This is a genomic window from Proteus sp. G2675, from assembly GCF_963886535.1.
Classification (GTDB): Bacteria; Pseudomonadota; Gammaproteobacteria; order Enterobacterales; family Enterobacteriaceae; genus Proteus; species Proteus mirabilis.
Genome location: NZ_CAWPCB010000038.1, coordinates 173,014 through 220,659, shown reverse-complemented (window position 1 = coordinate 220,659; position 47,646 = coordinate 173,014). Strand labels below are relative to the sequence as shown.

38 protein-coding genes, 1 rRNA gene and 1 riboswitch (1 of these 40 only partly in view) are annotated in these 47,646 nt (G+C 41.3%); of the genes, 19 read left to right on the top strand and 20 right to left on the bottom strand.

Translation table 11 applies throughout. The features are described 5' to 3' along the window. Positions 1-22: 22 nt before the first annotated feature. The 3 genes from AACQ49_RS14260 to btuB form a co-directional block, all read right to left on the bottom strand. Positions 23-1,565 (bottom strand): 16S ribosomal RNA (locus AACQ49_RS14260). A gap of 397 nt (positions 1,566-1,962) precedes the next feature. Continuing rightward, a complete protein-coding gene (gene murI / locus AACQ49_RS14255) occupies positions 1,963-2,829 on the bottom strand; it encodes a glutamate racemase (protein WP_004246377.1) in 867 nt (288 codons plus the stop codon). After that, on the bottom strand, positions 2,774-4,633 hold the full coding sequence (gene btuB / locus AACQ49_RS14250; RefSeq protein WP_087741169.1) for a TonB-dependent vitamin B12 receptor BtuB: 1,860 nt from the start codon (positions 4,631-4,633) through the stop codon (positions 2,774-2,776). The genes murI and btuB overlap by 56 nt, the downstream gene beginning before the upstream one ends. A 69-nt stretch (positions 4,634-4,702) precedes the next feature. Next, a riboswitch (cobalamin riboswitch) is annotated at positions 4,703-4,905 on the bottom strand. 113 nt (positions 4,906-5,018) lie between these two features. Here btuB and trmA point away from each other — a divergent pair. Beyond that, positions 5,019-6,116: a tRNA (uridine(54)-C5)-methyltransferase TrmA gene (gene trmA / locus AACQ49_RS14245; protein ID WP_161779128.1), complete on the top strand. Its 1,098-nt coding sequence runs from the start codon at positions 5,019-5,021 to the stop codon at positions 6,114-6,116. A gap of 121 nt (positions 6,117-6,237) precedes the next feature. Here the strand turns inward: trmA and AACQ49_RS14240 are convergent, their stop codons facing one another. Beyond that, positions 6,238-6,639, bottom strand: a complete 402-nt coding sequence (locus tag AACQ49_RS14240; RefSeq protein ID WP_004249699.1) for a YijD family membrane protein — start codon at positions 6,637-6,639, stop codon at positions 6,238-6,240. Further along, on the bottom strand, positions 6,639-7,319 hold the full coding sequence (gene fabR / locus AACQ49_RS14235) for an HTH-type transcriptional repressor FabR (RefSeq protein ID WP_004246383.1): 681 nt from the start codon (positions 7,317-7,319) through the stop codon (positions 6,639-6,641). The genes AACQ49_RS14240 and fabR overlap by 1 nt, the downstream gene beginning before the upstream one ends. A 200-nt stretch (positions 7,320-7,519) precedes the next feature. On the opposite strand from fabR, the gene sthA reads away from it, so the two are divergent. After that, a complete protein-coding gene (gene sthA / locus AACQ49_RS14230; RefSeq protein ID WP_004246384.1) occupies positions 7,520-8,917 on the top strand; it encodes a Si-specific NAD(P)(+) transhydrogenase in 1,398 nt (465 codons plus the stop codon). Here the strand turns inward: sthA and oxyR are convergent. From oxyR to argC, 5 genes are all read right to left on the bottom strand, one after another. Beyond that, complete coding sequence (oxyR, locus tag AACQ49_RS14225; RefSeq protein WP_004249700.1) at positions 8,909-9,826, bottom strand: DNA-binding transcriptional regulator OxyR; 918 nt, start codon at positions 9,824-9,826, stop codon at positions 8,909-8,911. The two genes, sthA and oxyR, sit on opposite strands and share 9 nt — an antisense overlap. Before the next feature lie 234 nt (positions 9,827-10,060). Beyond that, positions 10,061-11,443: an argininosuccinate lyase gene (argH, locus tag AACQ49_RS14220; protein ID WP_161779127.1), complete on the bottom strand. Its 1,383-nt coding sequence runs from the start codon at positions 11,441-11,443 to the stop codon at positions 10,061-10,063. 92 nt (positions 11,444-11,535) lie between these two features. Continuing rightward, complete coding sequence (locus AACQ49_RS14215) at positions 11,536-12,747, bottom strand: argininosuccinate synthase (protein WP_004246387.1); 1,212 nt, start codon at positions 12,745-12,747, stop codon at positions 11,536-11,538. Positions 12,748-12,811: 64 nt separating this feature from the next. Beyond that, positions 12,812-13,585, bottom strand: coding sequence for an acetylglutamate kinase (gene argB, locus AACQ49_RS14210; protein WP_060554987.1), 774 nt, complete (start codon positions 13,583-13,585; stop codon positions 12,812-12,814). A gap of 20 nt (positions 13,586-13,605) precedes the next feature. Then, the gene (gene argC, locus AACQ49_RS14205; protein ID WP_049219373.1) at positions 13,606-14,610 is read right to left on the bottom strand and encodes an N-acetyl-gamma-glutamyl-phosphate reductase; all 1,005 of its coding nucleotides are present in this window, start codon (positions 14,608-14,610) and stop codon (positions 13,606-13,608) included. 100 nt (positions 14,611-14,710) lie between these two features. Here argC and argE point away from each other — a divergent pair, with 100 nt between their 5' ends. Then, entirely contained in the window at positions 14,711-15,874 is a 1,164-nt protein-coding gene (argE, locus tag AACQ49_RS14200) for an acetylornithine deacetylase (protein ID WP_004249893.1), read from the top strand. A gap of 91 nt (positions 15,875-15,965) precedes the next feature. Here the strand turns inward: argE and poxB are convergent, their stop codons facing one another. Further along, the gene (gene poxB, locus AACQ49_RS14195) at positions 15,966-17,690 is read right to left on the bottom strand and encodes a ubiquinone-dependent pyruvate dehydrogenase (protein WP_004246391.1); all 1,725 of its coding nucleotides are present in this window, start codon (positions 17,688-17,690) and stop codon (positions 15,966-15,968) included. Positions 17,691-18,254: 564 nt separating this feature from the next. Here poxB and AACQ49_RS14190 point away from each other — a divergent pair. The 3 genes from AACQ49_RS14190 to AACQ49_RS14180 are packed head-to-tail and all read left to right on the top strand — an operon-like array spanning position 18,255 to position 20,703. Next, complete coding sequence (locus tag AACQ49_RS14190; protein ID WP_004246392.1) at positions 18,255-19,076, top strand: DUF3100 domain-containing protein; 822 nt, start codon at positions 18,255-18,257, stop codon at positions 19,074-19,076. Continuing rightward, positions 19,073-19,522, top strand: a complete 450-nt coding sequence (locus AACQ49_RS14185) for a hypothetical protein (protein ID WP_004246394.1) — start codon at positions 19,073-19,075, stop codon at positions 19,520-19,522. Before AACQ49_RS14190 ends, AACQ49_RS14185 begins: the two co-directional genes overlap by 4 nt. Next, positions 19,522-20,703 (top strand): M20 metallopeptidase family protein, encoded by a 1,182-nt coding sequence (locus tag AACQ49_RS14180; RefSeq protein WP_161779126.1) that lies wholly within the window; start codon positions 19,522-19,524, stop codon positions 20,701-20,703. The genes AACQ49_RS14185 and AACQ49_RS14180 overlap by 1 nt, the downstream gene beginning before the upstream one ends. A 75-nt stretch (positions 20,704-20,778) precedes the next feature. Here the strand turns inward: AACQ49_RS14180 and AACQ49_RS14175 are convergent, their stop codons facing one another. Continuing rightward, entirely contained in the window at positions 20,779-21,792 is a 1,014-nt protein-coding gene (locus tag AACQ49_RS14175) for a LysR substrate-binding domain-containing protein (RefSeq protein WP_004246397.1), read from the bottom strand. A 769-nt stretch (positions 21,793-22,561) separates the two neighbouring features. On the opposite strand from AACQ49_RS14175, the gene proP reads away from it, so the two are divergent. From proP to AACQ49_RS14160, 3 genes are read left to right on the top strand one after another with little or no spacing between them, the layout of a single operon-like run. Next, positions 22,562-24,064: a glycine betaine/L-proline transporter ProP gene (proP, locus tag AACQ49_RS14170; protein WP_004246398.1), complete on the top strand. Its 1,503-nt coding sequence runs from the start codon at positions 22,562-22,564 to the stop codon at positions 24,062-24,064. Positions 24,065-24,074: 10 nt separating this feature from the next. After that, positions 24,075-25,505, top strand: coding sequence for a deoxyribodipyrimidine photo-lyase (gene phrB, locus AACQ49_RS14165; RefSeq protein WP_049199257.1), 1,431 nt, complete (start codon positions 24,075-24,077; stop codon positions 25,503-25,505). A gap of 39 nt (positions 25,506-25,544) precedes the next feature. Then, the gene (locus AACQ49_RS14160) at positions 25,545-26,528 is read left to right on the top strand and encodes a glycosyltransferase (protein WP_049210413.1); all 984 of its coding nucleotides are present in this window, start codon (positions 25,545-25,547) and stop codon (positions 26,526-26,528) included. 61 nt (positions 26,529-26,589) lie between these two features. Here AACQ49_RS14160 and ppc read toward each other — a convergent pair whose 3' ends face one another. From ppc to metB, 5 genes are all read right to left on the bottom strand, one after another. Then, positions 26,590-29,226, bottom strand: a complete 2,637-nt coding sequence (ppc, locus tag AACQ49_RS14155) for a phosphoenolpyruvate carboxylase (protein WP_004246402.1) — start codon at positions 29,224-29,226, stop codon at positions 26,590-26,592. Positions 29,227-29,698: 472 nt separating this feature from the next. Beyond that, positions 29,699-29,860: a hypothetical protein gene (locus AACQ49_RS14150; RefSeq protein ID WP_004246404.1), complete on the bottom strand. Its 162-nt coding sequence runs from the start codon at positions 29,858-29,860 to the stop codon at positions 29,699-29,701. Positions 29,861-29,938: 78 nt separating this feature from the next. Continuing rightward, positions 29,939-30,457, bottom strand: coding sequence for a TIGR00645 family protein (locus tag AACQ49_RS14145; RefSeq protein WP_004246405.1), 519 nt, complete (start codon positions 30,455-30,457; stop codon positions 29,939-29,941). A gap of 122 nt (positions 30,458-30,579) precedes the next feature. After that, positions 30,580-33,018: a bifunctional aspartate kinase/homoserine dehydrogenase II gene (locus tag AACQ49_RS14140; protein WP_004249705.1), complete on the bottom strand. Its 2,439-nt coding sequence runs from the start codon at positions 33,016-33,018 to the stop codon at positions 30,580-30,582. Positions 33,019-33,027: 9 nt separating this feature from the next. After that, positions 33,028-34,188 (bottom strand): cystathionine gamma-synthase, encoded by a 1,161-nt coding sequence (gene metB / locus AACQ49_RS14135; RefSeq protein ID WP_161779125.1) that lies wholly within the window; start codon positions 34,186-34,188, stop codon positions 33,028-33,030. 285 nt (positions 34,189-34,473) lie between these two features. Here metB and metJ point away from each other — a divergent pair, with 285 nt between their 5' ends. Next, positions 34,474-34,791 (top strand): met regulon transcriptional regulator MetJ, encoded by a 318-nt coding sequence (gene metJ / locus AACQ49_RS14130; protein WP_004246409.1) that lies wholly within the window; start codon positions 34,474-34,476, stop codon positions 34,789-34,791. A gap of 72 nt (positions 34,792-34,863) precedes the next feature. Here the strand turns inward: metJ and yjjJ are convergent, their stop codons facing one another. Beyond that, entirely contained in the window at positions 34,864-36,168 is a 1,305-nt protein-coding gene (gene yjjJ / locus AACQ49_RS14125) for a type II toxin-antitoxin system HipA family toxin YjjJ (RefSeq protein WP_004246410.1), read from the bottom strand. 392 nt (positions 36,169-36,560) lie between these two features. Continuing rightward, positions 36,561-36,773, bottom strand: a complete 213-nt coding sequence (gene rpmE / locus AACQ49_RS14120; RefSeq protein ID WP_004246411.1) for a 50S ribosomal protein L31 — start codon at positions 36,771-36,773, stop codon at positions 36,561-36,563. A 203-nt stretch (positions 36,774-36,976) separates the two neighbouring features. Between rpmE and priA the strand changes: the two genes are divergently transcribed. The 7 genes from priA to rraA all read left to right on the top strand — a co-directional run bounded on the left by priA (position 36,977) and on the right by rraA (position 44,964). Then, complete coding sequence (priA, locus tag AACQ49_RS14115; RefSeq protein WP_049212070.1) at positions 36,977-39,178, top strand: primosomal protein N'; 2,202 nt, start codon at positions 36,977-36,979, stop codon at positions 39,176-39,178. Between the two features lie 252 nt (positions 39,179-39,430). Further along, a complete protein-coding gene (gene cytR / locus AACQ49_RS14110) occupies positions 39,431-40,462 on the top strand; it encodes a DNA-binding transcriptional regulator CytR (protein ID WP_004249710.1) in 1,032 nt (343 codons plus the stop codon). Positions 40,463-40,532: 70 nt separating this feature from the next. After that, a complete protein-coding gene (gene ftsN, locus AACQ49_RS14105) occupies positions 40,533-41,327 on the top strand; it encodes a cell division protein FtsN (RefSeq protein WP_004246415.1) in 795 nt (264 codons plus the stop codon). Positions 41,328-41,437: 110 nt separating this feature from the next. Continuing rightward, entirely contained in the window at positions 41,438-41,968 is a 531-nt protein-coding gene (gene hslV, locus AACQ49_RS14100; RefSeq protein WP_004246416.1) for an ATP-dependent protease subunit HslV, read from the top strand. Positions 41,969-41,980: 12 nt separating this feature from the next. Next, a complete protein-coding gene (gene hslU, locus AACQ49_RS14095) occupies positions 41,981-43,321 on the top strand; it encodes an HslU--HslV peptidase ATPase subunit (protein WP_004246417.1) in 1,341 nt (446 codons plus the stop codon). Positions 43,322-43,419: 98 nt separating this feature from the next. After that, positions 43,420-44,337: a 1,4-dihydroxy-2-naphthoate polyprenyltransferase gene (locus tag AACQ49_RS14090; protein ID WP_004249712.1), complete on the top strand. Its 918-nt coding sequence runs from the start codon at positions 43,420-43,422 to the stop codon at positions 44,335-44,337. 108 nt (positions 44,338-44,445) lie between these two features. Continuing rightward, on the top strand, positions 44,446-44,964 hold the full coding sequence (gene rraA, locus AACQ49_RS14085) for a ribonuclease E activity regulator RraA (protein WP_004246419.1): 519 nt from the start codon (positions 44,446-44,448) through the stop codon (positions 44,962-44,964). A gap of 93 nt (positions 44,965-45,057) precedes the next feature. Here rraA and zapB read toward each other — a convergent pair whose 3' ends face one another. Next, positions 45,058-45,300: a cell division protein ZapB gene (gene zapB / locus AACQ49_RS14080; RefSeq protein WP_012368679.1), complete on the bottom strand. Its 243-nt coding sequence runs from the start codon at positions 45,298-45,300 to the stop codon at positions 45,058-45,060. 296 nt (positions 45,301-45,596) lie between these two features. Here zapB and AACQ49_RS14075 point away from each other — a divergent pair, with 296 nt between their 5' ends. After that, a complete protein-coding gene (locus AACQ49_RS14075) occupies positions 45,597-46,412 on the top strand; it encodes an MIP/aquaporin family protein (RefSeq protein WP_004246421.1) in 816 nt (271 codons plus the stop codon). Between the two features lie 42 nt (positions 46,413-46,454). Beyond that, positions 46,455-47,646, top strand: partial view of a glycerol kinase GlpK gene (glpK, locus tag AACQ49_RS14070; protein WP_004246422.1) — the 5' portion only. The gene runs 341 nt beyond the window's last position; only the first 1,192 of its 1,533 coding nucleotides appear in the window; it begins with the start codon at positions 46,455-46,457; its stop codon lies beyond the right edge, outside the window.

The following is a 47,646-nucleotide window of genomic DNA, read 5'->3' as shown; positions in this document are numbered from 1 at the left end:
CACATAACACGTATCTCTTAGGTAAGGAGGTGATCCAACCGCAGGTTCCCCTACGGTTACCTTGTTACGACTTCACCCCAGTCATGAATCACAAAGTGGTAAGCGCCCTCCCGAAGGTTAAGCTACCTACTTCTTTTGCAACCCACTCCCATGGTGTGACGGGCGGTGTGTACAAGGCCCGGGAACGTATTCACCGTAGCATTCTGATCTACGATTACTAGCGATTCCGACTTCATGGAGTCGAGTTGCAGACTCCAATCCGGACTACGACAGACTTTATGAGTTCCGCTTGCTCTCGCGAGGTCGCTTCTCTTTGTATCTGCCATTGTAGCACGTGTGTAGCCCTACTCGTAAGGGCCATGATGACTTGACGTCATCCCCACCTTCCTCCGGTTTATCACCGGCAGTCTCCTTTGAGTTCCCACCATTACGTGCTGGCAACAAAGGATAAGGGTTGCGCTCGTTGCGGGACTTAACCCAACATTTCACAACACGAGCTGACGACAGCCATGCAGCACCTGTCTCAGCGTTCCCGAAGGCACTCCTCTATCTCTAAAGGATTCGCTGGATGTCAAGAGTAGGTAAGGTTCTTCGCGTTGCATCGAATTAAACCACATGCTCCACCGCTTGTGCGGGCCCCCGTCAATTCATTTGAGTTTTAACCTTGCGGCCGTACTCCCCAGGCGGTCGATTTAACGCGTTAGCTCCAGAAGCCACGGTTCAAGACCACAACCTCTAAATCGACATCGTTTACAGCGTGGACTACCAGGGTATCTAATCCTGTTTGCTCCCCACGCTTTCGCACCTGAGCGTCAGTCTTTGTCCAGGGGGCCGCCTTCGCCACCGGTATTCCTCCACATCTCTACGCATTTCACCGCTACACATGGAATTCTACCCCCCTCTACAAGACTCTAGCCAACCAGTTTCAGATGCAATTCCCAAGTTAAGCTCGGGGCTTTCACATCTGACTTAATTGACCGCCTGCGTGCGCTTTACGCCCAGTAATTCCGATTAACGCTTGCACCCTCCGTATTACCGCGGCTGCTGGCACGGAGTTAGCCGGTGCTTCTTCTGCGGGTAACGTCAATTGACAAGGGTATTAACCTTATCACCTTCCTCCCCGCTGAAAGTACTTTACAACCCTAAGGCCTTCTTCATACACGCGGCATGGCTGCATCAGGCTTGCGCCCATTGTGCAATATTCCCCACTGCTGCCTCCCGTAGGAGTCTGGGCCGTGTCTCAGTCCCAGTGTGGCTGATCATCCTCTCAGACCAGCTAGAGATCGTCGCCTAGGTGAGCCTTTACCCCACCTACTAGCTAATCCCATATGGGTTCATCCGATAGTGCAAGGTCCGAAGAGCCCCTGCTTTGGTCCGTAGACATTATGCGGTATTAGCCACCGTTTCCAGTAGTTATCCCCCTCTATCGGGCAGATCCCCATACATTACTCACCCGTCCGCCGCTCGTCAGCAAGAAAGCAAGCTTTCTCCTGTTACCGCTCGACTTGCATGTGTTAGGCCTGCCGCCAGCGTTCAATCTGAGCCATGATCAAACTCTTCAATTAAAAGTGTTTGATGCTCAAAGAAATCGAAAACTTAGCTTATTCATTATATGAATTAACTTGTTAGTCACTCTTCAAGACTTGATACATCTAATTTTTTAGAAGATATCGTCTCTGCGAGTGCCCACACAGATTGTCTGATAATTTGTTAAAGAGCAGTGCAACTATCGCTGCCGTTTCCGGTCTTCTGCGTTGTTGCGAGGAGGTGCATTCTACATCTTCCTCATTCAGTGTCAAGCGCTAATTTATCAGGCTTTTCACTTTTTCTTTTGTTCTCTCAGCCGGTTCGCTTAGCGCCCTGTGCCGTGACAACGAGGGCGCATTATAGGGAGTTTTGTGAAGCTGGCAACACTTTTTTTTGATTTTTTTACCGACCGTTTAATTTTCCAACAAATTTAACTTAAAGCGCCAATTTTCTGAGCGTTTTAAAGCCAAAATCGGCTAAAACCGGTTTTAATAATTCACTATACTCATCTTCTTTAAGACAGTAAGCAAAACTAATTTCTTTTGAACCTCTGATTTTATCTTGATTTACAACTAACCACGCAGTTCTTCTTGCAATTGCACCACCAGAATCAATAATTCGAGTACCATCAGGCAAAACAGAAAGTAACTCTTCTTCTAATAGAGGAAAATGGGTACACCCTAATACTACCGTATCTGGTGGCTCTTTCATTTTAAGCCAAGGAGCTAAAATTCTACGTAGCTCATCGCATGACACCTTTTCGCCATGCAGTTTTTTTTCAGCCAACTCCACCAGCTCTGCAGAACCTAATAGATGCACTTTACACTCTGTCGCAAAGCGTTCGATAAGCTCATGAGTATAAGGTCGCTTAACCGTTGCTCTTGTGGCTAATAGACCGACCACACCATTACAGGTAAGTTTTGCTGCAGGTTTAATCGCAGGAACAACACCAACAATGGGGATATCAGTAAATTTAGCACGTAAAGCAGGCAGACTTACTGTACTTGCGGTATTACAAGCGATCACAATCGCTGCTAACTCATGCTGTTGCGCGACAGCACTGACGATACGAACGACACGCTCGATAATAAACTCTTGAGGTTTCTCACCATAAGGAAATGCTTCATTATCGAAAACATAGATATAGTGAGCATCCGGCAGTTTTTCACGGATCTCTCGATAAATAGATAAACCGCCAACCCCTGAGTCAAAAACTAAGACAGTGGGATTAGCGGTAGATTGTGCATCAGAAGTTGTAGCTTCCGGTGAGGAAATATTCACGTCCTGGCGTGCGATAGCCATAAGCTGTCTCATAATCTTTATCAAACAGGTTGGCTATTCTACCACGAATTGAGAGATGAGATGTAATAGGATATGACGCAGTTAAATCCCAAAGACTTACCCCACCTAAAGAAACATTCTTATTTGTGCCATAATCTTTATCTGTACGCTGACCAATATATTGGTAAGTAACTCCTATATCGAGTTTCTCAACTTGCCAATCAAGTTGATATTTCAACTGTTGACGAGCCCGACGATCAAGACGTTGGTGTGTTCCTTTATTTCTAGTATCTATATATTGTAAATTAAAGGTATGATGGAAAATCCAAGTATCCATTTCTCCAGTAAATTCAACACCTTTAATTAACGCTTTGCCAATATTATAATTTTTCCATCCTTGCTTATCATCGGCTTCAATCAAATTAGTAATATTATTTCTATATGCAGTCAAACGCCACTCTAAAGGCCCTGTTATCCCTTCAAAGCCTCCCTCCCATTGTTTACTTTCTTCTGGCTGTAAATTTGGGTTGCTTCCCCATGTACTATAGAGTTGCATCAGTGTTGGTGCCTTATACGCAGTACCATAACCACCAATCACGCGATAACCTGCCACAAATTCCCATGCTAAATTCGATTGCCAAGTCGTATGCCAACCATATTCAGAATGCTTATCCGAGCGTACTGATGCTTCAGCAATAACATCGCCTAACTTTTGCTGCCCTGTTAGATATAAACCCGTATTATCGAAATGTTCTTTATTAGGGAATCCATTAGAGCCCGCTTTAATTGATTGACGCTGCCAATCAATACCCCCCCCAATACTGCCATTTCCTAATAAAAGGTGATTACCCCACTGAACATTATATTGTTCGGAGTTGGTAAACCGGCTACCTTTACCATAACGACCTTGATGTGGATCGTAATCATAATCTTTGGTGTAGTTATAACTGGTATTCAAATAAGAAGAGTAGTTATCACGATGAAACTTCACACCACCATCATAAGTGCGGCTAAATAGTGCACGAGTATCAGTAATAATGGTATTATCGTTATAATCTGGCTCAGCATCATAAGCCATACGATTATCAAAACCATAAGCCCGTGCATATACAGAAACGTTATCATTTATATCGTGATTAACGCCTAACCATAGTGACTTATTCATAAAACCATCACGATCAGGTTGAGGATGCCCTCCTGTATTACCTCTCGCTTCTACATCATAGCCTTTGGTATAGAGATAACTACCTGCCACCGTTAGTGTTGTTTTATCACCGATTTTTTGTTTTACAGAGCCATCATATTCTTGATAACCATGAGAACCCATTGTGGCATTGAGAGTGCCACCTTCGTTTTCTCTTTCAGTTAGAATATTAATTACCCCACCAATTGCATCAGATCCATAAACCGAAGAGCGAGGCCCTCTTATATATTCAATCCGCTGAACAAGAGAAAGGGGAATTTGGCTAATATCAGAACTTCCTGAAACATTCGCCTGATTTAAACGTACACCGTCTACTAAAATAAGAACATGGTTTGAATTTGTACCTCTCACAAATATTGAGCTTTGTTGCCCTATACCACCACTTTGTGCTACATCAATCCCTGGCATTCTACGCAATACATCAAGCACACTATTGCTCTGCCAGCGATCGATCTGTTCACGATCAACAATAGTCACTGGCGCTAAAATAGAGGAGGTAGGTTGTTGAAAACGATTAGCAGTCACACTCAATGTATTATCAGCCTGTGCAAATAGGTTGAAACTGCTCGTCATAACACTTAAAGCAACACTTGAAAGAAAAAATACTTTTTTATTATTCATGAAATCTGCATCCAACAGAAATAAGTAGCAGGATGCCGCCAAAATTAAATAAAACGCGTACTTAATTTTACATGCGACAAATGTTCGGCAGGTCTTCGGACTCTAGGTTAAATACTCTGAGCATTTAAGATAATGACTTCCCACAGCACTGATTTTGGTGCATTGCAGTGTCTTTTATTATCCTTGATCCTATTACCGCTGCGCGTCAGTTCTGGCTTTGCACCAGATTCCCTTTTCACTCCATATCGGAGACCGAATCGCTATGCTACGATGCCAACTTCACTGAGTCCAGAAATTGAACATGAAGAATACTGGACATCTTCATGAGGATCTCTACAATTTCGCTCGCTTAACTTTATTACTGCCAAAAACAAGGCGAGATACCATGCAAAATTCATTACCAACGCAAACATACCAGTCTCAACTGAATGAAAAGACCGAACGCCTACAAAAGATGATGGCACCTTTTAATGCGCCTAATGTGGAAGTTTTTTCATCACCAGAACAACATTATCGTATGCGTGCAGAATTTCGCATCTGGCATGAGCAGGACGCTCTGTATCATATTATGTTTGATCAAGAGACTAAGCAGCGTATCCGCGTTGACCAATTTCCAGTGGCGAGTCAACTGATTAATCAGATGATGGTAGCTTTATTGGCAGAAATAAAAGATAAACCAACACTGCGCCATAAATTATTTCAAATTGATTATCTTTCAACCTTAAGCAATAAAATCATTGTATCGTTGTTATATCACAAAAAAATTGATGAGACTTGGCAACAAGAAGCGACAGCATTACGCCAAACATTAATTGCTCAGGGGTTTGATGTGCAATTAATTGGCCGTGCATATAAAACTAAAATTATGCTCGATAATGATTTTGTCGATGAAGTATTACCTGTTGCTGGTCAACAGATGATCTATCGTCAAGTAGAAAATAGCTTTACCCAACCTAATGCACAGGTCAATATTAAGATGTTGGAATGGGCACTATCAGTCACTGAAAACTCAACCGGTGATCTGTTAGAGCTTTATTGTGGTAACGGCAATTTCTCTCTCGCCCTTGCACGTAATTTTAAGCGAGTGCTGGCCACTGAGATAGCGAAGCCTTCAGTGCATGCAGCGCAATATAATATCGCGATGAACCATATTGATAATGTTAAAATTATTCGTATGTCAGCGGAAGATTTTACTCAAGCAATGAATGGCATAAGGGAATTTAAACGCTTAGAAGGGATTAATCTACAAGATTACCAATGTGAAACTATTTTTGTTGACCCACCACGCAGTGGTTTGGATGAGAAAACTGTTGAGTTGGTCAAGAATTACTCGCGCATTTTATATATCTCTTGTAATCCCCAGACTCTGTGCCAGAATTTAGAAACGCTGATCAAAACTCACAAAATCAGCAAGTTAGCACTTTTTGACCAATTCCCTTACACCCATCATATGGAATGTGGTGTGTTATTGGAGAAAAGATAACTTTTAGTTTTAGAAGTTATAGTAGAAATTACCACTAAAACCCCAATAAAAACAAAACACCAGTAAGTGCACTTACTGGTGTCAAAATCTCGCTGTGTTTACAACCAAAAGCTGATAACAATTAATATTGCTCTGCTTGCGATGCTTTCTCAGCGTCTTCTTCCTGTTCACGTAGACGTTTACGCTGTTTAATTTGACGATAAATCCATAGAGCAATAATCACAATACATACAGAAGAAAAGAAGTTAGAGCCCATTTCAGGGTTAGAGGTTTTTAAATAAGCATTGTAACCAAATAGCCCTAATAAAAAGAATGAGAAAATTAACTTAGGCATACCATCAGTCATTGGTTGATTTAAATAACGTTGGTATAAGCAGTAAACAGCTAGAACTAAACTAATCAGTGGAAAAATAGACCAAGGTCCAGTAAGTGGGTTAAATAAAGTTGAGTAACTACCATGTAAAGCAACACCGATAACTACGGAAAGTAATAGTGTGCTTTTTTCACAGCGATTTTGTTCCATCATTTATCTCCTTTCTGATGCATTTTTTTCTTTATTTCGGGGTTATTTTGTAGAGGTGTTTCTAAATCACGTCGATACCAATAGTAAGCGCCTTTGGCAATCATCCGTAGTTGTATTACTAATCTTTCTTCTAATTGTTGGCGTTTTTCAATATCAATATCTAATGCTTCTGCCCCTGCACTAAATACGATAGTCACCATCGCTTCAGCCTGCATTTCAGTAAAATAACGTGGCATATTACTTTCTTGCTCAAGATAGTCTGCCAGTTCTGCAATAAAATGTTGGATCTCTCGTGCGACAGCGGCACGAAATTCAGCAGATGTGCCAGAGCGTTCACGTAACAATAATCGAAAAGCATTCGGATTATTACCAATAAATTCCATAAAGGTAGAAACCGATGTACGGATCACACTTCCACCTTTAGCAATACGCTGTCGTGCTTGTCGCATCAATTGACGTAGCATCAGTCCACTTTCATCGACCATAGTTAACCCCAACTCATCAACATCTTTAAAATGACGATAAAATGAGGTAGGTGCAATACCCGCTTCTCGCGCCACTTCTCGTAAGCTTAGGCTAGTAAAACTACGTTCTGCACTGAGTTGGCTAAAAGCTGCTTCAATCAAAGAACGGCGGGTTTTTTCTTTTTGTTTCGCTCTGATGCCAATATTATTACTCACAGCAATCCTGATAATCCAAATGTGGTTTATAACCAATATATCAAATTTTTACAGAAAATAAGTACGTACCGTTATCCATAACGACACATTCAGATAAAAAACTAAATAAAGTGTGACTAATGCCCCTAATGTCAATTGGGCTATTATTCATTCTAATGTTAATATGTCGTTGTCGTTTTGTATAAAACAGGTCTCTTCCTATGCAACATTCTCATTTCGATGCAATTGTAATCGGTTCAGGTCCTGGTGGTGAAGGCGCGGCCATGGGGCTGGTTAAACAAGGAAAACGCGTCGCCGTCATTGAACGTTATGATCAAGTCGGTGGTGGTTGTACTCACTGGGGAACTATCCCTTCAAAGGCTCTACGCCACGCGGTCAGTCGTATTATCGAGTTTAATCAAAACCCGCTCTATAGCGACCAATCTCGCCTGATCAACTCCTCTTTTTCTCAAATACTACGCCAAGCCAGCACGGTAATCAGTCAACAGACTAAAATGCGTCAAGGCTTCTACGAGCGTAATCATTGTACGATGTATTCAGGCGAAGCTGCTTTTATTGATGATCATAGAATTAGCGTACGTTATCCTGATGGTACTTGTGATATTCTCAGTGCAGATAATTTTATTATTGCCACAGGCTCTCGCCCTTATTGCCCACCGGATGTTGATTTCTCACACTCTCGTATTTATAACAGCGATACCATACTCGACCTTGAGCATGAACCTCGCCATGTCATTATTTATGGTGCTGGGGTCATTGGTTGTGAATACGCTTCTATTTTTAGAGGTCTAAGAGTAAAAGTTGATTTAATTAATACTCGTGATCATCTACTGTCATTCCTTGATCAAGAAATGTCAGATGCACTCTCTTACCATTTTTGGAATAACGGTATTGTTATTCGACACAATGAAGAGTACGACACCATCGAAGGCGTTGATGATGGCGTTATTGTTCATCTAAAATCCGGTAAGAAAGTCAAAGCCGATTGTCTGCTTTATGCTAATGGTAGAACGGGTAATACCGATACGCTTGGTTTAGAAAATGTTGGGATCAAAACCGATAGCCGTGGACAAGTGGCAGTTAATGCGCATTATCAAACCAGTTGTGAACATATCTATGCAGTAGGTGATGTGATTGGCTATCCAAGCTTAGCCTCTGCGGCTTATGATCAAGGGCGCATTGCAGCACTTGCGCTTACCACAGGCACCTCGGAAACGCATTTAATTGAAGATATTCCAACGGGTATCTATACCATTCCAGAAATCAGCTCTGTGGGTAAAACGGAACAGCAACTCACCGCAATGAAGATCCCCTATGAGGTCGGTCGTTCACAATTTAAGCATCTTGCTAGGGCCCAAATTGCAGGTATGAATGTCGGTAGCTTAAAAATTCTTTTTCACCGTGAAACCAAGCAAATTTTAGGTATTCACTGCTTTGGCGAGCGCGCTGCTGAAATAATTCATATCGGCCAAGCAATTATGGAGCAGAAAGGAGAAGGCAATACTATCGAATACTTCGTTAATACCACCTTCAACTATCCAACCATGGCGGAAGCCTATCGCGTTGCTGCTTTAAATGGTTTAAATCGCTTATTTTGATGCTGCTTTCTTAGCCTCATAAAATGCGGTCATATGATCACGGATTGTCTCTGCTAATTGTTCATAACGATTACGCAAAGGCGATCCGGGGCGATAAGCCAAAATAATAGAACGTGATGGGTTAGGTGAAGTACAATCTAAATAGCAAACGCCATCGCGTTTTTGTGCTTGAGGTACCGCTAAATCAGGTAAAAGTGTAATACCACTTCCTGCAGCGACCATATTACGCAATGTTTCTAAACTAGTTGCTCTAAAATGGGTATCTTCTTTAGCCCCTGCTTGGAAACAAAAACCTAAAGCTTGATCACGTAAGCAATGCCCATCTTCTAACATTAATAAACGTTGGCCTGCTAAGTCCCCCATCGGCACTGATTTGCGATCATGCCATGGATGCTCATCATAAATAGCTAATTTCATCGGCTCTTCAAACAAAGGCACTTCTATAAAAGGGGCACTCTCTTTTACCATGGCTAAAATAGCACAGTCGAGTTTACCGCTATCTAACTGAGCTAATAAGCTATTGGTTTGTGCTTCGTGAAGATACATCTCTAACTTAGGGTAGTTTCTATGTAATTCGGGAATAATATGCGGTAATAAATAAGGTCCAACAGTAGGAATAAGCCCAATATGTAACGGCCCTGCCATACTCTCACCTTGTAGTGATGCCATTTCTTGTAGCACTTTCACTTCACGTAATACCGTTTTCGCTTGCTCTACTAGCAATAATCCCTGCTGGGTAAACAGTACTTTGCGACTGGTTCTTTCAAGTAACATAACGCCTAATTCGTCCTCAAGTTTACGAATTTGGCCACTTAATGTTGGCTGGCTCACATGGCAAGAATCTGCCGCACGGCGAAAATGTTTATGCTCAGCTAGAGCCACCAGATATTCCAAATCACGGATATTCATTGCAGATCCCATACTTATTACTGATAGTTAATAGCTATAGATAATATAACAACTGATAAATTTTTCTATCAATCGTGCGTTATTGTAACGTGATTTTTTCATCTTTTATCAATAAATGGTGATATATCAATTGATTAAACTATTATTATCGGTAAGCGTCCATAAAAAAGCAGGGCAGTTCATGAGCCACCCTGCTTTTTTTGAATAATCTGTCAGTTATACAATGGGATAAAACTACTCATCCATATTAAACTGTTTTTTGGCCTCAGTAATGGCATAAGAAACCTGCTGTTGAGATACTCCACCTTTTGCTAATCGTTTATCTAAACAAGATTGCAATGAAAGGATCTCGTAAACTTCAACGGTAATTTTGCTACTAAACTTCTGTAATTCAGATAGCGCCAACTCTTCAAGCGCTTTACCTTGCTCAATTGCACTAACAACAACTTCACCGACAATATGGTGAGCTTGGCGAAATGGCACCCCTTTTGCGACTAAATAATCAGCAAGCTCTGTCGCATTGGCATAACCTTGTTTTGCGGCCTCTTCACAACGAGGACGGCGAACCTGCAACCCATCAAGCACTAATGTTGCCATATGCAAACAATCAGACCAAGTATCAACGGCATCAAACAGCCCTTCTTTGTCTTCTTGCATATCTTTATTATAAGCAAGAGGCAACCCTTTTAGGGTCATCATCATTGCGGTTAATGCCCCTTGTACACGCCCGCACTTACCACGAATAAGTTCTAATGCATCAGGATTTTTCTTCTGTGGCATTAATGAAGAGCCAGAAGTGACTTTATCTGAAAGCTCAATAAAACCTGCTTCCCCACTATTAAAGAAAATCAAATCTTCAGCAAAACGAGAAAGATGCACCATACCAATAGCGGCCGCAGATAATAGCTCTAACACATGATCTCTATCTGATACGCTATCTAAACTATTGTTTGTTGCACTGGCAAAACCCAACCATTGGGCTAATTGTTCACGATCAATATCATAAGCGGTACCCGCCAAAGCGCCACTACCCAGTGGACTTACATCTAAACGCGTTAATGCATCCGCTAAACGACTCTCATCTCTTGCTAACATCTCTTTATAAGCTAAACACCAATGCGCAAAAGTGACGGGTTGAGCACGTTGTAAATGAGTATAACCGGGCATCACAGCATGTTGATTTTGCTCAGCGGTTACCACTAACGCCTTTTGTAATTCAATAATAGCCTGACGTAAATGGGCGACTTCTTCTTTACACCACAATTTTAAATCTGTCGCGACCTGATCATTACGGCTACGTCCAGTGTGCAACTTCTTACCTAAATCACCCACTTTGGCAATCAGTTTGCTCTCTACCCAACTATGAATATCTTCCGCATCACTTTGTAAAATAGAATGAGGATTAGCTGTTACTTCCTCAGACAGTTCATAAAGTGCCTGTTCAAGTTGAGCTTGTTCATCCTGCGATAAGACACCTACTGTGACTAACGCTTTAGACCAAGCTACTGAACCAAAGATATCTTGTTGTGCGAGTCGATAGTCAAACCGCAGTGAATCATTGAATTGTTTAAACCGTTGATCAGCTTGCTGACTAAAACGTCCACCCCAAAGTGCCATAATCACATCCTATTTTGTCTTTGTTAAAAGTCATGCTTGATAAAAATGTAGAGAGTGATGCCTTTTGTCACATCACTCTTCTTGGTCTCACCTTATTTCTTTTTACTTAATGCCCGAATACGTGATGGCAAAGAGTATAGGCGGATAAACCCTTCTGCATGGCTGTGATCATAGACTTCATCTTCACCAAAGGTGGCGAACTCTTCCGAGTAGAGGCTGTTGTCAGATTTTTTCTGAATAGCATTCACATGGCCTTTATAAAGCTCTAACACCACTTCGCCATTTACCTCTGTTGCCAGCGAGTCAGCGGCAGCTTGTAATGAAGCCCGAATTGGCGTAAACCAACGACCGTCATAAACAACATAAGACATCTCTAAACCCAACTGTTGACGCCATTTAAAAGCATCTCTATCCAAAACCAGTTGCTCAACACCACGCAGTGCCGCCATCATAATGGTGCCTCCCGGGGTTTCATAGCAACCGCGAGATTTCATACCGACCAGACGATTTTCCACAATATCAATACGACCAATACCGTGTTTTACGCCTAGCGTATTTAATGTAGCTAAACACTCATAAGGGGATTGAGCTTTGCCATTGATAGCAACCACTTCACCTGCTTTTACCGTTACAGAAACCTGTTCAGGTGTATCAGGGGCTTTTTTCGGATCTACCGTCCATGCCCAGCAATCTTCATTAGAAGCATTCCATGGACTTTCTAACACTCCGCCTTCTGTTGAGATATGCCATGCGTTTTCATCACGACTATAAATTTTCTCAAGTGTCGCCGTGGTTGGAATATGACGAACTTTTAGATAATCCAGTAGGGCTTCACGGGAGCGCAAGTCCCACTCTCTCCAAGGTGCAACCACTTTAAGTTGCGGTGCCAGTGCGGTATAAGTACTTTCAAAACGAACTTGGTCATTACCTTTACCTGTTGCGCCATGCGCCAAGGCATCAGCCCCGAGTTTTAATGCCAATTCAACTTGTGCTTTCGCAATCACAGGACGTGCCATTGAAGTGCCTAACAAATAGCTCCCTTCATATAATGCCCCTGTTTTTAATACTGGATACACATAGTCTTTAATAAACTCTTCTCGTAAATCAACCACATAGCATTCACTGGCCCCTGACGCCAATGCTTTTTGTTCTACGCCTTCCAGATCTTCACGACTTTGTCCCACATCAGCAACAAACGCAACCACCTCGCAATTGTCATAATGCTCTTTTAACCAAGGGATGATAGCCGATGTGTCTAGACCACCTGAATATGCCAGTACAATTTTTTTAATACCTTTCGTCATAGTGATAACCTTTATTCTCAATTGTGTTTATTTCGCCAATATACAAAGCGTTATGTGGTTGTGTTTAAGCTAAAATACGTGTCCCGATCGCCATACCATTAAATAAATCAGTCAGTTTTTCCGCGTGACGCCAACTGGCTATTTCAACAGGACGTCTAAGCGTTCTTGCCGCTTCTAACGCAGCATTAACTTTAACAATCATGCCGTCGGTGATAATGCCTTGGTCGATTAATGCTTGCGCTTTTGTGGCAGATATTTCTGTGAGTTTTTGTCCTTTGCCATCCAAAATGCCACTTACATCTGAGAGCAACACCAAATCTGCTCCTAAGGTTTCAGCAATCGCTGTTGCCGCTTGGTCAGCATTAACATTCATCAGTTCACCTTGGATACTCACACCTATAGAACTAATAATCGGAAGATACCCTGCATTCAGTAATAGATTTAATAACTCAGGAGAGCCAGGTTCAGCATTTCCCACATGACCTAGTTCATCACTAATTTTTGTTACTTTGGCTAATTGACCATCGCCCAAACAAAGTCCGACACCATTTAAACCAAAGCGTGTGGCCCATGACAGCAATGTTTTATTGGCACTTCCTGCCAACGCGCCAGTAATAATGTCAATTTGATCGGCGGGGGTAACTCGTAGGCCTTGTTTTTTAACAACGGGCAATTGCAGCTTTTTCATCAGAGAATCAACCAAACAGCCACCACCATGAACAATCACTAATGGACGACTATGACTAGTACGATATTCTTGTAGTGCTGTAAAAAAACGTGTTAACGCTTTTTCGTTATCTAGCAGTACACCGCCTAGTTTGATAATTAATGGTTCCATAAAACGTCCCTACTCATTATTTAGATAAGTGTTTCGGTTGGTGCAAAACCGAACCGAATGTTCATACATTGCACCGCTTGTGCTGCGGCCCCTTTTAATAAGTTATCTTCCGCACCGACAATAATTAAATGCTCACCTTGTTGTGCTAACCCGATATCACAAAAGGCGGTACCGACAACGGCTTTTAATGCAGGTAGACCTTTGTCATACACACGCACCAACGGTTGGCCTTGATACGCTGTTTCAAATGCCTGCCTTACCTCATTTTCTGTGACACCTTGTTTTAACTTACAGGTGATAGTGGCCAAGATCCCCCTAGCAAAATTACCAAGATGAGGAGTAAAAATGACATCAATGCCAAGGTGAGTAGCAATTTCCGGTTGGTGACGATGCGTAAAAACACCGTAAGGTTGTAAACTCACTTCACAAAAGCTGTTTGTTAAAGACGCTTTTCTGCCTGCGCCACTTACACCGCTGGTGGCATTGATAACAGGCCAGTGAGTGCTGTCTAATAATCCCGCTTCAACTAATGGCTTTAACGACAGCTGAGAAACGGTGGGATAACAACCCGGCACAGCAATAAGTTGAGCCTGACTAATCTGATCAGCGTTCCATTCGGCAAGACCATAAACCGCCTGTGATAACCAATCAGTATTCTTATGCTCGAATCCATAGTATTGTTGGTAGAAATGCTTATTTTGTACTCGGTAGGCGCCGGATAAATCGAACACCACACACCCCTGAGCGAGAAAAATAGGGGCAATGTCATGACTGACTTCATGTGCGGTGGCTAAAAAAACGATATCGATATTTTCAGCGGCATTAGCAATATCGACCATAGGCTCAAGTGGCAAATCAACTAAGCCACGATATTGTGGGTAAAGCTCAGAAAAGCACTTCCCTGCATCTACACTTTGAGCGGATACCATCAGTCTGCTCAAATTCACATGGGGATGCTGCTGAAGATAGGCTGCTAATTCAGCACCGGTGTAACCACTTGCTCCTACAATCAGAGTATTTAACATGTCATTCTTACCTTGTACTATGAACACAAACCGATTAATGTATTTTTATTCAAAAAAAGTGCATGAATATTGATACTATTATGAAGAAAGGCTGTCAACAGTGAATATTAAATTACCTACATTTATTGAGCTTTATCGACAATTAATTGCAACACCCTCAATTAGTGCAACAGATGCTAAGACAGACCAAAGTAACGAGGCACTGATTAATCTGTTGGCTAATTGGTTGGAAACACTCGGTTTTTCAATTGAAATACAACCAGTACCTGAAACCAGAGGGAAATTTAACCTACTTGCTACCCTTGGCAGTGGAACCGGCGGGTTATTACTCTGTGGACATACGGATACGGTGCCATTTGATGAAGGGCGTTGGACTCAAGATCCCTTTACCCTAACGGAAAAAGAAGGCAAGTTATATGGTTTAGGTACGGCAGATATGAAAGGCTTTTTTGCCTTTATTATTGATGCATTGCGAGATATAGATACCTCTCAACTCACACATCCTCTGTATATTCTTGCTACAGCAGATGAAGAAACGTCGATGGCTGGTGCACGTTATTTTGCCGCTAATACCGCTATTCGTCCTGATTTTGCTATTATTGGCGAACCCACCTCATTACAACCAATACGTGCTCACAAAGGGCATTTATCTAATGCTATCCGTATTACTGGGCAATCCGGTCACTCTAGTGATCCGGAAAAAGGTGTCAACGCTATTGAGTTAATGCATGAATCTATCACCCATCTCAGTACACTGCGCGATAGATTAAAAACCCGTTATAACAATCCGGCGTTTGTTATTCCCTATCCCACCATGAACTTTGGTTATATTAACGGTGGTGATGCTGCTAATAGAATTTGTGCTTGCTGTGAATTACATATGGATATTCGCCCATTACCGGGATTAACGCTGCAAGATCTTGATGATCTGCTGCACGAAACATTAGCCCCGGTAAAAGCGCGCTGGCCGGGACGTTTAAGTGTCGAAGCATTGCACGAGCCTATTCCCGGCTACGAGTGTCCGACCGATCATAAAATGGTTGCCGTGATTGAAAAACTACTGGGTGAGAAAGCGCAAACTGTTAATTACTGTACCGAAGCACCTTTTATTCAAGCGCTATGCCCTACGCTAGTGCTTGGTCCTGGCTCCATTGAACAAGCCCACCAGCCTGATGAGTTTATTGATATGGCTTTTATTGAGCCAACTCGTGAATTAATGGGGCAATTAATTGAAAACTTTTGTTTAGCAGAGAAAGCGAAATAATAAAAAATCCTATCGACTTATGTTGAAATGCAAGTTGCAGGTAGGCGATTAGCCCCTGCAACTCGCAATATAACGATTATGCGTTTAATGATTAGCGCAACCAGTTGGTTTTCGCTAATTGCACTATTTCATCGCCACGACCATTAATAATCGCTTTCATCATATACAAGCTAAAACCTTTGGCCTGCTCAAATTTAATTTCCGGAGGCATGGAAAGTTCTTGTTTTGCGGTTACCACATCCACAATAACAGGGCCATCATGTTCAAAGGCTGTTTTTAATGCTTCATCAAGATCTTCGCCTTTCTCAACGCGAATACCTTTAATTCCCGCCGCATTGGCAATAGCGGCAAAATCAGGATTATGTAAATCGGTGCCATCAGTCAAATAGCCCCCCGCTTTCATTTCCATCGCCACAAAACCTAATACGCTGTTATTAAAAATCACCACTTTCACCGGTAAGTTCATTTGAGCCAATGAGATGAAATCACCCATTAACATGGTAAAACCACCGTCACCGCACATCGCCACAACTTGACGTTTTCTGTCCAGTGCTTGAATACCAATAGCTTGCGCCATCGCATTCGCCATTGAGCCATGGTTAAATGAACCAATTAAACGACGTTTACCATTCATTTTCACGTAACGTGCTGCCCAAACTGTTGGCGTGCCAACATCACAGGTAAATACCGCATCATCGTTGGCTAATTCACTTAATCGACGTGCTAAATACTGAGGGTGGATCAACTCACGCTCACTAGGTTGAGCCAATGCATCTAAATCTTTGCGTGCTTTAGCATAATGTTTTAACGAGGCATCAAGATGTGCGGTATCTGTTTTCTCTTTTAATCGCGGTTGTAATGCATTAAGGGTTGCTTTGACATCTCCAACAAAAGCCATATCCACATGGCAATGTGAGCCAATGCTACTTGGATTAAGGTCAATTTGAATAATATTAGCTTTGGCAGGATAGAAAGCGCGATAAGGGAATTGAGTACCTAACAGCACTAAAGTATCGGCATTCTCCATCGCGTGATAACCCGATGAAAAACCGATAAGACCCGTCATTCCCACGCTACATGGGTTATTCCACTCAAGATACTCTTTACCACGTAATGCATGCACAACAGGGGCTTTTAAGGTTTGTGCTAGTTTCACCACTTCATCATGTGCTTGAGCACAACCGGCACCACACATTAAGGTGATATTTTTAGCGTTATTCAGTGCCTCAGACAGTTTTTCGATTTCAAAACGATTCGGCATAATCAGTGGTGATTGTAGTGGATACCAATTTTCATGGGCATCTTCTGGAGCGGGTTTTAACGCTACATCACCGGGTAATACCACCACCGCAACACCCTTTTTCAAAATAGCGGTGCGCATAGCGATAGCCAGAATTTGTGGGATCTGATCGGGATTAGAGACTAATTCACAATAGTGACTACATTCACGAAATAACTCTTGAGGATGAGTTTCTTGAAAGTAATTACTACCAATTTCAGCAGAGGGAATATGAGCGGCAATCGCTAATACGGGAACATGATTACGATGACAATCAAAAAGTCCATTAATTAAGTGTAAGTTACCTGGTCCGCAGGAGCCGGCACAAACGGCTAATTCACCATTGATAGCCGCTTCTGCTCCGGCGGCAAAAGCCGCGACTTCTTCATGGCGTGTGCCCATCCATTCAATGGTACCCATTTTGCGCAAGCTATCACTTAATCCATTCAATGAATCGCCCGTCACCCCCCAAATACGTTTCACACCTGCATTATGGAGCACTTTAGCAATATAGGTTGCAACTGTTTGCTTACTCATGTGACGCATTTCCTTTTTATTTTAGTGGGTAATCTCTCTACATGCTGCCCCAGATATAACAACCGACTCTTTTACCACATCATATAGAGAATACCGTGTTATTAAATCAAATATTAAGAATAACATCTCTTGATTGATTGTCACGGTAGATAGGTCAATTAATAAAGGAAATTAACTATAAAAAATAATACTATTGATAAACGCACTTATCGCTTTTATGACTCATTTCGCATTAAATAAGAATCTATCTCATTTATATTGTATTAAAATCATCAAGTGCTAGACAAAATAAACTTATAGGATTATTTTAATAATTAAACTAATTTTTAATTGCTCTTTTTCTACTATCATTTTATTTAACAATATAGCTGACACATTTCAGCCTTACTCTCTGTCTTTCCTCAATAATTTCAGTTAACTCAAATTGTTAATAAATTTATTACTATTATTTTATTTCATGTCCCATGAAAAAGAGGTATGAAGTAAACATGACATTGGTCACGCTACCTTTTGCTTTTTGTCCTCTAGAATAAAGCCTGTTTATTTTTCTACGGAGATTAACGGATGGACAAAAGTAGAAGTCCGATAAAGGTTTTCTTTATTAGTATTCTGGCAGTCCTTTTCTTAATTTTTATTTCACAATATGTGATTGGTAAAAAAGAAATTAAGATTGGTATTGCAGTCATTCCTATTCTACCAATGTTATTTGCAGTTATTATTGGTATGTTTATGTCGGCTGGATTTACCCGCAAAAAAATTAAAGTTTGGGGTAAATTATTTACAGAAAAAGAAGAAGGCTTCTGCGGTAAAATGGTAGGTTTCAGCCTACTTATTTTAGGTACGCAATATGCTGGCATGATCGTCCCAAATATAAAAATGATTTTAAGTGTCGGTATTCCTTTATTTGTTCAAGAGCTAGGAAACTTATTACCAGTATTAATTGCCGTACCATTAGCCATTAAATTTGGTTTTGGTCGCCGTGCAATTGGTGCATGTTCATCTATTAGTCGAGAACCTTCTATCGCCGTTATTCAAGGTAGATTTGGGACTGGCTCACAAGAATATATTGGTGTATTAGCTATTTACTTATGTGGTTCTGTTATCGGGACTTTATGGTTTAGCGTATTAGGTAGTCTTGCACCATTAACAGGCTTACACCCACTTGCTCTAGCAGCAGGCTCCGGCGTAGGTTCAGGTTCAATGTTAAGTGCTGCATCAGGGGCATTAATTAACGGTTTAGACGAAGCTTTAGCACAACAAGTATTAAGTGTTGCGGCTGCATCTAACTTATTATCTTCTGCACTTGGCGCACTCTCATTAACCTATTTAGGTTTACCTCTTTCAGAAAAAATTTATAAAGTTTTCACCAGAGGCAAAACTGCATGAAAAATATAATTATAGATATGAAATTAGTATTCGTTGCTATTTTACTGGCAATGTTTACTCAAACGTTAACATCAGGGATTGCTATTTATGCAATGTGGGATAGCTTTATTGCTATGTCTGTAGTGGTTTTTATTTCACTCGTTGCTAAACAATATTTACCTTCATCTCTACCAACATTTGCTTATGCAACTATTATCGGGATACTTATTTGTTTACCTGAAACACCTGTAAGAGAGTTTTTTATTAGTTCTATTGGTAAAGTCTCTTTCTTATCTTGTTGTGTACCTTTATTAGCATTTGCTGGTTTATCCGTTGGTGGCCAATTAGAAGAACTGAAGAAAATGTCATGGAAAGTGATCCTTATTTTCATGATTGTTTCTACCTGCTGTTTCTTCGGCGCATCAATCGTCGCACAAATTGGATTTACTATCCAGGGAGTTATCTAATGAATAATATTTATAATGTCAGTGAAAAACTCTTTCAATTAAATGACTTTAGTAAAAAAACACGACAAGATCTGCACAAAATTCCTGAGTTATCAGGTGAAGAATATAAAACATCAAAGTATTGCCGTGAATTGATGGAAAGCTTTGGCTATCAAATTAAAACCTTTGATGGCTATACTGGATTTACTGCCGATTTAATTGTTAATGCTGATTTTCCACTGATTGCCATCCGTGCAGATATGGATGGATTAGAAATGCCAGACTTAACGAACAACGAACACAGCTCTATCCATCAAGGTTGTGCACATAATTGTGGTCACGATACTCATATGACCATTGCATTAACGGCCGCTAAATACCTTGCTGAAAACCAAGCAGAAATGGACGCTAATGTGCGTTTTATTTTCCAAATGGCAGAAGAGGATATGCGTGTTCCTGGTGCTGACAAAATGGTTGAGTTAGGTTGCATGGAAGGCGTTGATGAAACTTACGCACTACATAATGATGCAGCTATCGAAACCGGTTGTGTACGTTTTAATGATGGTGTCATGTCATCTTACGGCTCAGCATGGACATTAGATGTTTATGGTGTTTCTGCGCACGGATCTACACCGCATAAAGGTTTAGATGCTATTCGTGAAGCAACTCGCTTAATTGATTATATGGATTATGTGGTTGCCAAAAAAACTGATCCCTTTAGCCCTGCGGTATTTGGTTGCGGCATGATCAATGGCGGTACTATTCCTAATGCGTTAGCAGATCACGTTCAAGCCCGTGGTACTATCCGCTCTATGGATGAAAATACCGACAAAGTATTAAAAGAAAGCTTTAATGAAATCGTAGCGCGCAGTACAGCGGGTGGATTTAAAACAACATTAACAGCGACAGGCTACCCTGCTGTTATTAACCATCCTACGGCTTATCAGCGTTTACTAGAAGCCACTCGCCAATTTTTACCAGAAGAGAATATCGAATCTAACGGTAAACCAATGACGGGTAGTGAAGACTTTAGCTATATGGTGAATGCCACTAAAGGTAAAGTTGGCGCAATGTTCTTTTTAGGCAGTGGTAATCAAGCTAAAGGTATCAATAACTACCTTCATGCTAATCCTTATTTTGTTGATGATGATTGCTTATTAGTGGGTGCACAGATTTTTGTTAATCTGCTAACTCGCAAATAATTACTTATTCTGCCCTAAGCCCGTTTTTTGCCCCCGCAAAAACGGGCTTTTTAGTCCCTCATCTTAACTGAAGATTTATTCTATTATTTTCTCTTTGCTATTTACCGAAATCAGATCAGGTAACCCCTGATACACTTCTTTGCTATGCCACTGGGTTTCCCACTGCTCTGGCATCTGAATAATATTTCTATCAATATGCGGAGCATAGAGTGAAATAAACTCATGCATATAATCTTTCATATGCGTATGTTTACTTAGGCATATATGTGTATAACTGGGCTGTACTAAGTGATCAATATTGATGCACTTTAATGCTTGGCTATCTTCTATTTCATCATAAGCAACCGTGGCAATCACACCAATCCCAAGGTGGCGCTTGACATAATATTTAATAATTTCGGTATCTGTCGCCGTCAATGCCACTTGAGGTTTAAGATGGTTTTTATAAAACACTTTATCGAGTTTAGAGCCTCGAGTGAAACCAAACACATAGGTAATAAGGGGATATTGGCCAAGTTGTTCAATGGTAACCTGTTGATCATCAGGTAATGATGCAAGAGGGTGATCATAAGGTACTAATAAACTGCGAGTCCAGCGATAGCAAGGCAAAGTAATTAAATCTTCATATAAATGCATCGATTCTGTGGCAATCGCAAAATCGACATCGCCATTTTTTACCATTTCTGCTAACTGAGCAGGAGCACCTTGGTGAAAATGGAGTGAAATATTAGGGTAATAGCGGCGAAAATGATCAATGACGTTGGGTAAGGAGTAACGTATTTGCGTATGTGTTGTGGCAATGTGCAAATCTACTTTTTTATTACGATCTTCTTCTGCCACAATACTTTTAATTTTATCAACCTGTCCAAGAATATCGCTAGCTATTTTATGGACCTCTTTCCCCATAGGACTAAGTGCTAATAAATTATTATTTTTACGGACGAATAAAGAAACACTAAGTTCGTCTTCTAATATCTTAAGTTGCTTACTAATCGTTGGTTGTGAGGTATAGAGTTTCTCTGCCGCATTCGTAATGTTAAAGTCATTTCGCACTACTTCAACAAAGCTTTTCAGTTGATTAATATTCATGAGGAGTACCTGGGTTAATTGGCACAAGCATGCCGTTAATTATTGATTTTATAAAAATAATTATTGTTAATATTTATACTACAATGTCATTACTCAAATTATCTGCTCTTATGCCTAGTGGATATTATGACATCTCCTCTCTTTTTGCTCTCTTAATAAGAATAGTGATATCTACTTAATTATCCACTGGCTTACCTTATCTATTTGCTAGAATAGAAAAGTGACTGCACCAAATCTAGCAATGACTGTTTTTATTTCTGTGTTTTAGCACAACGAATAATAGATGATTTCATCCACATTAAAGCAGATATTAACTATTTATTATGCATAATTTGACTATCAATATATTATTTCTAATCAAAAAATAAAAATCCAACATAACCCATTGTTATATAATAATATTTACTATTAGCTTTTTATCGCCATCTTCATCTAACTTAATTCAAATTTACAACCATTAACATCATGGATTTTACACAAAAGTCATATTCAGCTATGATATAGGTCACATTTTTTACTTAGAGGCTTCGTTTTGTTATATCAAAACAACGACAAAAAATCCCTAATCTTTCATTTAACCTCATCTATACTTAATAAGTGTTCCATAAGCTATTAGTTCACCCTCACTATTTAACTATGTAGAAGTAAACTGTTTTTTAGTGAATTATTACCACTCTCTTTTCTCGCTATAAAATAGTCACTTCATTTCGTTTAATTATTAATTGAATAACAACAATTTACTAATACCTTAATTGAAAGGTCACTTAATATGAAATTGAAGAAAAAAAGAAACAAACCATTAAGAATCAATGATATAACCATTATTGATGATAGCAAACTTAAAAAAGCCATTACTGCGGCAGCGTTAGGTAATGCAATGGAGTGGTTTGATTTTGGTGTATATGGCTTCTTGGCTTATGTATTAGGTCAAGTGTTTTTCCCTGGTGCATCACCTGGCGTACAAATGATCGCAGCACTTGCGACATTCTCAGTCCCATTCCTTGTTAGACCATTAGGTGGGGTTGTATTTGGTATGTTGGGGGATAAGTTTGGACGACAAAAAGTCTTATCTGTCACCATCATAATTATGGCATTAAGTACTTTTGCTATCGGTCTTATTCCTGGGTATGACACCATTGGAATATGGGCACCCGTCTTACTGTTATTAGCAAAACTAGCCCAAGGTTTCTCAATTGGTGGTGAGTACTCAGGTGCGGCGATTTTCGTTGCCGAATATTCACCAGACCGTAAACGGGGCTTTATGGGAAGCTGGTTAGATTTCGGCTCTATTGCCGGCTTCGTTATGGGGGCGGGTGTTGTAGTCCTTATCTCAACTATTATGGGTGAAGCTGCATTCCATGAGTGGGGATGGCGTATTCCATTCTTCTTGGCATTACCTTTAGGTCTGATTGGCTTATATTTACGTCATGCCTTAGAAGAAACCCCGGCATTCCAACAACATGTTGATGAAATGAACAGCGATGATCGTAAATCTATCGAAAATCCGCCACGTGTTTCATTACGAGAAATCGCTTCCAAGTATTGGAAAAGTTTAACGGTATGTGTGGGCTTAGTGATTGCGACCAACGTCACCTACTACATGCTGCTAACCTATATGCCAAGTTATTTATCCCATAACTTAAATTATTCCGCCGATCATGGGGTCTTGATCATCATCGCGATTATGATAGGGATGCTATTTGTTCAGCCTGTGATTGGATTACTGAGTGATAAGATTGGTCGTAAACCTTTTGTTATCGGGGGTAGCGTTGGACTGTTTATATTGGCATATCCGGCCTTTATGATGATTAACAGTGATGAAATCGGCTTAATTTTCTTAGGATTATTAATTCTTGCGGTTTTATTAAACTGTTTTACTGGGGTGATGGCCTCTATTTTACCGGCTATTTTCCCAACCCATATTCGTTATAGTGCCTTAGCTATTGCATTTAATATTTCGGTATTAATTGCTGGTGCCACACCAACTGCAGCGGCTTGGTTAGTTGAAGCGACTGGCAATTTATATATGCCCGCCTATTATCTAATGGTAGTTGCTGTTGTCGGTTTGATAACGGGTATAAAAATGATTGAAACAGCCAACAAACCATTACGTGGAGCAACACCGGCAGCATCAGATAAATCAGAAGCGAAAGAGATTTTATCTGAGCACTATGACAATATCGAACAACGTGTTGAAGATATCGAAGCGGAAATTGAAGCATTACAGAAAAAACGCCAAGCGCTTATCGATCAACATCCAAAATTAGATTAAGAGAGGTTACATGCACTCAGCGCCTGTTCATTTAGTTTGGTTCCGTCATGATCTAAGAGTGACCGATAATAAAGCGCTCTTTTATGCTTGCCAAAATACACAGGCGCAGGTGCATGCCATTTTTACCGTCACGCCTGCACAGTGGAAAGCCCATCATATGGCTTTATCACAGCAGGCGTTTATTCATGATGCATTGCTTAATCTTTCCCATTCGCTAGCTAAATTAAATATTCCACTGACACTTATCATCAGTGATACATATGCTGATGCGGCACAAAGTATTGTGGATTATTGTCAGCAACATCAGGTCACTGCGCTATTTTTTAATCATCAATATGCGCTTAATGAGCAAAACCGTGATAAAAAAGTAATGGAATTACTCGCCCATAACACCACGGTTTATTGTTACCACGATAACGTTTTTGTGCCACCGGGGAATGTTGTGACCCAACAAGGAGAGATGTACAAAGTCTTTACTCCTTTTAGAACCGCATTTTTACGGCTATTTCTGTCGCAAGATAATGCTTCATTACCAGCCCCCGAAATAAGAGCACACCAAAAAGCCGTTTCACCGTTAAGTGCACCACTTTTTGCACTACCAATATCATCAACCAAGATGTTCCCAGCAAGCGAACAAGCAGCGTTACAGCGTTTAAAACAGTTCTGCTATGAAAGGGTGATACATTATGCAAAATGGCGAGATATTCCTGCTATTGATGGAACCAGTCAATTATCCCCTTATCTTGCCATAGGCCTAGTGTCTGTGCGCCAATGTTTTAATCGCCTTTACCAAACAGAGCCTGATTTCTTAGAAAATAACCATTCCAGTGCATTTGTTTGGTTTAATGAGTTAGTTTGGCGCGAGTTTTATCAACATTTAATAGTTGCTAACCCGAGTTTATCCAAACAGATAGCTTTTCAACCATGGACAGAAAATATTCGCTGGCGTAATGACCAAACTGAATTTACCGCTTGGACACAAGGCTTAACAGGCTTTCCTATTATTGATGCCGCGATGCGACAACTGAATCAAACCGGCTGGATGCACAATCGCTTACGTATGCTGACGGCAAGTTTTTTAGTCAAAGATCTATTAATTGATTGGCGCTGGGGGGAAAATTATTTTATGTCACAATTAATTGATGGTGATTTCGCATCAAATAATGGTGGCTGGCAATGGGCAGCATCAACAGGCACTGATGCTGTGCCTTATTTTCGTATTTTTAATCCGACCACCCAAGGACGTAAGTTTGATCCTGATGGTGAGTTTATCCGCCACTGGCTACCAGAGCTTGCTGATGTCCCAGATCGCGATATCCATACTCCTTCTGAATGGGCAATCAAAACAGGTCACTACCTCGATTATCCACAGCCAATTGTTGATCACGCCAAAGCACGAGTAACTGCAATTGCGTCTTATGAAGAGGCCAAAAAAAGGTAAAATAGCGCGATATTATCTCTCAATCCTTGGCGGGCTATTGTGAAAACACCGATTATTTCTGTTATCGTTCCTATGTTTAATGAGGCATCTCGCATTACGCGATTATTAGAGAGCCTACTTTGCCAAACCTTTCACGACTTTGAAGTGATCATTATAAATGATGGCTCAACGGATAATAGTGTTGACATCGCTATGCTCTATTGCCAACAAGATAATCGTTTTCACCTTTATCACCAAACTAACCAAGGGTTATCTAGCGCGAGAAATACTGGCTTAAAATATGCTCAAGGTGATTGGATAGTCTTTTTTGATAGCGATGATTTTATTAAACCTCAATTACTCGCACATTGGCATCAATTAGCCTGCGAACAACATATCGATGTATTAATAGGCAATGGTGAACGCTATGATGTACATAATCCACAAAAGCATCAAACTACCATCCACCAACGTCAACCTTATCAACAAGTGATCAGCGGTCAAGAGTGGGTGATCCATGCCGTTACGCAACATCAATGGCCACATTTTGTTTGGTTACAATTTATTCGCCACGAAATAATCAAAAAACATCACCTACGCTTTATTGATGGCCTTTATCATGAAGATATTTTGTGGACGACACAACTTGCACTAGTCACTCAACGTATCGGCTTTGATGATCAACCTCTTTATTACTATTGCGCTAACCCTAACTCTATTACGCGTAAACCTAATCCACAAAAAGAAGCCAAACGCGCACAAAGTTATTTGCAAATTGTTATACAACTCTTGCAGCTTGCAGATAAACAACATCAACCACTATTAGCCAACGCGTTGCGCCAACAAGCACTACGTGAACTTGGCAGTTTCTTTATTCTTTTTCGTAAACGCTGTGATACAAAAAACCAAACCATCATTGCACAGCAATTTAGGACTTATCACCTCTTTCCAGCCCTTAATAAAGGCGCCCAAAATTGGCATCAACGTTGGTTTATTTGCCGTGTTTATTGCGTTCTTTATTGGCACCGTTGGAAAAAAAGATAAAAAAACAGCGCTAAATTTAGCGCTGCGCTATTTTACTAATAGAATAACCCAATTGCGACCACTAACCGGTATTACGCATACCCGCTGCAATACCTGCGATAGTCACCATCAACGCTTGTTCAATACGTGGATCAGACTCGCTATGAGTACGAGAGCGTTGCAATAGCTCTGCCTGTAAGACGTTAAGTGGATCAGTATAAACATTACGCAATGCGATAGATTCAGCAACCCACGGTAAGTCCGCCATTAAATGCTCATCTTTGGAAATCGCTAATACACTCTTAATATCATCAGAGAGTTGTTGACGTAATTTCGCTCCTAATGGCCATAAATTTTCTTCGACTAAACGCTGATCGTAATACTCCGCAAGCCATAGATCCGCTTTTGCATACACCATCTCTAGCATAGCAATACGAGTATTAAAGAAAGGCCAATTCTCACACATATCATCCAATACGGCTTGTTTTCCGTTATCTATCTCATGCTGTAAAGCAGCACCGGCTCCTAACCATGCGGGTAACATTAAACGGTTCTGAGTCCAAGCGAAGATCCACGGAATAGCACGCAATGTTTCAACGCCTCCTGTTGGACGGCGTTTAGCAGGTCGAGAGCCTAATGGTAATTTACCTAATTCACCTTCTGGCGTCGCTGCACGGAAATAAGGCACAAAATCTTTTTCGCCTCTGACATAGCCACGATACATCTCGCAAGATACATCAGATAAAGCATCCATAACCTCAATCCAAGCTGTTTTTGGCTCTGGAGGAGGTAATAAATTAGCTTCTAAAATCGCACCAGCATAGTGAGCCAGACTACTGATAGTCACTTGCGGTAAGCCAAATTTAAAGCGGATCATCTCCCCTTGCTCTGTCACCCGCAATCCACCTTTTAAACTACCCGGTGGTTGTGATAATAATGCAGCATGTGCCGGCGCACCTCCACGGCCGATAGTGCCTCCACGGCCATGAAATAACGTTAATGTCACGCCAGATTTCTCACATAACTTAATTAAAGCATCCTGTGCTCGATATTGCGCCCACGATGCTGCCATCACACCCGCATCTTTCGCTGAGTCAGAATAACCAATCATTACCATCTGTTTGTTATCAATTAAATCGCGATACCACGGAATATCAAACAGACGGGTCATCACACTTTCTGCGTTATTTAAGTCTTCTAACGTTTCAAATAATGGTGCTACTGGTAAACGAATATCTGCCCCAGCTTCTTTTAGTAATAGTTTAACGGCTAATACATCCGAAGGGACTTTCGCCATGGAAATCACATAAGAAGCAATAGAATCTTTTGGTGACTCAGCAATTACCCGACAGGTTTCAAATACCTCTTTAGTTGCTTCACTCGGTTGCCAATGAGTAGGGATCAATGGGCGTTTAGAGTTAAGTTCTGTCAGTAAAAACGTCTGTTTTTGCTCTTCAGACCAACTAGCATAATCACCAAGCTCTAAATATTGCGTTAATTCAGACAGCGCTTCGGTATGATTAGTGCTTTCTTGGCGAATATCGAGTCGCACCAGTTGTAATCCAAAACAACGGATACGGCGCAAAGTATCTAATAACTGTCCATTGGCAATAATGCGCATACCACACTGATGCAGTGATTGGTAACAAGCATATAAAGGTTCCCAAAGTGCTGAATTATCAATCAGTAAGCCTTCAGGAGGTAATGATTGCTGACCTTTGATACGTTGTTCTAAATAATCACGAGTCACTTGTAAGCGAGTGCGCAATTGTTTGGCTATTTCACGATAAGGCTCGGCAACATCGGCACCGCCCGCTAATTCACGTAATTCTGGTGTGCTTTCTGTCATAGACAGCTCAGAAACGAGCACCTGAATATCATTTAAAAATAGATCGGCGGCTTTCCAGCGACTAAGTAATAATGCATGACGGGTAATTTCAGCGGTAACATTTGGGTTACCATCACGATCTCCCCCCATCCATGAAGTAAAGCGAATAGGAGAAGCTTCTACCGGTAAATTGTAGTCAATAGACTCTTCTAACTGTTCATTAAATTCACGTAAGAAAGCAGGCACACCTTCCCATAAGCTATTTTCGACCACCGCAAAGCCCCATTTCGCTTCATCAATAGGGGTTGGGCGAATTTTTCTGATCTCATCGGTATGCCACGATTGCGCAACCAATTGGCGTAAACGGCGCATAATATTGGTACGTTCATAATCGGCAAGATCATCATGATCAAGCTGAGATAAGCAAGTATTGACTTCCACTAGCTTATGAATAAGCGTACGGCGAGCAATTTCCGTTGGATGAGCCGTTAAGACTAATTCAATCGAAATTTGTTCAACGGCTTGTTTGAGTTGCTGATTAGTAAAGTTTTTATCTTTCAGCCGTTCAATTAATTTAGCCAATGCCACAGGATTACTTGCCGCCTCGCCATGAGGAGAAATGCTATGGTATTGCTCTGCTACATTAGTCAGGTTTAAGAATTGGTTGAATGCTCTAGCAACAGGTAATAACTCATCATTAGAGAGATTTTGTAAGGTTAATAGTAGCTTTTGTCGCTGAACTTCATTACCTGCTCGTGATGACTTAGATAACTTTCGGATAGATTCCACTTTATCTAAAATTTCTTCACCGAGTGCCTCTTTTATCGTGTCGCCGAGTAGTTTGCCAAGCATGCTGACATTACTACGCATAGCAGAATATTGTTGATTCATAAGACTCCTGACCTTGGCTTTGTGTCGGTAACAACATACTTTTTACTAAGAAAAAGTCATGTCCTTCCAGTTGTGTAATTAATTTTCATTTTTTATGTGACTTTATTGTGATTTTTGTGATAAGCCACACTGCTTTTTACTTATAGCCTACTATTCATATCAGAAAATAAGCGTTTTGGGGGAATTTTCTGAAATTTAATTACGGCTTTAGTGTTATAAGAATGGCTAATATCGACGTTGTTTTTGCTCAATATTAACCATAATAAGGACATTTTTTTGTTTCTTATCGTCTAAGAAGCGTTTTTTACTAGAAAGGGGGAAATAAGTGAAAATTTATCTGGCGAAAAATTTAGATGAATTTTTTTAATATTGATAAATTGTCTGGTGTTTTTTCTCCAACTTCACCCTATCGATACCCCTTAAATAGAAAAGGCGCTGACTATGCAGCGCCTTGTGTTAACAAATAGCACATTCACTTTTTCAATGAATCAATCTTTTTTTCTACGTTTTCTTTAAGATCAGATGCACCATGTTTTAAATCGTGGGCAACTTCAGATAATTTTTCTTCTGTCCGATGCTTCACCTCCGTCGCTTTATCTTTTAGCTGATCAACATGTTTTTCAATTTTTGACATTAATCGCTCCTTTGTGACTAGAGATGATTTAAGTATAGCCAAGGTTAAAAATAACGACGTGCTGTAGCTCTCATTTTATCACCCTTGATTGGCTTTATTTGCTCGCTTACTTCGTTTAGAGATCTTCTCTAAATAGCCCATCACAAAAGCGGAAAAAACAAAAGTCAGATGTAGCACCACATACCATAATAACTTGTTATCAGGGATATTTTTTAAGTCCATAAACACCCCTAACAAATGAATAGAAGAGATAGCAACAATAGAAGCAGCAACTTTATTTTTCAGCGATTCTGCATCCATGTTACCTAACCAAGAGAGTTTATCCTTCGCGCCTTCGATTTCCATATTGGTAATAAAATTCTCATAACCTGAGAAAATAACCATTATCAATAACCCCCCCACTAATGCCAAATCAATTAGCGATAATAAACGTAAAACTAAATCAGCTTCAGATAAGGCAAATATATTGGGTAAGATCTCGTACATTGACTGAAAAAACTTAATCGTTAATGCCAACAATCCAAGAGATAAGCCAATATAGACAGGTGCAAATAACCAACGAGAGCGATACATCCATTTTTCAACAATTCTATTCATATTTCCTCTCTATCTACACAATTAATAATCATCTTTTTCAGTATAGAAGAGAAAAAAATACACAGAAAACTATCAGCAATAAAAAAATCACTGATAGTTTTGATTAAAAAGAAAATAGTCTTTTACAATAGTTGAGAAAGGCGATTGAGATCAGACTGAATAGCCCCCGCAGTCACATCACGTCCAGCACCAGGACCTCTAATGACTAATGGGTTATCACGATACCAACGGCTTTCAATAGCAAATAGGTTATCCCCCGGTAATAGTGATGCCAGAGGGTGATCTTTTCTCACCGCTTCAACCCCAACCTTCGCTTTGCCGTTAGCATCAAACCGCGCAATATAACGCAGTACCATATCCATCTCATTGGCAGCCGCTAAACGTTGTGCCATTTGTTCATTAATCACACTGCTATTTTCAAAGAAGGCTTCTAATGATCCACTTTGCGCTTGAGCAGGAACCAGCGATTCAACACGGACTTGCTCAGGTTCAATATCATAGCCAGCTTCACGGGCTAAAATAATCAATTTGCGCATCACATCTTGTCCTGATAAGTCGATACGCGGATCAGGCTCGGTTAGGCCTTGTTGCCATGCTTGCTCTACCAAATCACTAAAAGGTACGCTGCCATCAAATTGTAAAAATAGCCATGACAATGTGCCGGAGAAAATACCACTAATAGATAAAATCGTATCACCGCTTTCACGTAGATCACGTACCGTATGATTAATAGGTAATCCCGCACCAACTGTCGCATTATATAACCAGTGGCGTCCTGTTTTAGAGAAGGCATCACGAGTTGCGCGATAGCGTAAACTTGATGCTGAGCCAGCGATTTTATTCGCACTAATCACATGAAAACCATAGCTGGCAAAATCTTCATAGCAGGCGGCAAGCTCTTCATTAGCAGTAATATCGACCACCACTAAATCATCAAAAGGATGCGATCTCATCCATAAATGAAGCGACTCTTCACTATGCACTGTTGCTTCATCATCAAAAAAGGCCAGTGCGCGACTAGGATCAATACCTTGGTGATCTAGTAGGCTGCGACGGCTATCTACCACCCCCGCCAGAATAAATTCAAAATCACTACGCGCAGATAATGGCTCCTGTTCACGAGCAAACAGCTCTAACCAACGTGAGCCAATATTCCCTTTACCAAACAGCACTAAACCAATCTGTTTTTCTGCCCTGAATAATGTTTGATGTAAACCTTGCAATAATGAAGCCGTATAGTTACGTAATACCGCAACTAAACTGATGTTATCTTCCGCGTGCCAAATAAACTCTACCGGTTGATCTTTAAGTTGTTGGTAGAAACGGTGGCAATGGAGTGGATTTTTACATACCCCGGCGCCAACTAAAGCAACAAGAGAAAAGCCTTCTCGCAGATGTAATTTACCCGGTAAGGCCGCATCTTGCAGAACATCTAACGCACTATTAGCGACTTCACTGGTATAACATAACTGTAGCAACTGACTATCTCTATCAATACCTGTTGCCAGTGGACGAATTTGTACCCGCTGAAGTAATGCATCCACTTCTTTAGCGATTTGTTCAAAATTTTGATGTGCGGCTAATTGAAGCTCGATTAAACAAACATCATCATGGCTAGTGACAATTTTTGCCCCTGTGCCTGATGCTAATACCCGTTCAATTCGAGTTGAACCCTGCTCTGGTTGGTAACTGCAACGTAATTGTAAATCGATATTGCTCCCTGAGACGGGTTGTAGTGTGCGTGTATGTAAAACGGGTGCTGCTAATCTTGCCAGCTCGCTCGCCTCATCTAAACGTAATAACGGTAGCAAACAAGCATCTTTCACTTTTCGGGGATCGGCACTATAAACCCCTGCAACATCACTCCAAATGGTCACTTTACCCACATCCGCTAAAGCACCTACTTGGGTCGCTGAGTAGTCACTACCATTACGGCCTAATAGCACCGTCTCACCCTGTTGATTACGACTAATAAAACCCGTTACCACAAAGCGACATTGAGGATATTTAGCCAGCAGTGATTGTAACAAAGGACGCGATAAGGCTTCATTAACTTGAGGCTGTGCGGCGCGCTCTGCACATAAAAATTCTCGCGCATCTAACCACACACTAGGTAAACCCTGCTCCGTTAATAAGCTTGCCATTAATCTCGCTGACCAAATTTCACCATGACCAACGACTTCAGCATAAGTTGCATCCGTTATCGGCTTATCAAGTAAGTAACTTAGTCTTTCTAAATCAGCAATAAAGGCCTGTGAAAGAGCTTGTGCATGCTCTTTTGATAATAGTCCTTCAATCAAGGATAGCTGATAACGACGTAATTCTTGCTGAGCTTGATGGGCAGAAATACGATCACTTTGACTCAGTTTTAACCAGTTAATCAGCTGATTTGTTGTCGAGCCTGCTGCAGAAACCACCATTAAATCATTAGGTTGGCTATAATTTGTCATGATATTCACGACTCGCTGATAACATTTTATGTCTGCAAGACTGCTACCACCGAATTTATGTAACTGACGGCAAGTTGGTTGCGCCTGTTGTTTAATCGCCACTACGCTCATGATCCATGGTTACCTTTTCGTTGCTGCATTAAACGCATTTTGTAAATCGTTGATGAGATCCAGACTATCCTCAATCCCCACGGAAATGCGCAATAAAGCGTTACTGATCCCAGCGGTTTTTCTCGCTTCTTCAGACATTCCTGCGTGTGTCATGGTCGCCGGATGACAAATTAATGTTTCTACACCACCTAAAGACTCTGCCAGTGTAAAGAGTGTTAAATGAGATAAAAAGGATTTAATTGCCTCAATACCCCCTTTTAACTCAAAACTTAACATCGCACCAAAACCTTGTTGCTGTTTTTTCGCTATCACGTGACCGACATGATGTTCTAGTGCTGGATAATAAATTTTATCCACTAAGGGTTGTGTTTGTAGATAATCCACCAATGCTTGAGTATTTTCTTGTTGTAATCGAATTCGTGGTACTAAGGTTCTGATCCCTCGTAATAACAAATAACTATCAAACGCCCCAGCAGTAACACCAATATTATTTGCCCACCAGCTTAAATCCTCAAGCTGTTTCCTACACTGACTAATCACAACACCCGCGACAAGATCAGAATGCCCATTAAGATACTTAGTGCAAGAATGCACCACTAAATCAGCCCCTAAAGCCAATGGCTTTTGCAATACCGGGCTCATAAAGGTGTTATCCGCCACCACCAACGCCCCAACTTGGTGAGCTAATTGGCTTATTTTCTCAATATCAGTGATGCGCAATAGTGGATTACTGGGTGTTTCAATAAATACTATTTTTGGTGCTAATGCCAACGCCTGTTGTAACGCTTGCTCATCGTTTTGATCAACAAATACCACACGATAAGCACCACGTTGCTGCTGACTATTAAACAGACGATAACTGCCCCCATAACAATCATGGGGCGCCACAATGACATCACCCGGTTTTAAAAAAGCCGTACAAATTAAATGAATTGCTGACATCCCACTGCTAGTAACAACCGCTCCCACCCCACCTTCAAGCTCTGCTAATGCATTTTGCACCATATCGCGCGAGGGATTGCCCCGACGAGAGTAATCATGTTCACGAGGTTGATTAAATGCTAAGAAATTATAGGTGCTAGAAAGATAGATTGGCGGTACAACACAGCCATATTGCTTATCTTCATTAAGCCCATTGTGAATGGCAATGGTTGCGGTTTTCTTCGTCATACAGACACCTTGTTACAGCGCTAAGTGGAAAAGTCGCTTACAGCATATCCAATTAGACACCAAGACGTCAATACATCTAGACATCTAAACTCCTTTACGGATAGACCAACAAATGGAATAATATAAATATTAAGGATATCGCCAGGTAACTATTGCTTTTTCTCACACCTTTAGCCAGTAACAGTCGGTGGTTTTAGAAAAGTCATGATAAACTGGCATGGCTCGTCAGAATAGGGCATCAACCCTAAACTGGCTTCAACTAAATGATATTAATTAAGGTAATCCATGGCTGAATGGAACGGTGAATATATCAGCCCTTACGCTGAGCATGGTAAAAAAAGCGAACAAGTCAAAAAAATTACAGTTTCAATCCCATTGAAAGTGCTAAAAATTTTGACAGATGAGCGCACTCGTCGTCAGGTCAATAACCTAAAACATGCCACCAATAGTGAATTATTGTGTGAAGCATTTTTACACGCATTTACCGGACAGCCTCTCCCCAATGATGAAGACTTACGCAAAGAGCGTAACGATGAAATCCCTGAAGAGGCAAAAGAAATAATGCGCCAGCGGGGTGTTGATCCCGAGACTTGGGAATATTGATCAGAAATTATTTTTGATAGCAAAAATATAACCAGAAGCCCAAAGCCAACACTTTGGGCTTCAATTTATGCATTACTCTAGACGAGAGATACGCGAACTCGCTTCATCCAGATGATTGCGTAACGCGTTAAGGCAGGGAGAAAAATTGTCAGAAAGAGCATGACAATGAGTAAGCAAAGTATAAAACTGCTCTGCGAGTGCTAAACTCTCCCGCCAAATTTCACGGCTGATCCCATCAAGTAATGTCGCCGGTCGCAGTGTGTTGACTATTTCTCCTCCTACTTTAGGCGCAAATCCCATTGGTAGAATATCGTAAGCAGGCGCAAGCGCATATGGTCGGCCATGGAGACTAATAAACGATAAATTGCCATGGTGCATGTCAGTATTTCCAATCAACATACCAAATGCCCAACGTCGCATTGTACTTACCGAGGCATCAGGCTGAACCTGTTTTTGCTCAATTAACGCATCAACTAACACAGGCCATGGCTCTCTTGCTCGCCCGACAAACTGTGCATCTAATGCTTGTAAAGAAAAAAGTCCGACACGACCTAGAGCACCTACACGGTCAAAACGCGGTATTTCAAGAAAACGTTGCCCTTCAAAATCAAAAATTTCTGTTTCAACGCCTAGCACCTTTAAGGCAAGATGCTCAGCTTGCAGGAGATCACGCCAACGCTCGCTGATAGCATTATTGTCAGAAGCCGTAAATTTAACGATGACATGGCCTCTATCGGTATAGGTACAAAATTTGGGTTGTTCGCCACCTGCGGATGAGCCAGGATCTTCCCCTGAACTAACCGCTCGAGCTAATGTTGGGTAAGTTGTTGAACGAGCAACCACAGCAGGTATCGGCATCGCCAAAAAATGTTTTTTTGCCTGTTCCCCTATTAACAAATTTCCCACTGCATCATGACCGTGAGCAATTAAAGCTCTGATAATATCTGTGTCAGACCAACTGTCTGGATTATGTGGTAAACCCAACTCAGCGGAATAAGTCGCAGCATAAGCACGTCCAAGATACCCTTGTGGACGCATATCAAATAACCACCACGGCAATCCTTCGCTATACCGATTGACATTATCAACCTGCTCCATAACAAAACCGGCTGGATAAACTGGTGTCAATTTACCCAACAATTTAATTTTACCTTCTTCATTTATGCGATAAATGGGTACAGAGTTGAAGCCACGCGAACCATCACGTAAAGCATATTGAATAGAACGACCCGAGCCAATTTGAACAATATCATTAGACAACATTTTTAATGCCCTCGACAGGGTTGGCTGACTAATATTCATAATATTAGCTAGTTGCCTTGCTGGCTCAGGTCCATTACGTAGTATTTTTCGTATGACTTCTGCTCGTTGTGTCATGATATTAGCTACTTATAAATAGGTTAATGAATAGATAAGTGAATAGGATTATGAATAGATAATTTATCAGCTGTGATCTGTCTTGTCACTATTAAAAGCGCGAACATTGGCGACGATATTACATAAAAAACGCATACAAAAGAGCGCTATCGCTTTGAGGTATATTCGATATGTTATTTTATCATTGGGAGGTCATGCTAGGTGATGAATAGAGATAGGGAAAGCTTACTATCAATAATAAAAGATCAAGCGGTTAAAGTGTGATACAAAGTGACCATAATTTAGACGATAAAGAATAACAAAAAGCCCAAAGCAAATACTTTGGGCTTTCTTCAATTCCGTTTTCCCTACACGTTTTCAGTGTTACCTGAAAAGTTGTGGTAACAAATATCTTATTTGCTGCCTGGGATTTTGAAACGTTTGTTGAACAGATCAACACGACCACCGGTTGCAACATCACGTTGTTTACCAGTATAGAATGGGTGGCATTTATCACAAACGTCCAGATTCAGGTTGTGGCCTGCTGTGGAGTTGATTTTCATAACGTTACCGCAAGAACAAGTTGCAGTAATTTCTTCGTATTTAGGATGAATATCTTTTTTCATGGAAAACCTCTGCTAAGGCCGTGTCGCTATTCAGCCCTCAGCCGAACACCACACGTCGTGTTGATTGAATTAAATTGTTTGGTATTTTATCTACCAAAGGGGGCGGATCATACAGAATATCCGCCAAACGCGCAATGAAATCTGCACACTTTTTGTGATATTCTTAATACTATCTTTTCGCTAAAACACTCGGAAACCCTGATATGACTATAGTTCAGGTAATATTACCTGTACCACTGTTTTCTTCCTTTGACTACCTGCTTCCAGAAGGTTGTGCCATGCCAACAATAGGTTGTCGCGTGGTCGTTCCCTTTGGCAAACAGCGTCGCTCTATCGGTATTGTTAAAGGCTTTAGTTCACACAGTGAGTTTCCCATTGAAAAACTGAAACCTATTGAAGAAGTACTTGATACAGAGACTCTGTTTCCGGGGATCTTATGGGATATGCTTAATTGGGCAAGTGCTTATTATCATTATCCTTTAGGTGAAGTTCTCTTTCATGCGATGCCAATTCTACTACGACAAGGGAAACCGGCTGAATTTACGCCCTTATGGCAATGGTATGCCACTCAAGAGGGAGAAGCGCTTGATCTTAACAGTCTAAAAAGCGCTAAAAAGCAACAACAAGCTTTAGCGGCACTACGCCGTGCCCCTTTGTATCGCCACCAGTTAGATGAATATGAAATTACAACAGCGACACTAAATAACTTAAAAAAGAAAGCATTAGCGGATTTACGTCCTATTCAACCCGCCCCTATACAGTGGCAAAGCACTTTTGCCGTACAGGGTGAACGATTTAAACTTAATGCTGAACAGGCAGTTGCTGTTGGTGCTATCACGGCACAAGCAGACCAATTTGCACCTTGGTTATTATTGGGGATCACCGGCTCTGGTAAAACGGAAGTGTATCTCAGTGTACTTGAAACTATTCTCGCTCAAGGTAAACAAGCACTGATCTTAGTCCCTGAAATAGGTTTGACCCCACAAACCATTCGCCGTTTTAAAGCACGTTTTAATGCCCCCGTCGATGTTCTTCACTCCGGACTCAACGATACGGAACGCCTTGCGGTATGGCTACGAGCGAAACGGGGAGATAATGCCATTATTATCGGTACGCGCTCGGCATTGCTCACCCCTTTTCAGCAATTAGGGATTATTATTATTGATGAAGAGCATGATGGCTCTTATAAGCAACAAGATGGCTGGCGTTACCATGCACGGGATTTAGCGGTCTTTCGCGCCAAGCAAGAAAATATTCCTATCGTGATGGGCACAGCCACCCCATCGATTGAAACCAGCTATAACGTTGCACAAAAAAAATATCAACAACTGACGTTAACGCAACGGGCGGGAAATGCTAAACCTGCCACAGAGCATTTAATCGACCTAAAAGGGCAACCGCTCACAACCGGACTCTCTCCAACACTCATTAAAGCCATAAAAGAGCATCTTAATGCCGGTAACCAAGTGATGTTGTTTTTAAATCGCCGTGGCTTTGCGCCTGCGTTACTCTGCCATGAGTGTGGTTGGATTGCCGAATGCCCTCGCTGTGATCACTATTATACCTTACATCAAAAACACGGCATGCTACGTTGCCACCAATGTGATAGCCAACGTCGTATTCCATCACAATGCCCTCAATGTGGTTCAACTAATTTAATGCCAGTAGGATTGGGCACAGAACAACTTGAACAAGGCATTGGCGAGTTATTTCCTAATACCCCGATCACCCGTATTGATAAAGATACCACCAGTCGTAAAGGAGCATTAGAGCAACAACTAGAAGACATCTATCAAGGTGGATCACGTATTCTAATTGGCACACAGATGTTGGCTAAAGGTCACCACTTCCCAGACGTTACGCTGGTGGCGCTACTTGATGTTGATGGTGCTTTATTTTCTAGTGACTTTCGTGCTGCTGAACGTTTTGCTCAGCTTTATACTCAAGTATCAGGTCGTGCAGGAAGAGCCGGGAAACAAGGTGCCGTCTATTTACAAACTCACCAACCCGATCACCCACTATTATTAACGCTGTTAGAAAAAGGCTATGATGCTTTTACTAAAGAGGCGTTACAAGAGCGACAAGCAACCTTTTTACCCCCTTATTCCAGCCATATTATGATCCGCTCTGAAGATCATAATAACCAAAAAGCCCCCCAGTTTTTACGCCAGCTTAAACAGTTCTTCGAGCAACACCCGATGAGAGATAGTCATTTATGGGTGATGGGCCCCATTCCGGCCATTCAGGCAAAACGAGGAGGAAATTTCCGTTGGCAACTATTATTGCAACATCCTTCAAGGGGTTATTTACAAAAGTTAATGTCTGTTACTTATCCTCAGATAGTGGCGCTTCCTGAGAGTAAAAAAGTGAAATGGAATATTGATGTTGATCCAACAGATTGCTAAGCCTACTGATATTTAGCGCACTTATAATTCAAAACTATTTATCAATTTTGCGAACTACCTCATAAAAACGATTGGTATCACACTTTTTATGCAAACTAGGTAACAGTATCTATTCAAAAAGTGGGTAAAATAACAATTTAGAATATTTCTTGAATTAAAAAACCGTCGCATCTTTGTATTTTGGACAACGACGGTTTTTTTGCAACAAAAAAGCAATCGTTTAACCAAACCATCAGTACGGAGGTATGGGGTTTGCAACAGAATAATAAAGAGAGCGCACAAGCAACAATGAAAGATGTTGCTTTTGCTGCTGGCGTGTCAACAGCCACGGTGTCACGCACATTAATGAATCCAGAAAAAGTATCCTCACAAACCCGTCAAAAAGTTGAGCAAGCTGTTCTTGACGTGGGTTATTACCCACATAATTTGTCAAAAAACCTGAAACGTAACGAGTCAAAAACGATCCTCGTGATCGTCCCTAACATCAGTGATCCCTTTTTTACAGATGTTGTATGTGGCATTGAAGAAACCGCAGCTCAACACGGCTATCTTGTGTTAATTGGTGACTGCAAACACCAACAAAAACATGAAAATGCCTTTATTAATTTAATTATTACTAAGCAGATTGACGGCATGTTACTGCTTGGCTCTCATATCCCTTTTGATGTTTCTAAAGAAGAGCAAAAAAATCTTCCTCCTATGATCATGGCAAATGAATTTGCGCCAGAGCTTGAATTGCCAACCGTTCATATTGATAATTTGACTGCTTCTTTTAGAGCCACCCACTATCTACAACAGATGGGACATAAGCGTATTGCCTGTATTACTGGCCCTGAAGATATGCCACTATGTCGTTATCGCTTACAAGGTTATATTCAAGCTATGCGTAGAACCGGTGTCCCTCTACGCGAAGATTATATTATTAGAGGTGATTTTACCCACGAAAGCGGTGCAGAAAGTCTGAAAAAGTTAATTTCGTTACCTGAACCACCGACAGCGGTATTCTGTCATAGCGATATTATGGCGATTGGTGTGATGTGGCAGGCTAAAAAACTTGGCTTACAATTACCTGACGATCTCTCTGTGATTGGCTTCGATAACCTTGATATTACGCGCTATAGCGAGCCTGCATTAACCACCATGGAACAGCCACGTTACCAAATTGGTCGTCAATCCATGTTGTTACTGCTTGATCAGTTACAAGGTAGACCTGTTGCACCCGGCTCTCGCCTATTAGATTGTGAGTTAATAGTAAGAGAAAGTGTCTGTCGGCTTAAAAGCTAGGCAAAAGACACTATGTTAAGTAACATATCGGTTGTGATACCTATTCATTTAATTATCAGCGAATCGAACTGTGGCACAACGAGACTATGTGGGACGAGGACAGTCATCTGCTCGTCGTAAAAAGACAACGAAAGGCAAAGGTAAAAAGGCGGCCAGTGGGTTGCCTTTAACCACACTTATTGTAGCAATTGCGCTTGTGGCGCTATTTGTTGGCGGCCTCTATTTTATTACCCATAATAAAAAAGAGGTTGTCGAACCAACGTCATCAAGTGCAGGGCAACAACCAACTAACAACTTACCACCTAAACCGCAAGAGCGTTGGCAATATATCAAAGAGCTTGAGAATCGACAGGTGGGGAACCCATTACAGCCACCAGCGACCTCTTCAGGGAGCCAGATTAATCCGAAAGCGACACTTTCACCGGAGCAATTACGTTTTTTACAACAAATTGAAGCGGATAAACGTCAACCGGCGGTAGAGTTACCAGAAGTGCCTTATAACGGTGAAGTACCACGTTCACAGGTTGTCATTACCCCACCGACAACCACCGCACCTTCGGTACAACCTTCGCAACCTTCAGCACCGGTAAAACAGGAGCCTGCACCTGCGATAACAACACCAAAACCTGCGACGACTGAAGCGCGCTTTTTAGTCCAATGCGGTTCATTTAAAACCAATGAACAAGCCGAATCTGTACGCGCAACCTTAGCATTTTCCGGTATCGAAAGCCGTGTGACCAAAGGAAATGACGGCTGGATCCGCGTTTTATCTGGCCCATTTAATAAAGAGCAAGCCAATACGCTAAGCCGTCAAGCTGCAGGCGCAGGTGTATCAGGTTGTATTCTTCGTACTGCAGGGGGTTGAAAAATAAAATTTCTCCCCCACCTATAAATCTAATTCACATAATGGGCTGTGTTTTTTCTGATATTAAAGCACAACCCACTTCTTTTTATTGATAAACCAGGGGCTGACTCATGACTACAATCGTAAGTGTTCGCCGTAATGGCCAAGTCGTAATCGGTGGTGATGGACAGGCGACGATGGGTAATACCGTCATGAAAGGTAATGTTCGCAAAGTACGCCGTCTTTATAACGACAAAGTGATTGCGGGATTTGCCGGCGGCACTGCTGATGCTTTCACACTTTTTGAACTTTTTGAGCGTAAATTAGAGCTCCATCAAGGCCATTTAACTAAAGCCGCTGTTGAACTTGCGAAAGATTGGCGTACAGACAGAATGTTACGCAAACTAGAAGCATTACTGGCTGTGGCAGACGAAACAACATCTTTGATTATCACCGGTAACGGTGATGTTGTGCAGCCAGAAAACGATCTGATTGCTATTGGTTCTGGTGGCCCTTATGCACAAGCAGCGGCGAGAGCGATGTTAGAAAACACCGATCTAAGTGCACGCGAAATTGCGGAAAAAGCACTGAATATTGCCGGTGATATCTGCATCTACACCAACCATAATGTCAACTTTGAAGAAATCTCTTCAAAAGAGTAAGGATTTGAGAGCATGTCCGAAATGACTCCTCGCGAAATTGCCAGCGAACTCGACAGATTTATTATTGGTCAAGATAAGGCCAAACGTGCGGTTGCTATTGCACTGCGTAACCGCTGGCGTCGCATGCAGCTTGATGAAGCGCTGCGTCATGAAGTAACCCCAAAAAATATTTTGATGATTGGACCTACAGGGGTAGGTAAAACTGAAATTGCACGTCGTTTAGCAAAATTAGCCAATGCACCTTTTATCAAAGTCGAAGCCACAAAATTCACTGAAGTGGGTTATGTAGGTAAAGAAGTCGATTCTATTATCCGCGATTTAACTGATTCTGCTGTTAAAATGGTACGTAGCCAAGCGATTGAAAAAAATCGTTACCGTGCTGAAGAAATGGCAGAAGAGCGTATTCTTGATGTACTGATCCCACCAGCAAAAAATAACTGGGGAGTCACAGAATCGGCATCATCCTCAGAGCCTTCAGCAGCGCGCCAAGCGTTCCGTAAGAAACTCCGTGAAGGCCAATTAGACGACAAAGAGATTGAAATTGAATTAGCGGCTACCCCAATGGGTGTTGAAATTATGGCACCTCCAGGCATGGAAGAGATGACTAATCAATTACAATCCATGTTCCAAAATTTAGCGGGACAAAAGCAAAAAGCGCGTAAGATGAAAATCAAAGAAGCGTTTAAACTGATTGTCGAAGAAGAAGCCGCTAAACTGGTTAATCCTGAAGAGTTAAAACAACAAGCCATCGATGCAGTTGAGCAACATGGTATCGTGTTTATTGATGAAGTAGATAAAATCTGTAAACGTGGTGGTCAAAGCTCTGGCCCTGATGTTTCTCGTGAAGGTGTACAACGTGACCTATTACCACTGGTAGAAGGTTGCACCGTATCCACTAAGCACGGTATGGTGAAAACAGATCATATTCTGTTTATTGCCTCAGGCGCATTCCAAGTCTCTAGTCCTTCTGACTTAATTCCTGAGTTACAAGGCCGTCTGCCTATTCGTGTTGAACTACAAGCACTGACTGCAGAAGATTTTGAGCGTATCCTTACTGAGCCAAATGCATCATTAACAAAACAGTATCAAGCATTAATGGCTACCGAAGGGGTAAGCATTAACTTTAGCCAAGACGGTATTCGCAAAATTGCCGAATCTGCATGGCGTGTAAATGAAACCACTGAAAACATCGGTGCACGTCGTCTACATACGGTATTAGAGCGTTTAATGGAAGAAATTTCCTATGATGCGAGTGAACGTCAAGGCGAAACTATTCTTATTGATGCAGAATATGTGAAACAGCATCTGGATGAGCTTGTAGCAGATGAAGATCTGAGTCGATTTATTTTATAATCAACTTATGCGATCCTTAATCAGCAATATTAACGTGGGAGGCTTGCCTCCCATTCTTATTTTTATAATAACAACGAACATGAGTATTGAATTTCAGCATGAGCGCTCAACATTCCATTAGCCGGACACAAGCCTGGCTTGAAAGTTTACGACCCAAAACCCTACCTTTAGGGTTAATTGCTATTGTGACAGGCTCCGCCTTAGCGTATTGGACGGGTCATTTTGAGCTACCTATTGCATTACTGGCGATTTTAACTGCTGGCACACTACAAATTCTCTCTAACTTAGCGAATGACTATGGTGATGCCGTTAAAGGGACAGATACTGAAGAGCGATTAGGGCCACTGCGTGGAATGCAAAAAGGGGTTATCACCCCTGCTCAAATGAAAAAAGCCTTAATTATCAATGTAATTATCTCCTGTATTTCAGGTATCGCCTTGATAATTGTCGCCTGTAAAAAACCCGAAGATGCTATTGGCTTTTTAGTGATGGGCTTATTGGCTATCGTGGCTGCCATTACCTATACCGTAGGGAAACGCCCTTATGGCTATATGGGATTGGGCGATATTTCGGTATTAATTTTCTTTGGCTGGCTAAGTGTGATTGGCACTTATTATTTGCAAGCTAATGCTTTTAATATTGTGACACTACTGCCTGCCACCGCCTGCGGACTGCTCTCGGTCGCAGTACTTAACATTAACAATATGCGTGATCTTGAAAACGACATTCAAGCCGGTAAAAATACCTTGGCGGTGCGTTTGGGGGCTTCTGGCTCACGGATTTACCACACCTGCGTGATTGCCATAGCCATTATCTGTTTGATTGTGTTCACCCTGATTTATATGCACCGTTGGACGGCGTGGCTATTTTTATTAGCCGTTCCCATGCTATTACTGCATATTAAACGCGTTAATGCCGATCTTAGTGGCGAAGCCATGCGACCACTGCTTGAACATATGGTCAAAGCGGCGCTGTTAACCAATATTCTTTTTTCTTTAGGTTTAGTTTTAGAGTAATTTACCGCTATTGTTGATTTGACTCACTGAATTGTCAGTGAGTCTTTTGCCAACACCCCCTGTTAAGGGATATACTGAACTTTCCTGAGGCAACCTGACGTAAATCCTATGAAATATGATACTTCTGAACTCTGTGATATCTATCAAGAAGATATCAATGTCGTAGAACCGCTTTTCTCAAACTTTGGTGGTCGTAGCTCTTTTGGTGGACAAATTACCACTGTCAAATGTTTTGAAGACAATGGTCTGCTTTATGACTTGCTAGAAGAAAACGGTAAAGATCGTATTCTATTAGTTGATGGCGGAGGCTCTGTCCGCAAAGCGCTAGTCGACGCTGAATTGGCACAACTGGCGGTACTCAACGAATGGGAAGGTATTGTTGTTTATGGTGCAGTACGCCAAGTGGACGCTTTATCTGAGCTTGATTTAGGCATTCAAGCGATGGCTGCCATTCCTGCAGGTTGCCCAAGTGAAGGCATCGGCGACAGTGATATCCGCGTAAACTTTGGTGGTGTTACTTTCTTCTCTGGTGATTACCTTTATGCTGATAATACTGGCATTATCTTATCTGAAGAGCCTTTAGGCTTAGATGATGACGATTTAGATGATGATTTATTAGAAGAATAATAGACCATTCTCTTATTAACAAAGATAACGCATAAAGCGACAAAAGCCACTTTATCAGTGGCTTTGTTTTTAACTGGTGAAAACGGTGGACGATTATTGTACGTCTTCCATTTTTCCTAGCAGAGCACGTAAACGCTCTTGCCAGCTTGATTGCTCTTGTTTCAGCTCTTCGTTTTCACGAACCAAAGCTTCTCTTGATTCTCTTGCGCCCTGCACTTCTTGATTCAGTGCATCATTTTTCTCTTTTAGCTCTTCAATTTCCATCTGTAATAATGTGATGGTATCTAGTGCTTGTTGTACTTTTGACTCTAATTTTTCAAAAACTTCAAATGACATACTGTAATCCCCCATATAATCGATACTCCCGATTGTAAGTAGCCTATCAACAACTGTCTAGCATCTTCCGTGGAATTACCTGCTTTTTTCAATTTAACAAAAATACTGGTCTGATCACACTCCTAGTGTTGTACAAGTCACTATTTAAGAGCGTTTTCACTCATTTTCATGATGGGACACACAAAATTCAATTTCGCTTATTCTCGTTTACGCTCATTAACGATAAATTTACAGTTATCTTTTCAATACGAAAAGAATACTAACAATTAAAATCACCCTCTTTCAGGATAGAATATATGAGCCAGACGAAAACCTCTCTTATGGGTCAATGCATTTCCGAGTTTATCGGTACTGCATTGCTAGTCTTCTTTGGTCTTGGTTGTGTTGCAGCAGCACGTATCGCAGGCGCTCAACTCGGTCTTTGGGAGATAAGTATTATCTGGGGCTTAGGTGTTGCCTTAGCCGTTTACCTTACTGCGGGTACCTCTGGTGCTCACCTCAACCCAGCGGTCACAGTCGCATTCTGGTTGTTTGCGTGCTTTGAACGTAAAAAAGTTATCCCTTATATTGTTGCACAAATGTTAGGTGGTTTTTTTGCCGCCGCTGTTGTGTACTTTATGTATTACAATTTATTTATCGACTACGAACAGGTCAACGGAATTGTACGAGGATCACAAGAAAGCCTCTTTACTGCGGGCGTCTTCTCTACTTACCCAGCAGCCCAAATCTCTGTGATCCACGCATTTTTTATCGAAGTAATTATTGCCGTTATCCTCGTTGGCTTAATTTTAGCCTTAACAGATGATGGTAACGGTGTACCTCGTGGGCCTTTAGCACCATTACTTATCGGTATTCTGATTGCGGTTATCGGTGGTGCATTTGGTCCATTAACTGGATTCGCCTTAAACCCTGCCCGTGATTTTGGGCCAAAATTAGTCGCATTCTTTGCCGGATGGGGTGATATTGCTTTAACAGGTGGACGCGATATTCCTTATTTCTTAGTCCCACTCATTGCTCCAATGATTGGGGGTATTTTAGGCGCACTTGCTTATCGTAAACTTATTGGCCGTCACTTACCTTGTGATACCTGCAAAATTGAAAACGACAAATAACGATGCAAGCAATATCGTTGATTATGAAAACAGGTTACTAACATGACAACAGAAACAAACAAATCGAATAGTGAAAAAAAATATATCGTTGCTCTGGATCAGGGAACAACCAGTTCACGCGCTGTCGTAATCGATCATGACGCCAACATTGTTAGCATCTCACAACGCGAATTTACCCAAATTTATCCTAAGCCCGGCTGGGTTGAGCACGATCCAATGGAAATCTGGGCAACTCAAAGCGCAACGCTAATTGAAGTATTGGCCAAAGAAGACATCCCTTCTGATCATGTTGCCGGTATCGGTATTACCAACCAACGTGAAACGACTATCGTCTGGGAAAAAGAGACCGGTAAACCTATCTATAATGCTATTGTGTGGCAATGTCGCCGTACTGCAGACTTTTGTACTCGCTTAAAAGATCAAGAAGGGGTTGAAGAGTACATTCGTCAAAATACTGGGCTTATGGTTGACCCCTATTTTTCAGGCACCAAATTAAAATGGATCCTCGATAATGTTGAAGGCGCTCGTGAACGAGCAGAAAAAGGAGAGTTACTCTTTGGTACCGTTGATACTTGGTTAGTCTGGAAAATGACACAAGGTCGTGTTCACGTAACAGATTATACCAACGCTTCACGTACTATGTTGTTTAATATTCACTCTTTAGATTGGGATCAAAAAATCCTCGATCTGCTGAATATTCCCCGCAATATGCTACCTAAAGTGGTGCCTTCTTCTGAAGTTTATGGTCAAACCAACATTGGTGGTAAAGGTGGTACACGTATTCCTATCGCCGGTATGGCTGGTGACCAACAAGCGGCACTCTATGGTCAGCTCTGTGTACAAAGCGGTATGGCAAAAAACACCTACGGAACAGGCTGCTTCTTGCTGATGAATACGGGTAAAGAAGCCGTGCGCTCTAACCACGGTCTATTAACCACTATCTGCTGTGGCCCACGTGGTGAAGTAAACTATGCCTTAGAAGGTGCAGTCTTCGTCGGTGGTGCTTCCATTCAGTGGCTACGTGATGAGCTAAAATTAATTGATGAAGCAACTGACTCAGAATACTTTGCCACTAAAGTTAATGACACCAACGGTGTTTATGTCGTACCTGCATTTACTGGCTTAGGCGCACCTTATTGGGATCCGTATGCCCGTGGCGCTATCTTCGGTTTAACCCGTGGCGCTAACCGTAATCATATTATTCGAGCTACTTTAGAATCTATCGCTTATCAAA

Coding starts and splice junctions, on each gene's coding strand:
- proP (WP_004246398.1), top strand. CDS start 22,562: ATGAAATTGAAGAAAAAAAGAAACAAACCATTAAGAATCAATGATATA.
- AACQ49_RS14190 (WP_004246392.1), top strand. CDS start 18,255: ATGGACAAAAGTAGAAGTCCGATAAAGGTTTTCTTTATTAGTATTCTG.
- yjjJ (WP_004246410.1), bottom strand. CDS start 36,168: ATGACACAACGAGCAGAAGTCATACGAAAAATACTACGTAATGGACCT.
- phrB (WP_049199257.1), top strand. CDS start 24,075: ATGCACTCAGCGCCTGTTCATTTAGTTTGGTTCCGTCATGATCTAAGA.
- murI (WP_004246377.1), bottom strand. CDS start 2,829: ATGGCTATCGCACGCCAGGACGTGAATATTTCCTCACCGGAAGCTACA.
- priA (WP_049212070.1), top strand. CDS start 36,977: ATGACTATAGTTCAGGTAATATTACCTGTACCACTGTTTTCTTCCTTT.
- AACQ49_RS14150 (WP_004246404.1), bottom strand. CDS start 29,860: ATGTCAAAAATTGAAAAACATGTTGATCAGCTAAAAGATAAAGCGACG.
- AACQ49_RS14145 (WP_004246405.1), bottom strand. CDS start 30,457: ATGAATAGAATTGTTGAAAAATGGATGTATCGCTCTCGTTGGTTATTT.
- btuB (WP_087741169.1), bottom strand. CDS start 4,633: ATGAATAATAAAAAAGTATTTTTTCTTTCAAGTGTTGCTTTAAGTGTT.
- ppc (WP_004246402.1), bottom strand. CDS start 29,226: ATGAATCAACAATATTCTGCTATGCGTAGTAATGTCAGCATGCTTGGC.
- AACQ49_RS14180 (WP_161779126.1), top strand. CDS start 19,522: ATGAATAATATTTATAATGTCAGTGAAAAACTCTTTCAATTAAATGAC.
- AACQ49_RS14175 (WP_004246397.1), bottom strand. CDS start 21,792: ATGAATATTAATCAACTGAAAAGCTTTGTTGAAGTAGTGCGAAATGAC.
- argH (WP_161779127.1), bottom strand. CDS start 11,443: ATGGCACTTTGGGGTGGACGTTTTAGTCAGCAAGCTGATCAACGGTTT.
- metB (WP_161779125.1), bottom strand. CDS start 34,188: ATGACGAAGAAAACCGCAACCATTGCCATTCACAATGGGCTTAATGAA.
- argC (WP_049219373.1), bottom strand. CDS start 14,610: ATGTTAAATACTCTGATTGTAGGAGCAAGTGGTTACACCGGTGCTGAA.
- oxyR (WP_004249700.1), bottom strand. CDS start 9,826: ATGAATATCCGTGATTTGGAATATCTGGTGGCTCTAGCTGAGCATAAA.
- hslV (WP_004246416.1), top strand. CDS start 41,438: ATGACTACAATCGTAAGTGTTCGCCGTAATGGCCAAGTCGTAATCGGT.
- argB (WP_060554987.1), bottom strand. CDS start 13,585: ATGGAACCATTAATTATCAAACTAGGCGGTGTACTGCTAGATAACGAA.
- AACQ49_RS14140 (WP_004249705.1), bottom strand. CDS start 33,018: ATGAGCGTAGTGGCGATTAAACAACAGGCGCAACCAACTTGCCGTCAG.
- AACQ49_RS14090 (WP_004249712.1), top strand. CDS start 43,420: ATGAGCGCTCAACATTCCATTAGCCGGACACAAGCCTGGCTTGAAAGT.
- sthA (WP_004246384.1), top strand. CDS start 7,520: ATGCAACATTCTCATTTCGATGCAATTGTAATCGGTTCAGGTCCTGGT.
- rpmE (WP_004246411.1), bottom strand. CDS start 36,773: ATGAAAAAAGATATTCATCCTAAATACGAAGAAATTACTGCAACTTGT.
- AACQ49_RS14215 (WP_004246387.1), bottom strand. CDS start 12,747: ATGACGAAAGGTATTAAAAAAATTGTACTGGCATATTCAGGTGGTCTA.
- AACQ49_RS14185 (WP_004246394.1), top strand. CDS start 19,073: ATGAAAAATATAATTATAGATATGAAATTAGTATTCGTTGCTATTTTA.
- rraA (WP_004246419.1), top strand. CDS start 44,446: ATGAAATATGATACTTCTGAACTCTGTGATATCTATCAAGAAGATATC.
- metJ (WP_004246409.1), top strand. CDS start 34,474: ATGGCTGAATGGAACGGTGAATATATCAGCCCTTACGCTGAGCATGGT.
- AACQ49_RS14240 (WP_004249699.1), bottom strand. CDS start 6,639: ATGGAACAAAATCGCTGTGAAAAAAGCACACTATTACTTTCCGTAGTT.
- poxB (WP_004246391.1), bottom strand. CDS start 17,690: ATGAGTAAGCAAACAGTTGCAACCTATATTGCTAAAGTGCTCCATAAT.
- zapB (WP_012368679.1), bottom strand. CDS start 45,300: ATGTCATTTGAAGTTTTTGAAAAATTAGAGTCAAAAGTACAACAAGCA.
- hslU (WP_004246417.1), top strand. CDS start 41,981: ATGTCCGAAATGACTCCTCGCGAAATTGCCAGCGAACTCGACAGATTT.
- AACQ49_RS14075 (WP_004246421.1), top strand. CDS start 45,597: ATGAGCCAGACGAAAACCTCTCTTATGGGTCAATGCATTTCCGAGTTT.
- trmA (WP_161779128.1), top strand. CDS start 5,019: ATGCAAAATTCATTACCAACGCAAACATACCAGTCTCAACTGAATGAA.